The following is a 54397-nucleotide window of genomic DNA, read 5'->3' on the forward strand; positions in this document are numbered from 1 at the left end:
AAGAAGACGGCCCACATGCCCCACTTCTCGAAGGAGCGCTCGGCCGTGGCGATGTGCGCCTCGCTGAAGTGCCTCGGGAACTTCCCGCCGAGCCAGGCGAGCAGCGGCCGGCCGCCCTTGCGTCCGATCGCGTAGCCGATCGAGTCACCGATGATCGCGCCGGCGCTGGCACACGCGCCGAGGACGAACGGGTCGATGTCGCCGTGCTGGGAGGCGAGCAGCGCCGAGGAGACGAGGATGATCTCGCCCGGCAGCGGGATGCCCAGGCTCTCCAGGCCGATGACCACTCCCACCAGCGCGTAGATGGCGACCGCCGGTACGGTCTCTAGCCACTCCTGGACGTGCACGGCCGGTTCCTCCTGAAGTCGCGCCCTGGGCACGGACGGCGTGCGCCCGGCCCCGGGCACACGCCGCGCAGCCTACCGGGTGCCGCCGCCCCACCCGTCCCGGCATCACGGCCCCCCACCCACCGACCTGACCGACCCGGCTCCCGCCCCGACCGCGCCAGGTCCGGCCTCACCCGGCAAGGCCCCGTGCCGACCGGGCAAGGCCCCCTGCCCACCCGGCGAGCTCTCGCTCCGACCGGGCAAGACCCCCGGCGGGCTCTCGCTCCGACCGGGCGAGGTGCCGGACCCACCCGGCGGGGTCTCGTACACACCCCGCAGGCTCCCCGGCCACACTCCCGGCGGGGCGCTCGTCACGATCGAGGTCGTAGCCCTGGGGTGTCCCCGCCCGGGCGGTCGCCGCGCGGCCGGCCGTTCCGGCGGTCACCGCGGGCATCCTGGTGGTCGTCCCGAGGTGTGCCGTCCCGGTGGTCACCGCGAGGGATCCCGTCGTGACGGGAACCCTCCTCGCCCGAGCGCCCGCCGCCGCCCGTACTCCGGTCGACGTCGAGGTCGCCGTCGCGGTGGGGATCGCCTCGCCGCTGGTCCGGCCGACCCTTACGACCGTCCCACCCCCGGCCGTCGGCGCTCCTGGGCACGTCGGACCCTCGCCTCCGCTCCCCCAGGACCTCCACACGCCACCGCTGCTCCGTCGAGCCGTCCCGCGGGACGACGGCCAACTCGCCGCCCGCGCCCGGGGCGACGAGCCGGCCGTTCCCCCGGCGCAGGAGCAGTTCACCGCGCACGGTGAGGTCGTAGCGCACCTGCCCGGAGGGCGCGTCGCAGTCGGACAGCGTGACCGCCGCCACGACGTCGGCGTCAGCGTCGGCGTCGGCGTCGGCGTCGAGGCAGCGCGAGGGGGCGGCGACGCCGCGCAGTCGCCCGTCCTCCAGGTACGACCACTGCTGCGAGCCGGCGGTCGAGCAGGGCCGTAGCAGGGCCGCGCCCTCACGGCCGTCGAGGCAGCGGCCGTCGGCGAGGCTGCGCAGGCGTCCCCGGGCCACCTCGACCGGGCGTTCCCGCGACGCGGCCGACGGCTCCCGGGACGCCGAGCCGGGAGGCACGGTGCGGACACTCGGGGCTCCCCACGTGGCGCCGGGTTCCGGGGCACCGTGGCCGTCGGACCGTCCCCGCGCCGCAAGCACCGTCGCGAGCAGCGCGAGGGAGGTCAGACAGACACCGACGACGGCCACGGCGCGGGCATGGCGTCGGGCCACAGTGACCAGGCCGGTCCGCGGCGGCCGGTGGCGGCCGCCGGCTCCGGAGCGGGCGGCGACGGGCGGACGGGCGAGGGCGGGAGCGCGAGGAGGGGGCGGCGGAGCCGGGGCGCGGCCGGGACGGGAGTCGAGGTAGCGCCGGGCGCCCCGGCCGAGCACGGTCTCGGCGAGCAGCACGCCCAGTGCCCCGTCGAAATGGCCGAGTTGGTCGGCGGCGTGCCGGCAGTACCCGCACCGCGTCAGATGGCGCTGGACATCGGGAAGCAGGGCGCCGCCGCGCCGCATGGGAACGTCCAGAAGGCGGTTGTAGAAACGGCATTCCCTGGTCGGCGCGAGTTCCCGGTGGGCGCGTACGCAACCGGCGCGGAATTCCTCGTGCGCCCGGGCCAGTCCGGAGGATGCGCCAAGGGCGTCGATGCCCAGCAGACCGGCCGGTACCGTTATCGCGTCCGCTTCCACCTCGGTGTGCCAGAGCAGGCATTGGGAAGCCGAGGGAAGGGCATGGAAAGCGCGCTCGGCGAGGCGCCGCCTTTCGGGCGTCACGGTCTCCCCCGCACGCGGTCCGCGCCCTCCGCCGGATGTGCCGAGTTCCGGCAGCAGGGCCCGGACGTCGTCCTCGGCGGCCCATTCGCGGACCGTGTCCCGTACGCCCGTCAGGAGTTGCGGACGCAGCGCGCCGGCGGCCGTCCGGCGCCCGAGAACCTGCTGAAACGCCGCGGTGGCCGCCATCGACGCCGTGGCCGTGGACGCGGCTAGGCAGATGACGGCGTAGGCGTGGACCGCCCGCCAGTGCCGGGCCAGCAGCAGCGCGGCGGCCCTGGCGTCCGGTTCGGGACCGGCACAGCGGGCGAGGAGTTCGCGGTCGGACTCCGCCGGGCGCGGTCCTGGCCACGGCGGATAAGGCGGGGGTGGGGGGTAAGGGGGCTGCACTGAACCATTTCCTTCCGAGCCGAGGACGGCGCACGGAATGCGCTTCCATCGGAAAGCAGGTGCTGATTGGTGCGTACTTACGTGGCTGACCTGTGCTTTTCCTGTCCGCGGGTGGCACACCCTCGCACATGCGCCGGACAGGAAACAAGGAGTTCGAGAGCCACGGATTCAATGGACCTGAAATTGCCGGGTGTTACCTGAGGTATCCGCACCCGCATTCGATACCGGGGACACCGCGATCCTCAACTTGTGTACGTAGACGGCGCATTGGCGCACACAATCTTCAACTCGTCACGCAGGAACTGTCGCCGAACAACAAAAAGGCCCCGGCGGATCGCCGGGGCCCCTCTCAGGTGCGGAAGGTCTCAGCCGTTGGGCCGGAGGGTCCACACCACCGTCATCTCCGTGGTCACCGCCCCGTCCTCACGCCTGATGGCGACCGTCACGGGGAACTCGGGACGCTTGCCCTCGTCGAGTTCGGCCACGACCTCGGAGGCCGGGCGCCCGAGGGTCGCCGTGGCCGTGACGGGGCCCAGGGCGATCTTCTTGAACGCGATCTCGGCATGCACGGGCAGCGGCACGGCCCGCGAGAGCTGGTCGCCGAACGCGGCCAGGACGATCGCGCCGCTGGCCGACTCACCCAGGGTGAACATGGCACCCGCGTGCGGCCCGCCGACGTGGTTGCGGTACTCGCTCTGGTCCGGCAGGGCCAGCACGGCCTTCTCCGGAGTGGTCTCCAGGTACTCGAGGTTCAGCGTCCGAACCATCGGCACCGTGGCGGCGAGCAGTTCGCCGATCGACATCTGGTCTGCGCTCATGGCCGCATGTTACCCATGAGTAGCCCGGCCTGGCCAGATCCGCGCGACGATCGTCACGGCGGTGTGACGCGGCGGCGGAAGGACGGCCGCGGCGACCGCGGGGAATCCTGAATTGCTACGTCCCTGACAAAGCCCGGTGACCGAATCGTGTCCCTGGCCCTACTAGGGTTACCGCTCATGTGGCCAGGAGAGCAGCCGCCCGGGGGCGAGCAGAACCCGCAAGGACAGAACAACCCGTACCAGCAGCCGGGGTACCAGCAGCCGAATCCGTATCAGCAGGCGGGCTACCAGCAGCCCAACCCCTATGCGCAGCAGCCGCAGTGGGGCACGCCCGCGCCGATGGGGCCGCCGCAGCCGCAGCCCGGCGGCAGCGGCGGCGGCAACCGGACGAAGCTGGTGGCGATCATCGCGGCCTCCGCCGTGGTCCTCACCGCCGCTGTCACGGGCTTCCTGGTTCTCGGCGGCGACAAGGACGACAAGGCCGACGGCGGCGACAAGCCGAAGACGAGCCGGTCGCCCTCGACGTCCACGGAGCCCAGCGACTCCGCGTCCGGTTCGGACGACAACCCGCGGGGCGGCGAGGCCGAGAAGCCGACGATCGACGGCTGGAAGGTCGTCATCAACCCCAAGCGCGGCGTGGCCTTCGACGTGCCGGCGGACTGGGAGGTCGAGTCGCCGGGCGTGACCATCGGCTTCGAGGACGACAAGTCGGACAGCGGTGAACCGCTGATCGTGATGTCGGCGCCGGCGTACTACAAGTCGAAGTGGTGCACGACCGACGAGAACAAGGACGGCCGCACCGAGGACACGCACCTGGCCGCGGTGGGCACCAAGGGTGCCGACGGCGCCAAGGACACCGACGAGGTCGCCATCAACACGGTCCCCTGGTGGGTCTACGGCGGCTACACCCAGCCGGACAAGAAGAGCATGAAGTTCGAGGAGAAGGCCGAGCCCTACACCACCAAGTCGGGCATCGAGGGCAGCATCGCCTGGGCCGAGTCGACGAACACGCCCCAGAAGGGCAAGTGCGCCAGCGACGGCAAGGCGGCCACGTTCGGCTTCAAGAACTCCGTCGGTGACTTCGTGTCGTGGAACTTCTACGGTGCCAAGGGCGTCACGGGCGAGGTGCCCAAGGCGACCATCATGCAGATCCTGAGCACGGTGCGGCTGCACGGCGAGCCCACCGGAGGCTGACGCAGAACCGGTTTGGCAAGTCAGGGGTCGGGCGGTGATAGTCGGCCGGTGAACACCGTCACCGGAGCCTCCCGCCCCCGCAGACCCGCATGGGCGGGACGCAACTACAGCCTGCTGACGGCCTCCGCGGTCGTCACCCACCTCGGCAGCAACGGCGCCCTCGTCGCGGCCGCGTTCGCCGTGCTGGAGGCGGGCGGCGACGGCGGTGACGTGGGCCTCGTGGCCGCCGCCCGCACCCTGCCGCTGGTGCTCTTCCTGCTGATCGGGGGCGCGGTCGCGGACCGCCTGCCCCGGCACCGCGTGATGGTCGCCGCCAACGCCCTCAACTGTGTCTCGCAGGGCCTGTTCGCCGTACTGGTCCTCGCCGGCGAGGCGCAGCTGTGGCACATGATGCTGCTGAGCGCGCTCGGCGGCACCGGACAGGCGTTTTTCAGCCCCGCCGCCGAGGGCATGCTGATGTCCTCCGTGCAGGGCGATCAGGTCAGCCGGGCGTTCGCGGTGTTCCGGATGGCGATGCAGGGCGCGGCGCTGGGCGGTGCGGCCGTCGGTGGCGCGATGGTCGCCGCGATCGGACCGGGCTGGGTGCTCGCCGCGGACGCGGCCGCGTTCGCCGTCGCCGGGGCGCTGCGCGCCTTCCTCGACGTCAGTCACATCCCGCCGCGCGAGCCCGGCGGCGGACTGATCGCGGATCTGCGGGAGGGCTGGCGGGAGGTCGCCGGGCGGCCCTGGCTGTGGGGCGTCGTCGTCCAGTTCTCGATCGCCAACGCGGTGGTGGCGGCCGCCGAGGCGGTCTACGGCCCGCTGGTCGCCCAGGACCATCTGGGCGGAGCCGCGCCCTGGGGTCTGGCGCTGGGCTTCTTCGCCGCGGGCACGGTGATCGGCGCGCTGCTGATGACCCGCTGGAAACCCCGCCGGCTGCTGCTCGCCGGTACCCTCGGCGTCTTCCCGCTGGCACTGCCGTCCGCGGCGCTGGCGGTGCCGGCGCCGGTCTGGGGCCTGTGCTCCGTGATGTTCGTGACCGGGGTGACCCTGGAGATCTTCGGCGTCTCCTGGATGACGGCCCTGCACCAGGAGATCGCGGAGGACAAGCTGTCGCGCGTCGCGGCCTACGACTGGTTCGGCTCGGTCGCTATGGTTCCGCTGGCGACGGCCATGGCGGGCCCGGCCGAGGTGGCGTTCGGCCGGACGGCGGCCCTGTGGGGCTGTGCGACGCTCGTGGTGGTGGTCACGGCGGCGGTGCTGTGCGTCCCGGACGTGCGGAACCTGCGCCGCCGTACCCATGCGGTGGCCAAGGGCGCGCCGGCCTCAGCCGATGCCGAACGCCCCGTCGGGGGGCTCGGGTGAGGGGACGGCGTCCGCGTCCCCGACCGGGCGGGCGTCCCCGATGAAGCTCCGGAGCGCGGGCCCGTGTTCGACGCGTGCCGGGAAGACGTCGGCGGCGGTGCGGCGCGCCAGGGCCGCCGTGTCGAGCGGACGGTGCGAGGCGAGCAGCACCGCGTTGCCGAACCTCCGGCCGCGCAGCACGGACGGTTCGGCGATCAGCGCGAGTTCGGGGAACGCGGTCGCGAACGTGGCCAGCTGGGAGCGGAGGAAGGCGAACGGGGCGGCGTCGGCCAGGTTGGCCGTGTAGACCCCGTCCGGGCGCAACACCCGCTCCACCGCACGGGCGTAGCCGACGGAGGTGAACCCGGCCGGCACCCGTGAGCCGCCGAAGACGTCGCCGACGACCACGTCCGCCGAGTCCGCCGGGGCACCCGCGAGCCAGTCCCGGCCGTCCGCGACGTGCACCGCGATACGGGCGCCCTCGGCGGTCGGCAGATACGCGCCGACCAGCTCCACCAGTCCCTGGTCGGCCTCCACGACCTCCTGCCGCGAGCCGGGCCGCGTCGCCGCCACGTACCGCGGCAGGGTGAGCGCGCCCCCGCCGAGATGCACGACGTCCAGTGGGGCCCCGGCCGCCGCGAGGCCGTCCAGCACGTGTCCGAGCCGTCGCACGTACTCGAACTCCAGATGCGTCGGCTCGTCCAGGTCGACGTAGGACTGCGGAGCCCCGTCGACGGTCAGCAGCCAGGCCCGCTCCCGGTCGACGTCCGGCATCAGCTTTGCGGTGCCGTGATCGACGACTCGGCTGACGGGTATCGGCTCGCTCACGGCTCCATTGTGCCGGTGCGGGTGACCGGGCCGGTGCGGGGCCGCCTCCTCGGAGACGGCCCCGCGCCGCTTCGCCCGCCTCAGTCCACGGCCGTCACCGTGCCGGCGCCGACCGTCCGCCCGCCCTCGCGGATCGCGAAGCCGAGGCCCGGCTCCAAGGGCACCTCCCGCCCCAGCTCCACGCGCACGGTCACCGTCTCGCCCGGCCGCGCGACCGCGACCTCACCGAGGTCGATGTCGCCGACAACGTCCGCGGTGCGGATGTAGAACTGCGGCCGGTACCCCGTGGACAGCGGCGTGGTGCGCCCGCCCTCTCGCGCCGACAGCACGTACACCTGCGCGGTGAACCGGCGTCGCGGCACCACGCTGTCCGGCGCGGCGACCACGTGTCCGCGCCGCACGGCGTCGCGGGGCACCCCACGCAGCAGCAACGCCACGTTGTCCCCGGCCTGGGCCTCGTCCATCGGCTTGCCGAAGGTCTCCAGCCCGGTGACCACGGACGACACGCCCGCCCCGAGCACCTCCACCCGGTCACCGACCCGGACCGTGCCGCGCTCCACGGCCCCGGTGACGACCGTGCCGCGGCCGGTGATGGTCAGCACGTTCTCCACCGGCAGCAGGAACGGCGCGTCCAGGTACCGCTCCGGCATCGGGACATACGTGTCCACCGCGTCCAGCAGCGCCTCGACGGACGCGGTCCACCGGGGGTCGCCCTCCAGCGCCCGCAGCCCGGACACCCGCACGACCGGCACGGAGTCGCCCCCGTACCCGTGCCGGGTGAGCAGGTCGCGCACCTCCAGCTCGACGAGGTCGATGAGCTCCTCGTCGCCGGAGTCCGCCTTGTTGAGGGCGACGACGATGTGGTCCACGCCCACCTGCCGGGCGAGCAGCACGTGCTCGGCGGTCTGGGGCATGATCCCGTCGAGCGCGGAGACGACGAGGATCGCGCCGTCGAGCTGCGCCGCGCCGGTGACCATGTTCTTGACGTAGTCGGCGTGGCCGGGCATGTCCACGTGCGCGTAGTGCCGGGTGTCGGTCTCGTACTCGACGTGCGCGATGTTGATGGTGATCCCGCGGGCCGCCTCCTCCGGGGCGCGGTCGATGCGGTCGAAGGGCACGAACGTGCCGGTGCCCCGCTCGGCGAGGACCTTGGTGATGGCGGCCGTCAGGGTGGTCTTGCCGTGGTCGACGTGACCCATGGTGCCGATGTTCAGGTGCGGTTTGGTGCGCACGTAAGCCGTCTTGGGCATGGCGATACCTCGAAGCGTCTCGATGGTGGCTGGGACCCCGGTGACCGGCCGACCCTCCCCCTGCGGGGTCCGCCGGACGTTCCGGGGAGGGTCAGCTTCGGGCGCCGTCGACAGCGGCCTGGAGGATCAGGACGGCAGCCTTCGGGGCATCCGCGACCGCGGATGCTGCGAGGTGGAAGGCGTGCCGGAACATGACGTCGATACTCGCCGACGCCGGGGGGCGCGTCGAATGATTTACCGGGCCGCCGGGTTCAGGGCCCGACGTTCTTCAGCGCCTCCCGCACCGACAGCGGCGCGAAGCGCCCCCGCTCCCGCGCGAGGAAGTCGCGCACGGCCCCGGGGTCGGTCTTGGCGTACTCCCGCAGGCACCAGCCGATCGCCTTGCGGATGAAGAAGTCGGGATGGCCGGACTGGCGCAGGCAGTAGGAGAAGAGGCGTTCGGTGTCGGTGCGTTCCTTGTAGCGCAGTTGGTGGAGCAGGGCCGTCCGGGCGACCCACAGGTCGTCGTCCGCGATCCAGGCGTCCATGTCGGCCTTGAGTCCGGGGTCGGCGGCGACCAGCGGACCCACCACGTGGGCGGCGAGCAGGTCGACGGTGTCCCACCACGGGACGGTGGTGACGAGCCGCCGGGCCACCGGCAGGAACCCGGACGAGCAGCGGCCCACGTGCCGGCGCAGGTAGTCGACGGCGAAGTAGTGGAACTCGCGCTCGGGCAACTCCCAGCACCGCAGCGCCACGGCCGCGCAGTCTGCCTCGTCCGGACGGGGCATGCCCTCGACGACGGTGCGGGACAGCGTGCGGCGCACCGGCGTGGCGAGGCCGAGGAAGGGCGCGACATCCTTCATGTACGCCCGCATGGGCGCCGCGCGCGCCGGGTCCGCCGCGCCGGTGTAGGCGGCGGTGAGCCGGGGCAGCAGCGTGTCGGCGAGAGGGCTGTGCGGTACACCCGCCGTTCGCGCACCTGTGACGCTCATGAGACGAACCATACGGCGATCACACATATCCGTCGGTTAGGGTCGCCCAATGCTCGATGCCCACACCCGCTCTGGGGGCACCGCACCGGCCTCTCCCCGGGCCACTGCCACCGAACTCGCGGTGACCGCCGCCGAACTCGCCGCCGCCGTGCCCGTCTCCGGCGGCGCGGCGGCCGTCCGTCCCGGCTTCGCCGTGCGCTGCGCGAGACTTCTGCTGTCGCCCTGGGCCCGCTTCTCCGTGCTCGTCGCCCTGCTGGTCGGGGCCGGGGCGGCGGTGCTGCTCTTCGAGCCGCAGCGGCTGCTCGCGCACGGCTGGCCGCCCGAGCTCGGCGGCGCCCTCGCGGCGCTCGTCTTCGCGTTCGCCTACGGCCTGATCACGGTGGCCTTCGTGCCGCGACCGCTCCTCAACCTGGCGGCGGGGGCGCTGTTCGGCTCCGAGCTGGGCGTCGCCGCGGCGGTCGCCGGCTCGGTGATCGGCGCCGGGATGGCCTTCGGCCTTGGCCGCTTCCTCGGCCAGGACGCGCTGCGGCCGCTGCTGCGCGGCAAGTTCCTGAAGACCGTCGACCGGCAGTTCAGCCGGCACGGCTTCCGCTCGATGCTGGCGGTGCGCCTGTTCCCGGGCGTGCCGTTCTGGGCCGCGAACTACTGCGCCGCCGTGTCGAAGATGGGCTGGCTGCCCTTCCTGCTCGCGACGGCGCTCGGCTCGCTGCCGAACACCGCCGCCTACGTCGTCGCCGGCGCCCGGGCCTCGACGCCGACGTCCCCGGTGTTCCTGATCGCGATGGCCGCGATCGCCGTTCCGGGCATCGCGGGCGCGGTGGTGGCGTGGCGCAAACGCCACCACCTGCGCGGCTGACGCGCGCTCAGGAGGCCCCCGGGGCCTCCAGGATCATCGCGTTGGCCAGCCCGCCCGCCTCGCACATGGTCTGCAGGGCGTAGCGGGCCCCGCGCTCGCGCATGGCGTGCACGAGCGTGGTGGTCAGCCGGGTGCCACTCGCGCCCAGCGGATGGCCGAGGGCGATGGCGCCGCCGTGCACATTGACCTTGGCCAGGTCGGCGCCGGTCTCCTGCTGCCAGGCGAGTACGACACTGGAGAAGGCCTCGTTGACCTCGAACAGGTCGATGTCCTCCGGCGTCAGGTTGGCCCTGCGCAGCACCTTCTCGGTCGCCGGGACGACACCCGTCAGCATCAGCAGCGGGTCGGAGCCGGTGACGGCGAAGCTGTGCAGCCGGGCGAGGGGGCGCAGGCCGAGGCGCGCGGCCGTCTCGCTCGACATGATGAGCACCGCGGAGGCGCCGTCGTTGATGGGGCTGGCGTTGCCCGCGGTGACGTTCCACTCGATCTGCGGGAAGCGCTCGGCGAGGGCGGGGTCGTGGTAGGCGGGCCGGAGGCCGGCCAGGATCTCGCTGGTGCTGCCCGGCCGTACGCACTCGTCGCGCGTCACGCCGTCGATCGGCGTGACCTCGGCGTCGAAGAGGCCGCCGTCCCAGGCCGCGGCGGCCTTGTGGTGCGAGGAGACGGCGAAGGCGTCCATCCGCTCGCGGGTGAGGGACCACTTGGCGGCGATCAGCTCGGCGCTGATGCCCTGCGGGAGCAGGCCTTCCGGGTACCGCTCGGCGACGCCGGGACCGAAGGGGTCCTTGCCGGGCGGGACGTTCGACCACATCGGCACGCGGCTCATGGACTCGACTCCGCAGGCGACCACGATGTCGTACGCGCCCGCCAGCACGCCCTGCGCCGCGAAGTGCACGGCCTGCTGGGAGGAGCCGCACTGCCGGTCGACGGTGGTCGCGGGGACGGTCTCGGGGAAGCCCGCCGACAGCACGGCGTACCGGGTGGTGTTCATGGCCTGCTCGCCGACCTGGTCGACGGTGCCGCCGATGACGTCGTCGATCAGGGACGGGTCGACGCCGGAGCGCTCGACGAGCGCGCGCAGGGTGTGGGCCAGGAGTTCGACGGGGTGGATGTGCGCGAGCGAGCCGTTCGGCCTGCCCTTGCCCATGGGGGTGCGTACGGCTTCGACGATGACTGCGTCACGCATGGTGCGGGCCTCCTTGGCCGCCGGAGCGGGCACCGGGTCGATTACCGGTGAGTAGGAATTTCGAACTCACCATAGCCCCGTGGGTTGGGAAATCAAACCCTCGCCTAGACTGGTCGTCATGGCCGCCACCAAGGACCCGCGCCCCTGCTCGATCGCCGACACCCTGGCGCTCGTCGGCGAGAAGTACTCGCTGCTCGTGCTGCGGGAGGCGCTCCTGGGCAACGGCCGCTTCGATCAGCTCGTGCGCAACATCGGCGCCCCGCGCGACATCCTGGCGACCCGGCTGCGCCGCCTGGTCGACGCCGGGATCCTCACCAAGCAGGCGTACAGCGAGCGCCCGCAGCGCTTCGAGTACCGGCCCACCCAGGCGGGCCTCGAACTCCAGCCCGTCCTGCTCACCCTCATGGACTGGGGCGACCGCCATCTGCGCAGGGACGACCGCCCGATGATCCTCGAACACAGCTGCGGCCACGAACTGGCTCCGCACGTCACCTGCGGATCCTGCGGCGAGCCGGTCCGGTCCGGAGACCTGACCCCTCACCCCCGGTCCCCGGGCTGGACCGTCACCGGACCCGAGGCCGCCTAGCTGCGGCCTGGCCGCGGCCCGGCTGCGGCCTCGTTGCGGCCTGTCTGCGGCCGGGACAAGCCTGGTGCGGGCTACTCGCCGGGGTAGACGTCGAGCCGTCCGCACATGCCGAACCTCCAGCGCGCCACGGGCTGTTCGGACCTGACGACGGCCGCCGCGAGGTGGGACACGTCACCCCGCTCCAGCCGGTCGAGCTGCTCCCCCGTCGCCGTGGCGGCCGACCGGGCGCCCCGCCGCCAGCGCTCGCGCCACTCCGCGAGCCGGGGCCGCACCAGCGCGCCCGCCGCCCGGTGGAACTCGGCCAGCGTCTGCGGGCCGGACGCCCGCAGCGCCCGGTAGCCCTCCAGCGCGAGATCGCGCCTCGCGCGCGCCACGCGCTCCTGCTCGGCGACCGGCGCGTCCACCGGGATCGTGGTGGCGGCGGCGTACGTCCGCGGGTCCGTCAGGTACTCGGGCGGCAGCGTGAGCACCGCGTCCCCCGCCTCCGGCAGCCCGCTGTTCTGCATCAGCACCGTGATGCGCAGGTCGTCGTCGTTGACCAGCCGGTGGATCGTGCCCGGCGAGAACCAGGCGACGGTGCCTGCCGCGAGCGGTGTGACCTCGTACCCGGACGTCGTGAGCGTCTGCACCGCCCCCCGGCCGCCGGTGACGACGTACGCCTCCGAACAGGTCAGATGCAGATGGGGAGTTCCGCCGCACGCCCCGTCCGCCGCCGGCCAGTCGTACACGGACAGGTGCGACACGGCGACACCGCCCGGCAGGCCGGTGAACAGGCCGGGCAGTCCTTCGGTGGTCACCACGGGTGCGCCTCCAGGTACTTGGTGATCTCGTCCCGTTCCCAGGCGCCGTCGGCGACGACGACCCGGTAGCGGCGGGTGAGGGTGGCGCCCGGCGCGAGCTCCAGTTCGTCGTGGAAGGCCCACGAGGGGGCGACGGCGGCGAACGGCTCGTTGCGGACGAACCAGTGGGCGGGGTGGGTGCCGCCGGCGCCGCTGTGGTCGTTCTCGGGGGCGTGCGCGAACACCAGCGTGGCGTGGCCGTCGACGCCGTCGTGCTCGCCCGAGTACGCCAGCCAGGGCGCCTGTTCGCCCATCAGGCCCGGCCCCTCGCCGTACGGCCCGAGGACGCGCCCGCCCCGGAAGGCGCGCGGTCCCCGCCAGAACAGGCCCGTGTAGCCGGCCATCTCACGCCCCGCCGTGGTCGGGCTGCCGAACAGCAGGGGCTCGTCGCGCCGGTTGGTGACGGCACTGGTCCAGGTGAGCGCCCAGGAACCCGCCGCCGGGTCCACGTCGTGCACCTCGATGCGGCGCCGCTCGTCGGCCCAGAGCTGTCCGCCCCATGGGTGCCAGGTGAGCCGCTGCGCGACCACGGCGCGGGTGCCGTCCGAGGCGACCTCGTCGAAACCGGCGTGCGCCATGGACCCCACACGCTCGGGCAGGGGCCGATAGCCCTGCCCGTGCACGTAGGTGTTGCCGCCCCACAGGTTCTGGCCGGACAGGTGGGAGGCCGTCATCTGCAGGCCCTTGTGCCAGCGGTGGTCGTTCGGCCGGTAGTCCGTGACGACGGCGCCGCCCAGGGTCCGCACGGGATGCAGATACGGCTTCGGGGCCTCCCAGGCCGCTTCCGGCCGGTAGACGTACCGGAACAGCTCGACGCCGGTGGTGGGTTCGAGGACCGTGATCCGGTCCCCGTGCGCGTGGACGACGTGCGGGCCTGTCATGCGGGCACCTCCTGAGGCGCTGCGGCCCCGCCGGCGACGGGCGCCCAGGCGGGCGCACCTCCGTGCAGCGCCGTGTAGTACGGATCGCCGGGCCCGATCTCGCCCCGGCGGACGGTGGTGTCGGTGAACGCCGACTTGTACAGCGCGGTGATCAGTTCCAGGCTCTTGCGCCCGTCCGGTCCGCTGCCGCGGGGCCGTTCGCCCGCCCGCAGGGCGGCGACCAGCTCACGCAGCTGCGCCAGATGCGAACTGGGCACGTCGGCCCCGAAGTCACGCCACCTCTTCGCCTCTTCGGCCGGTACGCCCGGCGCCGGCGTGATCCGCCAGTCGGCGTTGGCGTAGCCGTAGAGGTGGGTGAGTTCGACGGTGGCGCGCTCGCAGTCGACGCGGACGCGGCTCACCTCGTCGGGGCTGAGGACGCTGTTCACGACCGTGGCCAACGCGCCGCTCTCGAAGCGGACGAGGGCGGTCGAGACGTCCTCGGTCTCCACGTCGTGCACCAGCCGGCCGGCCATCGCCCGCACCTCGCTCCACGGGCCGAGCAGATCCAGCAGCAGATCCATCTGGTGGATGCCGTGCCCCATGGCGGGCCCGCCGCCCTCCGTCCCCCAGCGGCCGCGCCACGGCACCGCGTAGTAGGCGGCGTCGCGGTACCAGGTGGTCTGGCAGTGCGCCACCAGCGGCCGCCCCATGGCCTGTTCGGCGAGCAGCCGGCGCACGTGGGCGGCGCCCGAGCCGAACCGGTGCTGGAGGACGACGGCCGCGTACGGCCCGCCCGCGGGGCCCTCCGCGGCCTCGACGGCGTCGAAGTCGGCGAGCGCCGGCACGGGCGGCTTCTCGCACCACACCCAGGCACCGGCGCGCAGCGCGGCGACGGTCTGCTCGCGGTGCAGCATGGGCGGCGTGCAGATCGTCACCAGGTCGGGCCGCCGCTCGCGCAGCATCGGCGCCATGTCGGTGTAGGCGTGCGGGATGCCGCCCTGGGCGCAGAACGCCTCGACGGCGGCGCGGTCGATGTCGACGGCCGCGACGACCTCCGCGCCGCCCTCCTCGGCGAGCCGGGCGAGCGCCGGGAGATGACAGCGGCGGGCGATGGCGCCGGTGCCGACCACGGCGGCTCTCACGGGGCGGCCGGCAAGCGGGACGGGGGGCGTCGGGGGCGGCGTCCCGGCCGCCGGCACCGGGGTCGCGGGTGTGGCCATCTACCTGATCAGCACTCCTCCGGGGTCCTGGGCGTATGGCGAGCGCATGCAGCAAGCGCTTTCCCCGCACTGCAACGTAGGCCGGGCGCGGCGGCCGGTCAACACCCCCCGCGGAGCACCGCCGATCCCCTGGGAAACCCCTGTGTCCACCGTGTCGGCAGGGGGCGCTACGCTGCCCCTCAACACACCCGATCACCGCGCGCGGGGGCTAGGTGTGTCTCCGTCCGTTCCGCGCTCGGCACTTGGACTCCGTAACTTCATGTCTTGGTTCGAATCACTCATCCTCGGGCTCGTCCAGGGGCTGACCGAATTCCTCCCCGTGTCCTCCAGCGCGCATCTGCGCCTGACCGCCGCCTTCTCGGGGTGGGAGGATCCCGGTGCCGCCTTCACGGCGATCACCCAGATCGGCACCGAGGCGGCCGTGCTGATCTACTTCCGCAAGGACATCGGGCGCATCATCTCGGCCTGGACCCGGTCCCTCTACGACAAGGCGTGGCGCGGTGACCACGACGCGCGGATGGGCTGGCTGGTGATCGTCGGCTCGATCCCGATCGGTGTGCTCGGCGTGACGCTCAAGGACCAGATCGTCGGCCCGTTCCGCGATCTGCGCATCACGGCCACCATGCTGATCGTCGTCGGCATCATCATGGGCGTGGCCGACCGGATAGCCGCGCGCGACGAGACCGGCGGGCGTCACCGGGCGGCCAGGGAGCGCAAGACGCTCAAGGAACTGGGCGTGCGGGACGGCCTGATCTTCGGCATCTGCCAGGCCATGGCGCTCGTGCCGGGCGTCTCCCGCTCCGGCGCGACCATCACCGGCGGCCTCTTCATGGGCTTCACCCGCGAGGCGGCGGCCCGCTACTCCTTCCTCCTCGCCATCCCGGCGGTGCTCGCCTCGGGAGGGTACGAGCTCAAGGACGCCCTGGAGGGCGACCATGTGACCTGGGGACCGACGATCTTCGCCACGGTGATCGCCTTCGTCACCGGGTACGCGGTGATCGCCTGGTTCATGAAGTTCATCTCGACCAAGAGCTTCATGCCGTTCGTCTGGTACCGGATCGCGCTCGGCATCGTGATCATCGTCCTGGTGACGTTCGGCGTGCTGAGTCCGCACGCGGCGGAATCGGCAGGCGGCTGAGACCGGCCCCCGGGAACCCTCCCGGGGGCCGCTCTTCTTCCCGCCGTGACCGAACCCATACGGGACGAGTAGCCGCCCGGTAGCGCAGTGTCAGTGCCTACCCCTACGCTTGCTCGCATGTCCCCCGATTCCGTGACCCCTGGTTCAGCGCGCTCCGCTGCCGAGGTGAACGAGCAGATCCGCGCCCTGTGGACGCGCGCGGGCGGCTCGCTGTCGCCGCAGGAGCGCGCGGAGTACGAGCTGCTGGTCGTCGAGTGGGCCGCGGCGATCCGCGGTGCGATCATCGAGGCGGCCTGAGGACACGACAGGGGCGGGACCGACGTACATGAGACATCTCAGCGCCGTACCACCGCGCCGCGGCCTCATCATCTTCCTCAACGGCACGTCCAGTTCGGGCAAGTCGAGCATCGCGGCCGAACTGCTGCGGATCCTCGACGAGCCCTGCTTCCACATGGCGGCCGACAGCTTCCACGCGATGCGCTCCCGCGTCCCCGTGCCGCCGGACGCGCTCGACACCGTCCTGCACCGCACCTGGCAGGGCTACCACCGCGCGGTCGCGGGCATGGCCGCCGCCGGGAACGACGTCGTCATGGACCACATCCTGAGCGCCGACTGGCGGCTCGCCGACTGCCTCTCCCTCTTCGAGCCCCAGGACGTGGTCCTCGTCGGCGTGCGGTGCCCGGTCGACGAGCTGGAGCGGCGCGAGCGGGAGCGCGGCGACCGGCCGCCCGGCCTGGCCGCCGCCCAGCTGAAGCAGGTCCACGCGCACGGCGTCTACGACCTCGAATGCGACACCGGCGCCTCGGACGCCGCCGAATGCGCCCGCCGGATCAAGGACTTCCTGCCGGCCCGCCCCACCCCGACGGCCTTCCAGCGCCTGCGCGAGGCCGGCTGAGGGCTTCCGCGGCGGCATCGGACGTCGCGCCGCCGACGGGGCCGCTCCTCGTGTCGCCGTGCGGCGGCGCGACCACGGTCGGTTAGGCTCGCCCCGCCTCTACAGGTCTCGCTTCACGGAGGGCAGCACGGCGGGGAGCAATCGGGAGCGTCTGTTCCGGACGCTGACGTTCTGGCTGCGGCCCGCCTTCGCGCTGCGGGTCGTCAACCGGTTTCAGAAGATCGTGGGTTTCGACCGCTCCATGGCTCTGGCCTCCAGCGCCCTGACGGCGCTGGTCCCGCTGTCGATCCTCGCGGGCGCCGTCTTCGCGCACTACGACGCCGCGGAGCAGATCATCAGGCGCTACAACCTCACCGGCGCGAGCGCCACGGCCGTCAGCTCGCTGTTCGCTCCGCCCCAAGGCACCAATGCGAGCGTGGGCGTCTTCGGAGCCGTGTTCCTGACGATCTCGGTGCTGAGCTTCGCGCGAGCCACCCAGCGTCTCTTCGAACAGACATGGGAACTCAAGCCCCTCAGCATGCGCAACACCCGCAACGGCCTGTGGTGGATCCTCACGCTCGCGGGCTACGGATTCGCCAACCTGCTGCTCTCCGCGTTCTCCGGCTGGGACGTGCTGGGCCTGGCCGCCCTGGTGTGTCAGGTACCGGTGACCGCCGCGTTCCTCGTCTGGAGCGGCTGGATCCTGTCCGCACGGCGGATCGCCTGGCCCGACCTGCTGCCCTTCGGCGTCACCGGCGCCGCTCTGACCGTGGCGTACTCCATGGCCGTGAAGCTCTACATGCCCCATCTCTTCAACACCTCCGTCGGACGCTACGGGGTGGTCGGCGCCGTCTTCGCGCTGATCTCCGCGCTCTTCGCGGCCATGCTCGTCCTCGTCGTGTCGGCGGCATGGGGACGAGAGGTACGGGACGAACTCGGCCGGATCCGGCACGGCGACCGCCCCTCGGATCACGAGGTCCGCCGGCAGTGGGACGGCGTCGTCGAGCAGACCAAGTCACGGTGGCGCACCGTACGCGAGCACGTCTCCCCTCATCCGTTCAAGGACTCGGACCACTGAGGGGCGCGCTCGGTCCGCGCCGGGCATCGCGAGGAGCGGCGCCGGCCGGTACGACCACCGATTACCACGGCACGCCCTCTTGGCGCGGCCCGTCCCGTGCCCAACACTGAGCCGATGACGCAGCGCGTGGAGCTCGCGACCGTGATGGACAGGCTGGCCGTCGACGGTCTGGTCACCGACTACGCCGTGGCGGTGGACGACGGCGACTGGGAGGCGTACCGGAAGCTGTTCACCCCGGACGGGCGGGCGGACTACCGCTCGGCCGGCGGCATCGAGGGGGACGCCGGACAGGTCGCCACCTGGCTCGCCGAGAGCTTGCGGGTGTTCGCCATGCGCCAGCACCTCGTCGTCAACCGCCGGATCCGTTTCGGCGTCCTGGAGCGGGACACCGGGGACACGGCGCGCGTCCAGGCCGACTACGTCAATCCGATGCGCCTTGCCGCGGACGGCGCGGCGGCCCCCGACTTCGTGTGCGGCGGCCGGTACGCCTTCGAGGTCCGGCGCACGGACGACGGCTGGCGGCTGCACGAGGTCGTCGTGCGGGAGAAGTGGCGGCGTATGCCGCAGGGCTCCGGGGTACCTGTGATCGACTGAGTGGCGCTCGCCGTACCGGGATCGCCGACAGCGCGCACACTGGAGCCACGGGGGGAGGGAGGCGCCGTATGAAGACGCCGGGCCGCCGGCTCTACTCCCCGTGGTGGCGCTGCGCGGCCGCCGCGGTGGCGGGCGCACTGCCCATGCTCGCCTTCCCGGGGCCGTCCCTGTGGTGGTTCGCCTTCGTCGCCCTGGTGCCGTGGATCCTGCTCGTCCGCACCGCGCCGACGGGCCGGCGGGCACTGTACGACGGCTGGTGCGGCGGCTTCGGCTTCATGCTGGCCGTGCACCACTGGCTGCTGCCCAACCTGCATGTCTTCACGTTCGTCATCGCGGCCCTGCTCGGCGCACTGTGGGCGCCGTGGGGCTGGCTCGTCCGCCGCTTCCTCGGCGGCGTGCCCTCACCGCGCCGGATCGCGGCCGCGCTGCTGGTGCTGCCGTCGGGCTGGCTGGCGGTGGAGCTGGTGCGGTCGTGGCAGGGGCTCGGCGGGCCCTGGGGCATGCTGGGCGCCAGCCAGTGGCAGGTGGGACCGGCGCTGCGGCTGGCCTCGGTGGGCGGGGTGTGGCTGCTGAGCCTGCTGCTGGTGGCCGTCAATGTCGCGGTCGCCGTGCTGGTGTCGGTGCGCGCGTCCCGGACCCCGGCGCTGGCCGCCCTGCTCGCCACCGCCGCCGCGACGACCGCGGCCTCGGTCTGGTCGCCCCGCCCGCACGGCGAGGGCGAGGCCCGGGTGGCCGTCGTCCAGCCCGGGGTCGTCCCCGGACCCGGTCCCCGCTTCGACCGCGAGGAAGACCTCACCCGCCGGCTCGCCGGGCAGGATCCCGACCTGATCGTCTGGGGCGAGAGCAGCGTCGGCTACGACCTCGGCAGCCGGCCCGACCTGGCGGAGCGCGTCGCGGCGCTCTCCCGCGAGACGGGGGCCCCGATCCTGGTCAACGTGGACGCCCGCCGCTCGGACCGGCCCGGCATCTACAAGAGTTCGGTGCTGATCGGCCCGGACGGCCCGACCGGCGACCGCTACGACAAGATGCGGCTCGTCCCGTTCGGCGAGTACGTGCCGCTGCGCTCGCTGTTCGGCTGGGCCACCTCCGTCGGCGAGGCCGCGGCCGAGGACCGCAGGCGCGGCACCGAGCAGGTCGTGATGGACGCCGGGGACGGGCTGCGGATCGGCCCGATGGTCTGCTTCGAGTCGGCCTTCCCCGACATCAGCCGCAGTCTCGCCCGCGGCGGCGCCGACGTACTGGTCGCCCAGTCCGCGACCTCGACGTTCCAGCAGAGCTGGGCACCCGCGCAGCATGCCTCGCTGGCCGCGCTGCGCGCCGCCGAGAGCGGCCGCCCCATGGTGCACGCGACCCTGACCGGCGTCTCCGCCGTGTACGGCCCCGAGGGCCGGCGGATCGGCCCGCCGCTCGGGACGGACGCGAGCGCGACACAGGTGTACGAGGTGCCGCTGGCCGGCGGCCTCACGCCGTACGCCCGCCTCGGCGCCTGGCCGGCGCAGGCCGCCGTGCTGGTGCTGCTCGTCCTGGTGCTCGTCGAGGGCGGGCGGTCGGTCAGGCGGCCGCGCCGGAGCGCTCCAGAACAGACAGGACCACCCGCTCGCACAGTTCGTGAGTCGCCAGCGCGTCCCTGGCGCTGAGCGGCGTGCCCGCCCGCACGGCGTCGAGGAAGCCCAGCACCGCCTGCTCGATGCCGCGCTGCCGGGCCACCGGCACCCAGTCGCCGCGTCGCCGCAGGCTCGGCTGGCCCTTGTGGTCGACGACCTCGGCGAGATTGCTCACCTGCCGCTTGGTGTCCTGGCCGGAGACCTCCAGGATCTCCTCGGCCGACCCGCTGAGCCGGTTCATCACACCGAGCGCGGTGAACCCGTCGCCGGCGAGCTGGAGCACGACGTGGTGCAGCAGGCCGTCCACGCTGCGGGCGCGCACGGTCACGTCGTCGATCTCGCCCGGCACCAGGAAGCGCAGCGTGTCCACGACATGGATGAAGTCGTCGAGGATCATCGTGCGGGGCTCCTCGGGGAGCCCGACGCGGTTCTTCTGCAGGATGATCAGCTCGCGCGGGTGGTCGGCGCACTGCACGTAGGCGGGCGCGTGCCGCCGGTTGAAGCCGACGGCGAGACTCACGCCCAGCTCCTCGGCGCGCGCCACCAGCCGCTCGGAGTCGGCGAGTTCGTACGCCAGCGGCTTGTCGACGTACGTCGGGACGCCCGCCTCCAGCAGCCGCGTGACGATCTCGGGGTGCACGAGCGTGGGCGCGTGTACGAAGGCGGCGTCGAGGTCCTGGGCGAGCAGGTCGTCGAGGGTGCCGTGGCGCTGCGCGGGCGGCAGGTGAAGGCTGTCGGCGACGCGGTCCAGCGTGGCGGGCGTCCGGGTCTGCAGATGCAGCTCGACCCCGGGCTGGACCCCGAGCACCGGCAGGTATGCCTTCTGCGCGATGTCACCGAGTCCGATGCAGCCGACCTTCACGGGGGCTCCTTCACTGCTTGCCTGCGGGGGTCTGCCGGGAAGCATACGGGGGCCCCGGCGGGCGCCGGACGGCGCTACCACCGAGGCCACGGCCGCCCCCTTGGTGGAACGCCCGGCGTGGGCGAGGATGCGTGGATGACGACGGAGCGCAGCGCACCTGCCCAGGACGCCGATGAGCGGACGATGCTGGAGGGCTGGTTGGAGTTCCACCGGCAGACCCTGGCGTGGAAGTGCGAGGGGCTGAGCGACGCACAGCTGCGGACCACGGCCGTGGAGCCCTCCGAGCTGTCCCTGATGGGGCTGGTGCGCCACATGGCGGAGGTGGAGCGTAGCTGGTTCCGCAAGGTGCTGGTCGGCGACGACCCCGGCCCCCTCTACTACACCGAGGAGGACCGCGACGGCGAGTTCCACCTCACCGAGGCGGACACCTGGGCCGAGGCGTACGCCACGTGGCAGGCGGAGATCGAGACGGCCCGCCGCAACGCCGCCGGCTTCGGACTGGACGACCTCTCCAAGGGCCGCGGCCGCCACAACGGCAAGCCGTACAACCTGCGCTGGATCTACACCCACATGATCGAGGAGTACGCCCGCCACAACGGCCACGCGGATCTGATCCGCGAACGCGTGGACGGCGCGAGGGGCGACTAGGCCTGTTGCGAAAGCGGCGTCCGTCGTGCGGAGGGCGGCCGCGCGGCGTCCGGTGCGTCCTTTGGGCACGGCGAGTGGGCGTTCCGGGCGTCGCGCGGCAGACGCCACTCTCGCAACAGGCCTTGGGGCCCCTCGCCTGCGTCCGGCCAGGACCGGTCCTGCCGGGCGCAGACGCCTGGACGTCAGCCCGGCAACGTATGGGCCCTCCCTGCGGGGGCTCACTTCACCCGTCCGGAGCAACCTGCGCTTGTCCACCGGGTTCCGCGGGGCCCGAACCACCAGAGTGGCGCGGGTGCATCGAACGACGACCACCGCGACGCTGCTCGTCACCGTGGCCCTCAGCGCGGTCTCCGGCTGTGTGACCGTCCAGCGGGGCCCCGCCGCCGTGCCGTCGGCGCCGGCGCCGGGCCCGGACGGCCGGACCGAGCCGCAGATCGTGCAGGCACCGGCCCGCGAGGCCCTGGAGCTGATCGGCCCGTCCCGCCGGCCCGGCACCGCCGCGCCGGAGTCACACCGCCCCACAGCGCAGGCCCCGGCAGCACCGGCCCGGCGAGCCCCGTCCCCGCGCGCGCAGTCCCGGCCTCACTCCGACCCGCCGAGCCCGCAGCCGCGCCGCCCACGGCAGCCGCCGGCCACGGTCCCGGACGTCGCCCCCACGCTCGGCACGGACACCGACGTGTGCGCCCTCGGCAGGAAGTACGGCGGCTGGCGCCCGGACAGCCCGGAGGCGGTGATCTGCGAGCAGACCTACGGCCGGTGAGGTCGCGGCCCCGGCGCGCTGCGGCTCACGGGCGCTGCCGCGGCGGTCCCCAGGCGCTCCCGCCCGGCGAGCCCCCGTCCCCGAGCCGCAGCTCCATCCGCCCGATGGCCGCCCGCACCCCCTGCCCGTAGGGGTCGTCGGCGAGCGCGTCGGCCGCTCCACGGGCCCGGCGGAGATGGATACGGGCGGCGTCGGAGCGGCCGAGTCTGACGTAGTCGGCGGCGAGGTTCAGATGCAGGGAGGGGTACAGGGCGCGGACCGCGAGGGCGCCCTCGTGGGCCGCGGGGCGGTCGTCGCTCAGCTCCTCCGCGGCGCCCAACGCCCGCAGGTCCCAGGACAGTTCGTCGCAGGGATCGTCCTGGGTGTCGGCCATGTAGTGGGCCAGCGTGCAGCGGTGCAGCGGGTCGCCGTCCTCGCCGATCTCCGCCCACAGCTGGAGGAAGCGCTGCCGGGCCTCCTCGCGGTCCCCCGCGTGGAACAGCATGACGACCTGCCCGATCCGCGTCATCACGGCATCCGGCGCCGCCTGCTCCTGTTGCTCCGACACCGCATCCTCCGAGCTCACCGACGTCCCGTCCCCGCCGACGCTAACGGCCACCAGGGGCAATACCGGCGAGGCGGGGCCGACCCGCGACGCCGGCCCGCCCCCTCCGTGCGGGTGTCAGGCCTGGTCGGCGAGGTTCGGGATGCGCCAGTCCACCGGCTCGTGCCCCTGCCGCGCGATCGCCTCGTCGATCTGCGTGAACGGACGCGAGCCGAAGAACTTCTTCGCCGACAGCGGCGAGGGGTGCGCCCCCTTCACCACCACGTGCCGGGTCTCGTCGATCAGCGGCAGCTTCTTCTGCGCGTAGTTCCCCCACAGCACGAACACGGCCGGGTCGGGCCGCTCGGCCACCGCGCGGATCACGGCGTCGGTGAACTTCTCCCAGCCCTTGCCCTTGTGCGAGTTGGCCTCGCCGGCCCGCACCGTCAGCACCGCGTTGAGCAGCAGCACGCCCTGCCGGGCCCAGGGCATCAGATAGCCGTTGTCCGGGACGGGCAGGCCGAGCTCCTGCTGCATCTCCTTGTAGATGTTGCGCAGCGAGGGCGGGGTCTTCACTCCCGGGCGCACCGAGAAGCACAGGCCGTGGCCCTGACCCTCGCCGTGGTACGGGTCCTGGCCGAGGACCAGGACCTTCACCCGCTCGTACGGCGTGGCGTCGAGCGCCGCGAAGACCTCCTCACGCGGCGGGTAGACGGGACCGGCAGCCCGCTCCTCCTCCACGAACTCCGTCAGCTCCTTGAAGTAGGGCTTGTGCAGTTCGTCGCCCAGGACCCCGCGCCAGGACTCGGGCAGCATGGCGATGTCGGTCACGTCAACTTCCTTACGGTGTGCGGTCGGTTCCGGAGCACAGAACCTACCGGCGACCACTGACAACGGCCGCCCGGGGCCGCCTCACCAGCTCGTCTTCCGGGAGAGCTCCCACACCATCATGATCGTCGACGGGTCCAGGGCGCGCTCGGCCCCGGAGATCTCCACGCTGGCGGCGACGTACTGCTTGCCCTGCCACAGCGGCAGCAGCCGTACGTCCTGGACGAGGATCTGCTGCGCCTCCTCGAAGTCGGCCTCCACCTGGGCGCGGTCGCTCTCGCGGCGGGAGCGGGGCAGCAGCTCCCCGGTGATCTTGGGCGCCGGGTACGGCGTGCCGAGGGCGTTCTCTTCGCCGACGAAGGGCGCGATGTAGTTGTCGGCGTCCGGGAAGTCGGGGAACCAGCCGCGCCCGAACACCGGGTACTCACCCTTCTGGTAGCCCTCGACGTAGGTCTTCCAGGGCCGGCTCTTCAAGGTGATCTGGAACAGGCCGGAGGCCTCCAGCTGCCGCTTGAGCTCCTGGAACAGGACCGCGGTCTCGGAGCCGTAGCGGTCGGTGGTGTACCAGAAGGTGAGCGGGACCGGCTCGTCGATGCCCTCCTCGCTGAGGATCGAGCGCGCCTTGTCCGGATCGGGGTCGCCGTAGTTGTCGAAGAAGCCGGTGGTGTGGCCGGTGAGGCCCTTGGGGACCATCGAGTACAGCGGGTCGACGGTGTCCTTGTAGATCGCGTGGGCGATCCTCGGCCGGTCGACGACCTGGGCGACGGCCTTGCGCACGGCCGCCTTCCCGGCCCACGAGTCCTTCGGGTTGAACACCAGGTAGCTGATGTCGGCGCCCGCGCCCTCGACGAGCTGGAGGGTCTCGTCGGCGTCCCGGCCCTGCAGCGCGACGACGTCGTCCGCGGCGAGGCCGCGGTAGGTCACGTCGATGTCCTGGTCGCGCAGCGCCTCGACCATGGCGCCGGACTCCTGGAAGTAACGGATCGTGACCGCATCGTTTCTTCGTTCGGCGAAGCCCTTGTAGGTGCCGTTGCGCACGAGTTCGGCCCGTGCGCCCTCGTCGTAGGAGTCGAGGAGGTACGGCCCCGAGCCGGTCACCCCGCCGTCCTCGCGGAGCTTGTCGGCCGGGTAGTCGTCGGGGTCGACGACGGACATGGCGGGGGTGGCGAGCACGAACGGGAAGGTGGCGTCCGGGGTCTTCAGATGGAAGACGACCTCGCGGTCGCCGAGCGCCTGCACCCGCTCCAGGCTGCCCAGCAGCCCGGCGGGCCCGCCCGGCGCGTCGATGGCCAGGATCCGGTCGATGGAGTGCTTGACGGCCTGCGCGTCCAGCGCGTCGCCGTCGGAGAAGGTCAGTCCACCGCGCAGCTTGCAGCTGTAGACCCGGTTGGTCGCGTCGGCGAACTTGCAGCTCTCGGCGGCGTCCGGCTGAGGCGTGGTGGCGCCGGTGGGGTAGCTCAGCAGCGTCTGGTAGATGTTGCGGAACAGCTCCCAGGAGCCGTCCCAGGAGGCGGCCGGATCCAGCGTGCTGGGGGCGCTGGTGGTCCCCACGACGATCGGGCCCCCCTCGGCGGGCTCGCCGTCCGAAAACAGGCTGCAACCGGCCAGCACGGATATGGAAGCGATCGCCGCCACTTGCCGCAGGCCTCGGTTCCGGTTGAACACGCGCACGCTCCTCGATCTGCCATACCAAGGGTCGGCAGACCCTATCGCAGGCAAACTCGGCCTGAACCATGCTTGCGCGAGCTCATTGATCAGCTTCCACATGACGACGTTGTCATCGCCTCGTGGGCCGTCAATCTGTCGACAAGGGCGCCGATTTCGTCAACAAATTCGCGTCGAGCGAGCGTCGTTGACGGAACCGGCGCCCCCATCCGGAAGGTACCGATCCGGTCAGGTCAGTGGACCCCGGCGTTGAGGTAGATCCCGCCGTCCACGACGAGCGTCTGACCGGTGATCCAGTCCGCCTGCGCCGAGGTGAGGAACGCGGCGGTGCCGCCGATGTCGGAGGGCACCCCGAGCCGGCCGAGCGGATAGGCCGAGGCGGCCTCCGCCTCCCGGCCCTCGTACAGGGCCTGCGCGAACTTGGTCTTCACCACGGCCGGGGCGATCGCGTTGACCCGCACCTTGGGCGCGTACTCGTGCGCCAGCTGCAGGGTCAGGTTGATCATCGCCGCCTTGCTGATGCCGTACGCGCCGATGAAGGGCGAGGGGGAGAGACCGGCGACGGAGGCGATGTTGACGATGGCCCCGCCGTTCTCCTTCTGCCAGGCGTGCCAGGTCTTCTGGGCGAACCCGAGCGCCGAGACGACGTTGGTCTCGAAGACCTTGCGCGCCACGTCGAGGTCGAGGTCCGCGATCGGCCCGAAGACCGGGTTCGTACCGGCGTTGTTGACCAGGTAGTCGATCCGGCCGAAGGCCTCCATCGCGCGCTCGACGGCGACGGCCTGGTGGTCGAGGTCGTGGGCCTTGCCCGCGACACCGACGACCCGGTCGGCGCCGAGCTTCTCGACGGCCTCCTTCAGGGCCTCCTCGTTGCGGCCGGTGATGCACACGCGGTCACCCCGTGCCACCAGCGCCTCGGCGACGCCGTAGCCGATGCCGCGGCTGCCGCCCGTGACGAGGGCGGCCTTGCCGGAGAGTTCAGGCAGTTCGGTCATGTCCGTGCCCCCTAGTCGAGCGGTCCGCCGGCGACGTACAGCACCTGGCCGGAGACGAATCCGGCCGCCTCGCCCGTGAAGAAGGCGATGGCGTTGGCGATGTCCTCGGGCTCGCCGACGCGCTGGACCGGGATCATGGAGGCGGCGGCCGCCTTGAAGTCGTCGAAGCCCATGCCGACCCGCTCGGCGGTCGCGGCGGTCATGTCGGTGGCGATGAAGCCGGGGGCGACGGAGTTGGCGGTGACGCCGAACTTGCCGAGTTCCTTGGCGAGGGTCTTGGTGAAGCCCTGCAGACCGGCCTTGGCGGCGGAGTAGTTGACCTGTCCGCGGTTGCCGAGCGCGGAGGAGGACGAGAGGTTGACGATGCGGCCGAAGCCGGCGTCCACCATGTGCTTCTGGCAGGCCTTCGCCATGAGGAAGGCACCGCGCAGGTGCACGTTCATGACGGTGTCCCAGTCGGTGACGCTCATCTTGAACAGCAGGTTGTCGCGGAGCACACCCGCGTTGTTGACGAGGATCACCGGCGCGCCGAGCTCCTCGGCGATCCGGGCGACGGCCGCCTCGACCTGCGCCTCGTCGGAGACGTCGCAGCCGACGGCGATGGCCTTGCCACCGGCCGCGGTGATCTTCTCCACGGTGTCCTTGCAGGCGGCCTCGTCGAGGTCGAGCACGGCGACCGCGCGGCCCTCGGCGGCCAGGCGTACGGCGGTGGCGGCCCCGATGCCGCGCGCGGCGCCGGTGACGACTGCGACCCGCTGCTCAGTGGTGGACATTGCTGCTTCTCCTCGCCCTTGGGATGCGGCTCAACGGCACTCACATCGATGAGCGACCGCTTAGTACCTTCAGCAGCTGTGACGCTAGAAGCCCTGGCACCCGGTGTCAACGGCCCATCGGGTGCATGTGATCCATCACCTCACCAGCAGATCGAGCAGCCGTTCGGCCTCGGCCGCCGGGTCGAGGGTCAGCCCGGTGTGCACCGGGCCGGGCTGGACGACCGTGGAACGGGGCGCGATCAGCCAGCGGAAACGCCGCCCGGCGTCGTCGCCCGCCGCCTGTCCCGCCGCCTCCCCGCCACCGCAGACGCGCTCCACCGAGCGCAGCGCCGCCCGCACCCCCGACACGTCCGCGTCCGGGTCGAGGGCCAGCAGCCGCCCCTCGTCGAGGTGGGTGCGGGCACCGACGTACGCCTTGGCGCGGCAGTAGACGAGCACGCCCGCGTTGATGCACTCGCCGCGTTCGACACGCGGTACGACCCGCAGCAGCGCGTACTCGAAGACGTCCCGGCCGCCGCCCTGTCCGGCCCGGGTGATGTGGCGCTCGCTCACTGGATCCCCTCGATGCGTTCGTGGATGACGGCGGCGCGCGCCAGCAGCGGTCGCGCATAGGCCCCGCGCAGCTCGTCGGGGGTGTCGAAGCCGGGCTCGCCGGTCAGCCAGGCGTCGGGGATCTCGGCGGTGACCTCGGCCAGCAGGTCCTCGGTGACCAGCGGGGCGAGCCCGGCCGCGGCCGCCGCGACGTCCGGCGCGAAGGTGCGCAGCGCGTGGTCGGAGGCGTCGTAGGGGCGGGCGGCGGAGGTGTGCGCCCCGGGCCAGTTGTGGTGCCAGATCATGGTCGCGCCGTGGTCGATGAGCCACAGATCGCCCTGCCACATGAGCAGGTTGGGGTTGCGCCAGGAGCGGTCGACGTTGTTGACCAGCGCGTCGAACCAGACGATCCGCCCGGCCTCCTCGGGGCTCACCGAGAAGGCGAGGGGGTCGAAGCCGAGCGCGCCGGACAGGAAGTCCATGCCGAGATTGGGTCCGCCGCTGGACCGCAGCAGGTCCTGCACCTGCTGGTCCGGCTCGCCGAGCCCGAGGAGCGGGTCCAGGGCGACGCTGACCAGGCGGGGGACGCGCAGGCCGAGCCGGCGGGCGAGCTCACCGCAGACGACCTCGGCGACGAGCGTCTTGCGCCCCTGCCCGGCGCCGGTGAACTTCATCACGTACGTCCCGAAGTCGTCGGCCTCGACGAGCCCCGGCAGCGAGCCGCCCTCACGCAGTGGCGTGATGTAGCGGGTCGCGATGACTTCCTTGAGCATCGCCCCAGGTTACTGTCGTGTTCGGCGTCGTCGGACGCGGCCTGCCGCTACCGCGCCGGGGCCGTTCCCGCCAGATCTCGATCGAGTGAAGTTGGGCCCGGCCGCTGAACTTCGGCCCTCCGTCGGCCGTACTGCTGAACAGATCAGGGATCACCCAGCGCCCGTGGAAGGGAATGCCAGCATGCCCAGCCAATCGCTTCACACCGAGTCGGGTCCGGCCCGCCGCACCGTCATGGCGGCGGCCGGGGCCGCCGGGCTCGCCGTCGCACTGACCGCGTGCGGGTCGGGCGACGAGTCGTCCGGTACCGGCTCCGCCGCCGGAGCGGACTCCGGATCCGACACCGACACCGACGCCGGGGCCGGTGCCGGTGCGGGCACCGCCCTCGCCAAGACCTCCGACATCCCGGAGGGCGGGGGGAAGGTCCTCGGCGACCTGGTGGTCACGCAGCCGACGGCGGGCCAGTACAAGGCGTTCTCCTCCAAGTGCACCCATCAGGGCTGCGCGGTGAAGGACGTCAAGGACGGGGTCATCATCTGCCCCTGCCACAACAGCCACTTCTCCGCCACCGACGGCAGCGTGCAGCAGGGTCCGGCGACCCAGCCGCTGGAGGCCTCGGAGATCGTCGTCTCGGGCGACGAGATCCGCCTCGCCTGAGGGTCAGCGACGGCGCGGCCGTCCGAAGCAGCCGAGCACCTCGTCCGTGGTCGCGACCGTGGCGACCAACGCGAGGGTGTTGCGGATGATCGCGGGGGTGTAGTCGGCGGGCACACCCGCGACGGCGTCGGACGGCACCACGACCGTGTAGCCGCGGTTCACCGCGTCGAACACCGCGTTGGGCACGGCCACGTTGGCCGAGACGCCGGTGACGACCACGGTGCGGCACCCGAGGTTGCGCAGCAGCGCGTCGACCTCGGTGCCCTGGATCGGCGACAGGCCGTGCAGGCGCCGTACGACGAAGTCCTCCTCGGTGACCTCGACGGGGGCCGCGACGCGCACCGCCGCGGTCCCGGACAGCTGCCGTACGGGCAGCCGCTCGGCGGCGCGGAAGAGGCGGGCGTTGCGGTTGGCGCCGCGCCCGTCGGGGCGGCGTTCGGCGATCGCGTGGATCACCTGGACGCCGCCGCGGTGGGCGGCGTCCACCAGCCGGGCCACGTTGCCGAGGGCGCCCGAGGAGCGGAACTCCTTGGCCAGCTCGGGCAGGGCACTGTCCGGGCCGACCACGCCCTGCTGGCACTCGACGGTGAGGAGCACCGTGGTCGCGGGGTCGAGCAGTTCGCCGAGCTGTTGGTGCGACGGCATGGCGCCCCCTGACGGTCGGCGGTGCGGGAGCCGCCGGGATCAGCCACCATTGCACAGCGACGGAAGACGGTCCATGCTTTTCTGACATACCGTCAGATGATTTTCTGGCGGGCCGTCGTATCCCGTCCCTTCGAGGGGAAGCCGAGGGAAGCACATGACAGCCACGCAGCGCCGGGGCCGGAAGATCATGATGACGCCCGGTGAGCTGGACGCGTTCCTGACCGGCCAGCGCACCTGCCGGGTCGCCACGGTCTCGGCCGACGGGGCACCGCACGTCAGCACACTGTGGTTCGCCTGGGACGGCACGTCGATATGGCTGTACTCCGTGGTGCGCAGCAAGCGGTGGGCCGATCTGCGCCGCGATCCACGGGTGGCGGTCGTGGTCGACACCGGGGAGGAGTACGACGAACTGCGCGGCGTCGAGCTGTCCGGGACCGTCGAGTTCGTGGGCGAGGCCCCGCGCACCGGCGAGCTGTGCGCCGAACTCGACCTGCCGGAGACTTTGTTCGCCCGCAAGAACTTCGGGCTGGAGGAGATGCCGCACGACGGTCGCCACGCGTGGATGCGGCTCACGCCGTCCAAGACGGTCTCCTGGGACTTCCGCAAGCTGGGTTCGCTGTAGCGCGGGCGTGTTCGCTGCAGCGCCGGCGCGTTCGCTGCAGCGCGGGCCTCAGCCGACGCCCTCGCCCGCCGACCGCAGCGCCGCCACCGCCGCCCGGATCGACGGCCGGCGGTCGGCGTCCGCCCGCCAGACGACGTACACATGGCGTCGCACCCGCTGCTTCAGCGGGACGGTGACGACCCCGGCGGGCATGGGGTGACGGCCCAGCAGCGGGCAGACGCAGACCCCGAGCCCGGCGGCGACGAGCGCGAGCTGGGTGTGGGTCTCGGCGGCACGGTGCCCGAGGATCGGCTCGACGCCACGCGAGCGCAGGGTGAACATCAGCCACTCGTGGCAGAACTCGCCCTGCCCCCAGGTGATCCACTCGTCCTCGGCGAACTCCCCGAGGTCCACCTCGTCCCGGTCGGCGAGCGGATGTCCGACGGGCATCGCCACGTCGGCGGGATCGTCCAGGATCGACGCCTTGACCAGGCCGTCGGGCAGCGCCATCGGCTTGTTGTACCAGTCCAGGACGACCGCCAGGTCCAGGTCGCCGCGCACCACGCCCTGAATGCCGCGCTCCGGCTCCAGCTCGCAGGTGCGCAGCCGCAGCGCGGGATGCGCGGTGCGCAGGGTGGCGAGCGTAGTGGGGAACAGTCCGCGCGCGGCGGTCGGGAACGCCGCCAGGCGCAGCTCGCCGGCGACCTGGCCGCGCTGGGCCTCCAGGTCGGACTGGGCCAGGGCGACCTGCGACAGGATGCGCGTCGCGTGCTGGGCCAGCAGCCGGCCCGCGTCGGTGAGCCGGACCCCCCGGCCGTGCTTGGCCAGCAGTTGCTGGCCGACCTCGCGCTCCAGTTTGGCCAGTTGCTGGGACACGGCCGAGGTCGTGATGTGCAGCCCCTCGGCCGCGCCGCTCACCGAACCATGCCGGGCGAGCGCGTCGAGGGTGCGGAGGCGGTCCAGGCTCAACATGTAAGGGATACTACGAGATACAGCGTGCGAAATCTCGCTTGTTCTACGAGATCGAGTACCGCATGGTTGCTTCCGTGACCACCGCCACGACCCACGCCACGCAGGGCGCCACGCACGGCCCTGTCCGGACCCCCGCCCGCCGCACGATCGACTGGAGGATCCGCTTCGCGGCACTCTCCCTGGTCTGGGGCTTCAGCTTTCTGCTCATCAAGGTCGGCACCGACGGCTACGCCCCCTTCCAGGTCACCTTCGGCCGACTGCTGTTCGGCACGGCGGTGCTCGCGGCGGCGATGGCGGCCAAGCGCCAGCGACTCCCCCGCGGGGTGCGCACCTGGGCCCATCTGACGGTCGCCGCGCTCCTGCTCAACGCGCTGCCGTTCTCCCTCTTCGCCTACGCCGAGCTGACCATTCCGTCCACGCTCGCCGGCATCTGCAACGCCACCTCGCCGCTGTGGGGCATGGCCCTGTCCATGGTCGCCCTCTCCGAGGACCGGCCCACCCGGGTCCGGGTCGCCGGGCTGGGCCTGGGCTTCCTCGGGGTGCTGACGGTGCTCGGCGCCTGGCAGGGCTTCACCGGCGTCGATCCCAGGGGCACGGCCCTGGCGCTGCTGGCCTCGCTCAGCTATCCGATCGGCTGGATCTACGTCCGGCGCACCCTGGCCGGATCCGGCGACTCGCACCTGTCGCTGACCGGCGCGCAGTTGCTGCTGGCCACGCTGCAACTGGCCGTCGTGACACCGCTGTTCACCAGCATGCCGAGCAGTTTCCCGGTGGTGCCGCTGCTGGCCGTCGCGGCCCTGGGCGCCCTGGGCACGGGGCTCGCGGTGCTCATCCAGTACGGACTGGTCGCCGAGGTCGGGCCGACCACCGCCCAGATGGTCACCTACTTCATCCCGGTCATCGCCACCGCCGCGGGCGTCGCGGTCCTCGGCGAGTCCCTGACGTGGTCGACACCGGTGGGGGCCGTGATCGTCCTCGCGGGGGCGGCGTTGACACAGGTGCGGCCCAAGAGCTGAGCCGGGCGCCTGCCACCCGGGGGCCGGTGTCCGGTCGTTCAGTCCTTCGGCGTCCCGATCCGCAGCCGATTGCCGTCGGGGTCCCTCAGATGGACAGGGTCTCCGGGCGGGCGTCGCCGGTGTGCTCCGACAGGAACAGGCTCACCGGCCCTCGGGCGACCTCGACGAACGCCGGCAGCCCGGGCGCGAAGCGGTGCTCCCACTGCTGGGCGAACCCCAGGCGCTCGTACCAGCGCACCGCCGCGGCGGCGTCGGCCACGCGCAGGACCGGGACGACGTCCTCGCGCATGGCGCGGTCGTCGCTCATGGGGCCATCCTTCCAGGCACCCCCGCACCCGGCTCACACATGGCTGCGCGCCGATGCCGGGCGCACGGCGGTGGCGACGGCGTCCGCCAGGGGTTCCGCCTCCGCCTCGGTGAGTGTGGCGACGGTGACCCGGATGCCGGGTGGGGCGTCCATGCGGAAGCGGGCGCCGGGGGCGACCGCCCATCCGGCGTGCAGCAGGCGGGCGACGGCGGCCGTCTCGTCCGGCACCGGGATCCAGACGTTCAGGCCGGTACGCCCGTACGCCGCCACTCCGCGGCGTGCGAGCGCTTCGATGAGCGCGCCCCGGCGCCGTCCGTAGGCCGCCGCGACGGCCGCCGTGTCCACCGCCCCGTGCGCCCACAGATGGGCCACGGCGCGCTGGGTGATCCGGCTGACCCAGCCTGGCCCGAGCCGCTGCCGCCCCCGCACCCGGTCCAGCGTGACCTCGTCACCGGTGAGCACGGCGAGCCTCAGGTCGGGGCCGTACGCCTTGGCCGCCGACCGGACGAAGGCCCAGTGCCGGGTGACGCCGGCCAGGGGGTGCAGCGGGAGGTCGACGATGCCGTGGCCGTGGTCGTCCTCGATCAGCAGGGCCGCGGGATGGCGGCCGAGCACCGAGCGCAGGGCACGCGCGCGTGCGGCGCTCAGCGCGGCGCCGGTCGGGTTCTGGGCGCGGTCCGTGACGACCAGGGCCCTGGCGCCCGCCGTGAGCGCGCGGTCCACCTGGTCGGGCAGCGGGCCCTCGTCGTCGAGGGCGACGGGAAGCGTGCGCAGCCCGAGCGCCGGGACCAGGTCGAGCAGTCCGCCCCACCCGGGATCCTCCACGGCGACGGCGTCGCCGGGCTTGAGGTGGGCGGCCAGCACCCGCTCGACGGCGTCCAGCGAACCGGAGGTCACCGCGATCGGGCCGGCGGGCACTCCCCCGGCGTCCATCCCGGCCCGTGCCAGCCGCGCCAGTTCGGGCTCCACGGGCGTCTCGCCGTACAGCACCGGCGCCTGGCCGGCCGCCTCGGCGAACGCGGCCGCCGGCGACGGCAGCAACGCCGGGTCCGGGTTCCCGGCGGCCATGTCGCGCACGCCCTCCGGCACGTCCGCCGCGATCTCCTCGCGGCCCGTGGTGGCCGGCCTGTGCCGCACCCGGCTGCCGCGCCGCCCGTCGGTCTCGATGACCCCGCGCTCACGCAGGGTCCGGTAGGCGGCGGCCACGGTGTTCGGGTTCACCCCCAGGCGGGACGCCAACTCGCGCATGGGTGGCAGCAGTTGCCCCGGGACCAGCGCACCCGCCGCCACCGCGCGCTCCACGCTGGCGGAAATCTCCGCGGCACCCCGGCCTTCGATCCGATATTCTCCTAGCACAAAGACGAGTATGCACTAGTGCAATGGAGGACGCCATGCAGGGGACCCCAGAGACGACGTCGACGGCCGCCTACACCCCGACTGACCGCACCGTCCCCACCCGCTCACCGGAGCGCGCGTCCTACGACAGGGACGCCGTGCACGCGATACTCGACGAGGGGTACGTCTGCCACCTCGGCTTCGTCCGCGACGGCGCGCCGGTGGTCCTGCCGACGCTCTACGCCCGGGTGGGCGAGCGGCTCTACGTGCACGGCTCGACCGGCTCGCGCCCGCTGCGGATGACCGGGCGGCAGGACGGGCCCGGCCTGCCGGTGTGCGTGACGGTCACCCACGTCGACGCGCTGGTCCTGGCCCGCTCGGCCTTCCACCACTCGATCAACTACCGCTCCGTGGTGGTGCACGGCGTCGCCCACGACGTCACGGATCCCGAGGAGAAGAGGCTGGCCCTCGACGCGCTGGTCGACCATGTGGTGGCGGGCCGGTCGCGCGACTCGCGGCCCGCCGACAAGAAGGAGCTCGCCGCCACCGCCGTCATCCGCCTCGACCTCGACGAGGTCTCCGCGAAGTCCCGCACCGGCGGCGTCAGCGACGAGCCCGAGGACCTGGCGCTCCCCCACTGGGCCGGCGTGGTCCCGCTGAGCAAGGGGTACGGCACGCCGGTCCCGGACGCCGCCCTGGCGCCCGGCACCGACCTGCCCGGCTACCTCACCGCGCGTTGACGCGCGCCCCGCGCGCCTCGGCCACCGCCAGTCCCGCGACGGAGCCCAGCATCAGCAGGGTGCCGGCGAGGGTGGCGGTGGTGAGCCGCTCGCCGAGCAGGGTGACGGCCAGGACTGCCGCGCTGACCGGCTCCAGCAGCATGATCACGGACACGGTGGCCGACCGTACGACGGCCGCGCCCGCGAAGTAGAGGGCGTAGGCGAGGGCCGTGGGGACCGCCGCGATGTAGACGAGGAGCCACAGCAGCAGGGCGGGCCGCGCCGTGTCCGGCACCAGGCCCTCCGCCAGCGCGAGCGGCAGCAGGCACAGGGTCGTGACCGCGAACGCCCAGACGGTGGTGGCGGAGGCGTCGGTGTCGCCGTTCCGGCCCCAGTACCGGGTGAGCAGGGTCATCGCGCAGTACCCGGCGGCGGAGAGCAGCGCGAGAGCGACACCCCACGGCTGTACGGCGGTGTCGCCGCCGCCGAGCACCAGCACCCCGAGGCCGCCGAGCGCGCCGGCGACCGCGAGGACGCCGGCCCGGCCGAGCCGCTCCCCCATGGTCAGACGCGCGCCGAGCGCGATGAGGACGGGGCCCGCGCCGAGGGTGACCACGGTGGCGACGGCGAGGCCGGTGGCCGAGACGGCGGCGAAGTAGGCCGTCTGGAACACCGCGAGCCCGAGGCCGATGGCGCCGATCCGCAGGGTCTTGCGGGCGAGCGGTTCGGGAGCGGCGGCTACGGCCCGCGGCCGCACCCGCCGGGCGGCGAGCAGCAGGAGCAGACCGGCCGCGCAGCGCCAGAAGGACAGGGCGACGGAGCCCATGTCGCTGGCGCGGTAGACCAGCGACGCGGCGGCGCCCGCGGTGCCCCAGGCGGCACCGGCGACGATCAGATACAGGAGGCCTCGCCCGACGGGCAGGCCGGAAGCGACAGTGGACACGCGTGTTCTCCGCACGTGCGCAGGAGCGCAGGAGTCAGGGAAGGACCGCCGCTCGGCGGGGTCCGGGGACGGCTTCCGCGGGCAGTACCGTCCCGCCCGGCGCGACGGCGCGGGGCGGGGAGGTGCGAGGGGCCCGCCTCAGGCGGCCGGGGGCGGAAGAACGCGTGCGTCCGTGTGCATGATCATCACCCTAGGCGGCCGTGCCCCGGGCGGACAACTCCCTTTCGGCGCCGCCGCTCGTCACCGGGTCGGGCGAGCCCTTGGCGGGTGTCGACGACTGTGCGATGAAGGCCCCGGCCAGGACGACCGCACCGCCCACGATCTGCGGCGCGGAGAGGTGCTCCCCCAGCAGCACCCAGGCCAGGACGGTCGCGATGACCGCCTCCAGACACGCCACCACGCCCGCGACCTGCGGGGAGAGCCGGCGCACGGAGAGCACGCCCGTGACGTACGCGACGACGGTCGCGATCAGCACGATCCAGGCGAGCAGCGCGGCGGCCGGGACGGCGGTGCCGTCCATGTGCGCGGAGTGCGCGAGCACCGACCAGTCCATCCCCCAGGGCCGGGCCACGACCGTCAGCACGAGGGCGCCGATCAGGAGGCCGTAGGCGATCACGCCCAGCGGGTCCGGGGCGTCGTCGCCGGAGTCGCTGCCCTGGTCGGACAGTACGAAGTAGCCGACCTGGCAGCAGGCGGCGCCCAGCGCGAGCAGCAACCCCAGGGCGTCGAAGCCGAGTCCGGACCACACCTCGACGACGCAGGCGAGGCCGCCGACGGCCAGCACGACGCCGAGCGCCGCGGCGCGGGTCACGGGCCGCCGCTGCACGAACCGCACCCAGCCGAGCACCAGGGCGGGCGCGAGGTACTCGACGAGCAGCGCGACGCCGACCGGGATGCGCGATATCGCGGCGAAGTAGCACGCCTGCACACCGGCGACGGCCAGCAGGCCGAATCCGGCGAGCAGCGCCGGGCGTCGGCGCAGCAGCGCGCGATGGCGTACGGCGAGCGGCAGCATGACGAGCGCGGCGCCGGCCACCCGCAGCCACACCACGTGCAGCGGGTCGAGGCCCGCCTCGATCAGCGGCTTGGCCGCGACTCCCGAGCCGCCGAAGGCGACCGCCGACCCGAGCGCGAGAGCGAGACCGGCACCCTTGCCGCGGCTGCTTCGCGTGCTGACTGAGGTGTGCATCCGGACATGATGACAGGCGACGACATGACCGTCACCCTTGATGACTCCTGTCTCACCGGCTGGACTCCGGGTGCCCGCTCAGCAGCCGGCCTCGAAGCCCTCGACGCACTCCCGCGCGCCGTGCTCGATCCTCAGGAACAACTCGGGCGCCTCCACTCCCGCCCGCTCCAGCACCTCCACGGCACGCGAGCGCGGATCCACGACGATCCCCGCGAGCAGGTCGAGCCCGCGGGCCCGCCCGTCGCCGCGGCGCGCGGCGCGTTCCGCGGCGTACGCCATCGCCGCGGCGGCCAGGGGCGAGCGGCCCGGGACACCGCTCACGACCGGGACGGTGCCGGAGTCCTCGACGGCGGTCTGCCAGCGCAGTCCGTAACCGATGCTGCGCTGCACCAGGTAGCCGAGCAGCCGCGCGAGCTGCGGTTCACTGTCGAAGACGGCACGCACGTCGGGGTCGTGCTCCAGGAGCGAGTGCAGCAGATGGGCGGTGTCGACCTGCCGGTCCCCGTCCCGCACGGCCCGCCTGCGGGCACCCGCGACCACCGCCGCCAGCTCGTCGCTGAGAGCGGCATCGTTGTCCACGCCGGGGTGTTCGCCGGACTGTTGCCGGGGGATCGGATGCTGCACATCCTCCACCCCATCAGTCCCCGCGGATCCGGTCATCCCCGGCCAGAACCATTTTCCCGTCCCACGGACAGGGGACATCCCTGGCCGGAATCTCCTCCTTGGGGATGAGATCAGACCGAAACCGGCCACGTCGCAGGCCGTCCGGTCGCACGCCGTCCCGTCGCACTGCGAGGTCGTCCATATTTCCTGACAGGTCGTCAGTATTGAATGTTGCGGGCCCTGCGGCTACGTTCCGCGACACCGAAGCCCGATACGAAGAGGTGGTCGCATGGCCGAAGTCAGCGCGGAGGCACGCATCGAGGCGCCGGCCGAGAAGGTGTGGGCCCAGCTCACGGACTGGTCCGCCTACGGGGAGTGGAACGCGACCCACACCGGCTTCCCCGAGGGCGGCCCCACGACCCTGGAGACCGGCGCCACCTTCAAGGAGAACATGCGGCTCATGGGCTTCCCCGCCGAGGTCGAGTGGACCGTCGAGGAGCTGACACCGGCCCGGGTACTGGCGATTCGCGGCAAGGGCCCGATGTCGGTGACCGTCGCCACGCGCTACACCCTGATCCCCGACGACGACGCCACCACGGTCCGCATCGACGGGGAGTTCACCGGCGCCGCGGTCTCCCTGATGGCGGGCAAGCTCAAGGACTCGGCGACGGCGGCGCTCGACGAGTCGCTGCGGAAGCTGGCGGGACTGGTGACCTGAGGCGCCGACGCGCCCGGCCCTCGACGCACGGCGAAGCGCCCCGCGGAGCGTTCCACGGGGCGCCTGTGGTGCCGTAGGGCAGGTGTCAGTCCTCGTCGGCGAGGATCAGATACAGCTTCTTGCGGGCCTCGTTGATGACGGTGAGCGCCTTCTCGCGCTGCTCCTTGTCGCCGGTCTTCCAGACCTGGCTGAAGGCCTCCATCAATCCGAAGCCGGCCTGGCGGATCTCGCCGAGCGCCTCCCAGTCGACGCCGCGCGAGGCCTCTTCCCAGGGGGCTTCCGGGCCCTGTTCGGCCGCCGTGCGGCCCTCGTCGGTGAGCGAGAACAGCTTCTTGCCGCCCTCGGACTCGCTGACGATCAGCCCCTCGTCCTCCAGCAGTTGAAGAGTGGGGTACACCGAGCCGGGGCTGGGCTTCCAGGCCCCGCCGCTGCGCTCGGCGATCTCCTGGATCATCTCGTAGCCGTGCATCGGCCGGTCCTTGAGCAGGGCCAGGATCGAGGCGCGTACATCACCGCGCCGCGCCCTTCCCCTCGGACCTCCGCGGCCTCGTCCGCCCCAGGGGCCCGGACCGAAGCCACCGAAGCCGCCCGGGCCACCGTGGCCGAAACCGTGTCCGCCCGGACCGAAGGGGCCGAAGGCCGCGCGCAGCGCCTCGAAGTCGCCGCGTCCGCGCCGGGGGCCGTCGTGTCCATGTCCGCGCTCGTATCCGTGGTTGTGCATGGTCATCACTCCATCTGGTCGTCGGCCGGTCGCTGCCCGGTCTTTGATCTAGCGCCAATCTACCGTTGATCTGTCGCGATGCCTCAACGATATATCGGAACAGTTCGGCAAGCAAGCGTCACCGGACCCGACGCCACGCCCAGGAGCGGTCCAGTGCTCGCGAATTGGCCTTGGCCTGCGGCTTCGCGCGGGTCCTAACGTCAGGGGCCATGCGGATACGAATCGTCGACGCCTTCACCGACCGCCCCTTCGCCGGCAACCCGGCCGGGGTCCTGCTCCTCGACGCCTTCCCCGAGGACGACTGGATGCAGAACGTGGCCCAGGAGGTCAACCACGCGGAGACGGCCTTCGCCCACCCGTTGCCCGAGGGCGGCGAGGCCGACTGGGCGCTGCGCTGGTTCACGCCGGTCGCCGAGGTGGCCATGTGCGGGCACGCCACGCTCGCCACGGCCCATGTCCTGCACAGCACCGGTGCCCACGAGGGGCCCGTACGGTTCGCCACGCGCAGCGGCGTACTCGTGGCCACGCGCCGCGAGGACGGTTCGACGACCCTGGACTTCCCCACCGCGCCGCTCACGCCCGTCGACCTCCCCGAGGGCCTCGCCGACGCGCTCGGCGCGCGGCCGCTCGCCGCCTACGACACCGGGCCGAACGTCGGGGACCTGCTGGTGGAACTCGCCGACGAGCGGACCGTCCACGCGCTGCGCCCCGACCACCGGGCCATCGGCGCCCACTCGTCGCGCGGCGTGATCGCCACCGCCCGCGCGGAGGAGCCCGCCCTCGGCTACGACTACGTCTCCCGGTGCTTCTTCCCCAACGTCGGCATCGACGAGGACCCGGTCACCGGCAGCGCGCACACCGCGCTGGCCCCGTTCTGGTCCCAGCGCCTCGGCCGCGCCGAACTGACAGGCCTGCAGGCCTCACCCCGCTCGGGCCGCGTCCACACAGAGCTCCGCGACGACCGCACCCTGCTCAGCGGCCAAGCGGTAACGGTGATCGAGGGCGACCTGTTGGCCTAGCGCTCACCGCCGACGCGGGAGCGCTTGCGAGGCCCGAGGGACCACGCGATTTCGCCGTCCTGCCGACGGACCACACCGAGTCCGCAGAACCCGCCCGACGGACCACCGCGAGACCAAGCCCGCCCGACGGACCACACCGAGTCCGCAGGACACGCCCGACGGACACGCCGAGGACGCAGACCCGCCCAGCGGGCCGCGCCGAGGCCGCAGACCCGACCGGACCACCGCCAGGCCAGACCAGTCCGACGGCCACTCCGGATTCGCAAGAACCGCCCGACGGACCACGCCGAGGACGTGAACCCGACCCGCGGGCCGCGCCGACAGAGCGGACCCCACGCTGGAGACTGCCGGCCAGGGCGCAGGCCCGTCCGCCGGAGGGCACCGAAGCCACGCGCGCCGTCCAGCGGAGGGCGCGCGTGGCTACGCAGGTCCCGTCCCGTGAATCGCGTCAGGGCCGCGCCGATCCGCCGCGCGGAAACCGTCGAGGACTGGAGCTCGGCAGACGCAGCCCCACCAAGGCCACAAGCTCGTGACGGGTCCGCGCCGACCGGTCCGGCGGAGACCGCCGAAAGAGCAGCCCGCCTGACGGGGACCACGCGGGGCGCAGACCCGCTCGGCGACCACGCCGAACCTGCGGACCCCTCCAGCGGGAACCGCTGAATACACAGCACCGACCGACAGAGACCGCCCCGGACGCAAGCCCGCCCGACAGACCCGAGCCCGCGAGCCCATCCAGCGAAAACCGCCGAGAACCCACCCCGTCGGACAGACCGCCCAGCACCGGGCCGCCCGGCGGACCACACCGAACCCGGGCCTGTGCAGCAGGGACCGCCGAAGACACAGGCCTACCCGACGGACCACCCCGAGCCAGGCCGCAGGCCCTCCCGCGGGCACCGCCAGGGGACACGCGGGCCGCTCCAGCGCAGCGAATCGCACCAGTCACCCCGGCGGAGACCGCAAGGGTCACGGAGGCCCGTCCGGCGAATCGCCGGGGGACGCGCGGGCCCGTCCAGCACATCGCACCGAGAGGCACGCGGGCCAGCCCGGCGAGGACCGCCGGCCGGCCCGATCCCCGGCGGCTCGTCGGGAACTCGCGGGCGGTGGACGCTAGGCCGTCGGGAGCCAGTCGACCTTGCCGGCGAGGAGCGCGTACCCCACGAACGCGCCGATGTCGAGGAGTGAGTGGGCGACCACCAGCGGGCCGACGCGTCCCCAGCGCCGGTACAGCCAGACGAAGACCACGCCCATCACCATGTTGCCGATGAAGCCGCCGATGCCCTGGTACAGGTGGTACGAGCCGCGCAGCACGGAGCTGGCCGCCAGCGAGGCACCGGGCGACCACCCCAGCTGGTCGAGCCGGCGCAGCAGGTACCCGACGACGATGACCTCTTCGACGATCGAGTTCTGCAGCGCCGAAAGGATCAGCACCGGGAACTTCCACCACACCTCGGGCAACGCCTCGGGGACCACCGTGAGGTTGAAGCCGAGGCCGCGCGCGGCGAGGTAGAAGGCGATGCCGGTGCTGCCGATGACGGCGGCCACGACGGCTCCGCGCCCGAGGTCGGGCCAGGGCCTGGAGCGGTCGAACCCGAGGGTCCTGAGGCTCTGCCCCTCACGCATCAGGAAGTGCGCGACCAGGGCGACGGGAATCAGCGCGGTGGTGATCCCGAACAGCTGCCAGGCCAGGTCGAGCCAGGGCCGCCCCGGCGCGGCGGAGGCGTTGAGCGTGGCGGCCTGGTCCTTGAGCCCGCCCGGCCGGGTGACGGACCCCACGAAGCTGATGAGCGCGGACACGGCGCTGGCGCCGAGCGAGAGCCCGAGCACGAGCAGGGTCTCATCCCGCAGCACCCGCCGCGACGGCGTCCCGCCCGCCGTGGCACCCTTCACGGTTCCCGCCTCACCCTGCACGCCCGCCTCCAGCCGAGTCTCAGCGCACATCCTCGTCCACGTCACCTGGATGTGCGCTGGACAGCCTCGCAGACGTACCTGTGCTGCGGCTCCCGCCCCCTGCCCGGCGCCGACGGCCTACGTACGGACAGCGGCCTCCGGCAGCCCCACGGGCCAGGTGTGCACGGGGTCGCCCTGCCGCATCAGCTCGGCGTAGCGCCGGGTCGTCGCGGCCAGCGCGGCCTCGCGGGACAGCCCGCCCTCCAGGGCCCGGTGGAAGGTCGCGACCTGCCAGGACGCCCCGTTCACCCGTCGCCTGCACCGCTCGTCGATCACTCCGAGATACAGGTCACGGTCGGCCGGCTCCACGCCCCAGGCGTCCAGCCCGGCCGCGGCGAGCGGCAGCAGTTCGTCGCGTACCAGGCTCACCGCGTCGACCTCGGTCGTCCCGCCGTACCGGCCCCGCCGCGGCCAGGTGAAGCGCGCCTCGATGCCGTACCGGCACGCGGCGTCGAAGTTCGCCTCGGCGGCCTCGAAGGGCAGCCGGGTCCACACCGGCCGGGAGTCCTCGGCGAGCGCGCGGATGAGGCCGTAGTAGAAGGCCGCGTTGGCGATGACGTCGGTGATGGTCGGGCCGGCGGGCAGGACCCGGTTCTCGACGCGCAGATGCGGGACACCGTCGGCGATGCCGTAGACGGGCCGGTTCCAGCGGTAGACCGTGCCGTTGTGCAGCACCAGCTCGGCGAGTTTCGGCACGCCGCCCGCGTCCAGCACGGCCAGCGGATCCTCGTCGTCGCAGATCGGCAGCAGCGCCGGGTAGTAGCGCAGGTTCTCCTCGAAGAGGTCGTACGCCGAGCTGATCCAGCGCTCCCCGAACCAGGTGCGCGGCCGGACGCCCTGGGCCTTGAGCTCGGGCGGGCGGGTGTCGGTGGACTGCTGGAACAGCGGCGGCCGCGACTCGCGCCACAGCTCCCGCCCGAACAGGAACGGCGAGTTCGCGCCCATCGCTATCTGCGCGGCGGTCGCGGCCTGCGCGGCGTTCCACACGTCGGCGAACCGCCCCGGGGTGACCTGGAGATGCAACTGCACGGAGGTGCAGGCGGCCTCGGGCGCGATCGACTTCGAGGTGCAGGACAGATGTTCGACCCCGTCGATGTCGAGCGTGAAGTCCTCGCCCCGGGCCGCCACGATCTGGTCGTTGAGCAGGACGTAGCGGTCCACGTCGGAGAGGTTCGAGGAGACCAGGTCGTCCCGTTCGAGGGTCGGCAGAATACCGATCATCACGATTCCGGCGTCCACCTCACCGGCTTTCCGGTGGGCATATGCCAGTGACGTGCGGAGTTCTTCCTCCAGCCGGTCGAATACCCGACCCCCGAGCCGGTGGGGGGCGATGTTGACTTCCAGGTTGAACATGGCGAGTTCTGTTTGGAAGTCGCGGCTCGCGATCCTTTCCAGGACCTGGCCGTTGAGCATTTTGGGCATACCGTCGGCACCCGCGAGATTCAGCTCGATCTCCAGTCCCATCAGGTTCTTGGGCCGATCGAACCGCTTCTCCTCCAGCAGTCGCTCCAGTCCCTGCAGGCACTGCTGGAGCTTGGTGCGGTAGCGCTGGCGATCGGACAGGTCGAACGCGCCCGCCACGACCTTCTCCCCCATCGAAGCGTCCCTCCTCGGTGGGCGGGCCGAAAGATCCGGCCGCCGGTGTCCGGGTCAGGGTGGATGATGCCCAGCCCCGGCGATCCATAACGCCCCCGGTGAACAACCGCAGCCGCTACTCTGGCCACTTGGGCCAAGAAAGATCGGTGGCACATTCACCGGGCATGACGCAGAATGCACTTTTCGGCGCCGAAGACCTCGTGAAAAACGCCGACGAGAATTGGCCGACCGCTGCTCGGACATTCTGCGAGGTCATCGCGGTGTCCCCCCTTCGGAAACGGGATGATTTCCACGTATCGCTGACCGAATGAACTCTTGTGCGAGTGCCCGGAAGCGGTTAGACGAAACACCGGCTGAACAAATGTCGTATAAACTCGGTCGGCAGGGCAGCAGGCGCGCCCACGGTCGGAGGAAACTGTCGCCGTCGATCACGCCCGGCAGGCCTCACACCCACACCATCGTTCGCGGACCCCGGCCTCGCCTGCCTCCCTGCCCCCGTGAGCTGACAGCGCCGTCCGCCCCGCCCAGTCGCGCCACCCTGCCTGTCGAATGAGAGGCGACCCACCATGCCGCTGCTTGTCCCCCCGGCACCCGCGCCCGCACTTCGCTCCGTCCTCACGGCCCTCGGTTCCCCCACCGCGGTCCGCGAGGCCCGAACCCCCGCCCTGCGCAACGCCCAGGGTCCTGTCACGCCCGAGCTGCCGCTGCCGGTCCATGTGCTGGACCGGATCACCGCGAAGGGCGAGCCGGTCACCCGACTGGCCGGATGGCGCTTCCTGATCCGCTCCGGCGACCACGCGGTCGCCGCCGCGGAGAGCATGCTCACGCCGGACGGCTGGGCGTTCTCGCACTTCTTCGAGGGGCCGTACATCGTCTCCACCGAACGCGCGCTGCGTCAGGCCGAGACGCTCACCCAGTCGTACCAGGCACGTCTGCTGTCCGTGCCGGGTCTGTACATGCTCACGCTCTGGCTCCACGAGGACCACGCCTCCGACGGCACCGCCGGCCACCCCGCGGCGACCGATCTGCTCGTCCCGCTGGCTCCGGCCCCGCCCGGCATCGCGGCCAACCGCCCGCACCGGGTCGCCGAACTGCTCCCGGTGCTGACCCTGCGGGTGCCGCCGGCCCCGCCGACGCCCCTGCTCGGCTCCCCGGCCTGACCGCCGGGCGGACATCGCACGACCTGCTCCCGTACCCCGCCACCGGACTCCCGGTGGCGGGGTACGGCGCTGTTCGACCCGTACGGACTAGCCCCATCAGGCCACCCCGAACCACCCGAAGTGACAGTGCAGTTGGGATGAACCGTCCGCGCGGGTGATGCGTCATCAACCTGTGAGGAGCGGTGCGGCGAAATCCCTGCGGAAAGACGCCCGTGGGGCAACACTGGGTTCGACCGACTGATGACAACGGGGGGCGGCCATGAACGAAGCTTCACGCCGCGGGACAGACACGACAGCGATCACCGACGACACAACAGAGCGAAAGATCCCTTCCATGTGCCAGCACCAGTCACCGTGCCCGACCGCCGACTCCGCCGACCGGGAATCCGCCCGTCTCGTGGCGCACCACCCGGAGCAGGGCTGGAGCCTGCTGTGCAACGGTGTCGTGCTCTTCGAGGACACCGGTGAACTCCTGCCGGACGGCCAGATCATCGCCCCGCACCGGCTGCCCGCCGGCAGCCAGGTGATGACCGCCGCCTGAGCACGGACCGGGCGGCCCGCACCGCCCGGCAGAACCATGGGGCCGGCCCGCGGACGTACACCGCGCACCGGCCCCGACGCGTGTTCGGCAACCCTCACTGCCCGTAGTCGTTCATGCGCGTACTACATCAGTCCCTCCGCCAGGCTCCCCAGGGAGAGGGCCGGGAGGTAGTTGAGCAGCGCCAGCAGCAGCGCGGCACCGGTGGCCAGGACCACGAAGTTCACGCCTCGCGCTTGCAACGTGCCCACGGTGACCACGCCCGGCCGCTGCCGGGCCAGCCGTCCGGCGAGCGGGAGCAGGAACGCCATCGGCAGGTAGCGGCCGATCAGCATCGCCGCCGACATCAGCAGGTTGTGGAAGTCGGTGGCCCCGTTGAAGCCGGCCATCGCGCTTCCGTTGCTGTTGACGTTGGAGGTGTACGCGTACGTGAGTTCGGTCAGCCCGTGCGGCCCCGGGTTGCCCATGGAGGAGGGACCGTGGCCCAGCGCGACCGCGAGCGCCACGCAGGCGAGCACGACGGTCGGTGAGACCAGTGTGTACAGCACGACGTAGCGCATCTCCCCGAAGCCCAGCCGCTTGCGCAGGTACTCGGGTGTTCGGCCGACCATCAGCCCGCCGATGAAGACCGCCACCATGACCGCCATGATCAGGCCGTACAGTCCGCTGCCGGTGCCGCCGGGGGCGATCTCGCCGAGCATCATCGCCGACAGCAGCACTCCACCGCCCAAGCTGGAGAAGCTGTCGTAGGACGCGTTCGCCGCTCCGTCGGCCGAACCGGTGGCCGCCACGCCGAAGAGCGTGGAGGCGGGGACGCCGAAGCGGGTCTCGGTGCCCTCGTACTGTCCGCCGACGGCCTCCGTGACGGTGCCGCCCGGGGCGCTCTGGGCCAGGTTGCCGGCCGCGAGCAGCAGGCCGAAGAGGATGCCCACCACGGCGAGCAGGGTCCAGCTCTGCCGCAGGGAGCCGATCATCCGGCCGTAGGCGCGGATGAAGGCGGTCGGGATCAGCAGCATCAGCACGATCTCGATCGCGTTGGTGACCGCGGTGGGGTTCTCGAACGGGTGGGCGCTGTTGGCGTTGAAGACGCCTCCGCCGTCACCCGTCATCAGTTTCAGCGGATCCCACGAGCCGACCGGGCCGCCGAGCAGCGTCTGTTCTCCCCCGGCGACCGTCGTGACGGTGTGCGCGCCGCCCAGGCTCTGCGGAACGCCCAGGGCGATCAGCACGATGCCGAAGACGACGGCCAGGGGGAGGAAGATCCGGAAGATCGAACGGGTGAGGTCCACCCAGAAGTTGCCCAGCCGGTCGGTGTCACGACGCGTCAGGCCCCGGATGAGGGCGAGCGCCACGCACAGGCCGACCGCGCCGGAAGCGAACGCCTGGACGCCCAGGCCCGCCATCACCGCCAGGTGGCCGGTGGTCGATTCGCCGGCGTAGTTCTGCCAGCTCGTGTTGGTGGTGAAGCTGATCGCGGTGTGCAGGGCGAGCCGCCACGGCATGCCCTCGTGGCCCGTGGACCAGGGCAGCCGGCCCTGCAGGGTGAACAGCGCGAAGAGGGCCGCGATGCTCGCCGCGCTGAACGCGAGGATCGCGAACAGGTAGTGCCGCCAGTCCTGTTCCTTGTCCGGGTCGATGCCGCAGACCTTGTACAGGACCTTCTCGGGGCGCCGGTGCCGCCCCCCGTCGAGGGCCCGCGCCATGTGGTCGCCGAGCGGGACGTGCAGTCCGACGACGACCGCGAGGACCAGGGTGGCCTGAAGCCAGCCGTACATGTCGGTCAGATCCCCTTCATGGGCCGGGCGCGGTCGAGTGCCGCGTTGAGCTCGACGACGTTCACGGCCGGCTCCCCGAGCACGCCGAGGCCGCGGCCCGTGGTGTATGTGTCGACGAGCTTGCGCACGTCCTTCTCGCCCAGACCGCGTTCACGGGCGATCCGCGGGGTCTGGAGCTCGGCGTACGCGGGGCTGATCTGCGGGTCGAGACCGCTGGCGCTCGCGGTGACCGCGTCGGCCGGGACCTTGGGGTCGGCGGACGCTTCGCCGCGGACCGGGGTCACGACGGCCTTGCCGTAGTCCTCGCCCGGCTCGGCGCACTCGACGCTCACTCCCTCGTACTCCGTGCGGAACGGCGTCGACGGGCAGGCCTGGTTGAGACTGACCACGCGGGTGGCGCGGCCGGTGGTGCCGTCCGCGCGGAAGATACCGAGGACCGCTCCGACGCCGTCGGCCGTGCAGTACGGGCGCGAGCCGTCGACCCGCTCCAGCTCGCCGACCGCCTTGCTGCGGCCACATACCTGGGTGAGCAGGCTCTGCTTGCCGTCGGGGCCGAGGACGTCCACCGTCGATTCCGGGCCGAGGTTGCCGGCGGCCGAGGCGGCGGCGTCGTAGCCGTCGCCGGCGTTCGAGGGCCGGGGCTGGAAGTAGTACGGGATCGGGTTGCCGTCGCCGTCCAGGAAGGACTGGCCGATGAGCCTGCTGCCGCCCTCGGCGAGCAGGGAGCCGCGGGCGTCGTCCCGCAGTCCCGGGACCTGGGCGATCGCGGTCATCCCCAGGGGGTAGGCAAGACCGACGAACAGGGTGAGGACGACGACCACTCGGATCGCCGCCACGGGGTGGCCGATCCAGGCAGGCGTCCTGGAGAGGAGTTTCATGATCAGATTCCCGGGATGAACTGGACCACGGCGGCGTCGATGAACTTGATCGCGAGGAAGGGCAGGAGAAGCCCGCCCGCGCCGTAGATCCACAGGTTGCGGGTGAGCAGTTTGTCGGCGCTGCCCGGGCGGTAGCGCACCCCGCGCAGAGCCAGCGGGATCAGTGCGACGATGATCACCGCGTTGAAGATCACGGCCGACAGGATGGCCGAGGTCGGCGAGTGCAGTCGCATGACGTTGACCGCGTCGAGCGAGGGGTGGAGCCCGGCGAAGATCGCCGGGAGGATCGCGAAGTACTTGGCGATGTCGTTGGCGAGCGAGAACGCGGTCAACGCGCCCCGGGTGATCAGGAGTTGCTTGCCGATCTCGACGATGTCGATGATCTTGGTCGGGTCGGAGTCGAGGTCGACCATGTTGCCGGCCTCCTTGGCGGCCGACGTACCGGTGTTCATCGCCACGCCGACGTCGGCCTGCGCGAGCGCCGGGGCGTCGTTGGTGCCGTCACCGGTCATCGCGACCAGCTTCCCGCCCGCCTGCTCCTTCTTGATCAGCCCGAGCTTGTCCTCGGGAGTGGCCTCCGCGAGGAAGTCGTCGACTCCCGCCTCGTCGGCGATCGCCTTGGCGGTCACCGGGTTGTCACCCGTCACCATCACCGTGCGGATACCCATCCGGCGCAGCTCCGCGAAGCGTTCGCGCAGGCCGGGCTTCACGACGTCCTTGAGGTGGACGACGCCGAGCAGCCGCGCCGGTTCGTCGCCGACGCGTTCGGCGACCGCGAGCGGGGTACCGCCGGAGGCCGAGACCTGGTCGACACAGTCGTGCAGTCCGGCGGGCACCTCACCGCCGTTGTCCCGGACCCAGGCGGCCACGGCGGAGGCCGCGCCCTTGCGCAGCTGGTGGGCGCCCGGCAGGTCCACGCCCGACATCCGGGTCATGGCACTGAACGGCACCCATCCGGCGTCGGGGTGCGCGGTCCGCTCCAGGTCGAACTTCTCCCGCGTGTACTCGACGATCGAGCGGCCCTCGGGCGTCTCGTCGGCGAGGCTGGACAGCAGGGCGGCGTCGGCGAGTTGCCGTCCCGTCACCGCGCCGATCGGGAGCAGCGCACCCGCCCGCCGGTTGCCGAAAGTGATGGTGCCCGTCTTGTCCAGCAGCAGAGTGTTGACGTCGCCCGCCGCCTCCACCGCGCGCCCCGACATGGCGAGCACGTTGCGCTGCACCAGCCGGTCCATGCCGGCGATCCCGATCGCGGACAGCAGTCCGCCGATGGTCGTCGGGATCAGACAGACCAGCAGCGAGACGAGCACCATGCCGGTGACGCCGTCCGCGGTGAGGGCCTCGGAGTCGCGGGCCGCCGCCATGAAGTCCATGGAGAACACCGCCATCGGCTGGAGTGTGACCACCGCGACCAGGAACACGAAGGTGAGCATCACCAGGAGCAGGTTGAGCGCGAGCTCGTTGGGGGTCTTCTGCCGGTTGGCGCCCTCGACCAGGGAGATCATCCGGTCCAGGAAGGACTCGCCGGGCTCCTGCGTGATCCGGACGACGATCCGGTCGGACAGCACGCGGGTGCCGCCGGTGACGGCGCTGCGGTCGCCTCCCGACTCCCGGATGACCGGAGCGGACTCGCCGGTGATGGCCGACTCGTCGATGCTGGCGATGCCCTCGATCACATCGCCGTCGCCGGGGACGAGCTCGCCGGCCTCGACGACCACGAGGTCACCCTTGCGCAACTCCCCCGCGCCCACCGGTTCCTCGACGTACTCGCCCGATCGGACGTGCGCGACGCCGCCCACGAGCCGCCGCGCGACGGTCCGGCCACGCATACCGCGCAGTGACTCGGCCTGGGCCCGGCCGCGGCTCTCGGCGACCGCCTCGGCCAGGTTGGCGAAGACGACCGTGAGCCAGAGCCAGGCGGTGATGAGCCAGCCGAACAACGACGGCCTGGCGAACGCGAGTCCTGTGGTCAGCACGGCACCGATCTCGGTGGTGAACATGACCGGGTTGCGGGCCAGCGTGACCGGGTTCAACTTGCGAAGGGCGGCGGGCAGCGCACGCCAGAGCTGCTGCGGATCGAGCAGGCCGGCGCCGATCCTGCGCGCGGGCTCCGGCGCCGAGGGCTGCACCGCGTCGGTGGGTCTCTCCCTGACGGTTGCGGGCGCGGTCATCAGAAGCGCTCCGGCTTGATCAAAGCCACCACCAGGTAGGCGAGCAGGGCGATCGCGACGATCAGCCCCACCACGTTCTCGGCCGTCACGGCTTTCCTCACATGTCGTTGCAAAAAAAAAGGGGGAAGTGGCACCTCCGGCCGAGGACGTGGCCGGCACTCGGCCGGAGGTGGGCAAGGGGCGGCGCGGGCTACAGGCCCACGTCGCGGCTGCGGATGTCGTCCAGGGACTCGCGGCGGACCAAGAGCCGGGCACGGCCGTCCGCGACGGCGGTCACGGGCGGTCGGCCGACCATGTTGTAGCCGGAGGCCATGGACAGGTGGTACGCGCCCGCGACGGGGACGGCGAGGAGGTCGCCGGGCCGTACGTCCGAGGGCAGGTCCACATCGGCGGCGAGGACGTCTCCGGCCTCGCAGTGCCGGCCGACCACGGTCACCGGGGCCGGGGCGGCCGTGCTGTGCCGACCGACCAGCCGGGGCGCGTAGCGCACGCCGTACAGCGCGGGCCGCGGGTTGTCGCTCATACCGCCGTCGACGGCGACGAACGTGTGCGAGCCGGTCTGCTTCACGGCCAGGACGTGGTACAGGGCGACGCCCGCCGGGCCGGCGATGGCACGGCCCGGTTCGATCATCAGACGGGGCACCGCGAGCCCGGCCGCCGCGCACGCCTCGGTCAGCTCGGTGCGCACCTTACGGGCCAGCGTGGTGAGGTCCAGGGCCGGTTCGCCCGGACGGTAGGCGATGCCGTGGCCGCCACCGAGGTCGAGCTCCGGCAGGACCAGCCCGTACTGCTCGTGCAGGCGGGCCATCAGGCCGACCATGCGCCGCACCGCCGAGAGATACGGCTTGACGCTGGTGATCTGCGAGCCCAGGTGGCAGTGCAGGCCCGTCAGCTGGAGCTGCGGCTGGTCGAGGATGCGGGCGATGGCGTGCTGGGCGTATCCGTCGGAGATGGACAGGCCGAACTTCTGGTCGTCGGTGCCGGTGCGGATCTTGGCGTGTCCGCCGGCGCTGATGCCGGGGATCACCCGGACCATGACCTTCTGGTGCCCCTCGGGGCCGACGGCCGCCGCCAGCCGGGCGATCTCGGACGGGCCGTCGATGACGATGCGGCCGACGCCGAGCCGGAGCGCGGTCTCCAGGTCGCGCGGCGACTTGGCGTTGCCGTGCAGCACGATCTTCTCCGGCGGGAAGCCCGTGGTCACCGCCATCTCCAGCTCACCGGCGGAGCAGACGTCGAGTCCGAGGCCTTCCTCCTCCACCCAGTGGAGCATCGCGCGGCACAGGAACGCCTTGGCCGCGTAGACCACGTCGGCTTCGGGAAAGGCGTGCCGGTAGGTGCGGCAGCGTTCACGCACTTCCGCCTCGTCGAGGACGTAGACGGGTGTGCCGAAACGCTCGGCGATCTCGGCGAGCGGTACACCGCCGACGGCGAGTTCGCCGGGGCGCCGCTCCGTGGTGGAGGCCGGCCACACCGACAGGGCGTCGGTGGTGGTGACGGCGGGTTCGTGAAGCGTGGTCATCGTGCGGTCCTCTCAACCGATCCACAGCGCGAGCGCCGAGACGAGGGCGGCGGCGCCGGTCACACGCAGGGCGCCGACGGCCTGTGGGTTCCAGGAGGCGCCTCGGGGGGTCTCCGGCACCGGCACCGCGCGCGGCGCGGGGTTCCCGGGAGCGGAGGCGGGCCCCGGAGCGGGGGAGGTCTTCGGCACGGAAGGCGCGGAGGTGTCACGGGCCGGTGCGGGTGCCGAGAACTGCGGGTCGATCGTGACGGTGGTGACCCCGAGCGGCGCGGTCAGCGCGCGCAGGGCGGGTTCGGCCAGCCGGATCCACGCCTGGTCGGGGCCAAGGGTCGCCTTGAGTCGCTGCTCGGAGGTGAAGCCCACGGCCGTGCGGTCGCCGAGGGGGCTGCGGAAGAGCCGAGTTGCGGAGCCTGCCGGTCCCGGCCGGACGGGAACGTAGAGAGGTCCGGCCGGGATCCGTTCACAGGGCTCCGGGTCGTCACACGTGAGTTCTGCCATGGGATGCCTCCTGGAGGATCCTGAGCTGGTTGCTGTCTGTGGCTGATGTGTCCCGGACGCCGGGAGGCGGACCGGGGCTCTCGCCAGACGCTAAGCCCGGCATCCGGCGGCGCCGACGGGTCATGACGCGATGCTGACGGCGAGCGGGCCGACGCTGACGGGTTGCTGACGGAGCGGCCCGACGGCCTCGCCGCGGGCGCTAGAGCCGTGCCAAGAAGTGACGTTCCGTCTGTTCCCTCGCCTCGCGGCGAGGTGAGATGGGGGTGCGGCCGCACGAGCCGCACGCGGGCAGGGGCCACGCGAGTGTGTGAAGGAACGGTGGAGTCATGGCCGATCACGACCATTCCGGTGCCGCGCGCGTCGTCGTCGGTGTGAGCGGCTCCCTGGGGAGCCTGACCGCGCTCTGCCGGGCGGCCCAGGAGGCCCGGTCCCGGGGCGCCGAGTTGTGGCCGGTGCTGGCGTGGGAGCCGCCCGGTGGGCAACTCGTCGCGAACCGGTCCACGGCGTCGTGCGTCCAGGCGTACGAGTGGCGCGAGCCGGCCCGTGAGCGGCTGCTGACCGCGCTGCGGGATGCCTTCGGTGAGGAGGGTCCTGGGGTCGCGATGTGCGCGCTGGTGGCCCACGGCACGCCGGCCCGCGCCCTGGTGGACGTGGCGGACCGCGTGGACGACGTGCTGGTCGTCGGCGCCGGGCGCCGGGGTCTCTGGCACCGGGCGTTCGGCCCCTCCGTGAGCCGCTACTGCCTGGCCCACGCCCACTGCCCCGTGCTCGCGGTGCCGCCGTCACCGCTGGAAGCCGAACTGGCGGCCCTGCACCGCCGTAACGCCTGGCGGCTGCGGCTGGACACCGGGGACTTCCGTGAGCGGCAGCAAGCGGTGCGCCCGGAGTCCTGAGGGCGCGCCCCAGGCCCTCCCCACCGACCCGTCACGGACGATCCCGTGAACACACCCGACGCGGCACCACCCCGCGACGCACCACTTGGTGACGCCCCCGTCCGGTGACCCGGCATCCAGCGACGCACCGCCCCGGACACGGACGACCTGAACACGCACCACCTGGCGGCGCACCCCTCCGGTCACACACCCCTCCGGTCACCCACCACCCGGCACGCCCCACCAGGTACCGCTCCGGTCACCCACCACCCGGTACGCCCCACCAGGTACCGCTCCGGTCACACACCACCCGGCACGCACCCCTCCGGTCACACACCACCCCGAACACCCACCACCCGGTCCCACACCACCCCGGTCACCCACCACCTGGCACGTACCCCTCCGGTCACACACCACCCCGAACACCCACCACCCGGCACGCACCCCTCCAGTCACACACCACCCCGGTCACCCACCACCTGGCACGCACCACTCCGGACACCAACCACCCCGGTCACCCACCACCTGGCACGCACCACTCCGGACACCAACCACCCGGCAAGCACCCCTCCAGTCACACACCACCCGCAATCGCACCACCCGCTGACGCAAGGCGCCGTGACATAGCACCGGCCACGCCCCAGTGGCCGTACCCCACCGGCCGCAAGGCCCTCCGGCGCTGCGACCGGTCGAGTCGGCCCTCGCTACGACACCACCTGCGCCGAATAGTCCGGTCGGCCCGGTCGGCGGCCGGCTACTCTCCGCAGGCTCAGCACCATGGTGAGGCCGCCGCCGGGAGTGTCCTCGGCGTCGAGCGTGCCCTCCATGGCCTCGGCGAAGCCGCGGGCGACGGCCAGGCCCAGTCCGACCCCGGCCCCGCGCGGGGCGTCGCCGTAGCGCTGGAACGGCTCGAAAATGCGCTGCTTGGCCTCGTCGGGGACGCCCGGTCCACGGTCCACGACCCGTACTTCGACCCGGTCGTTGATGGCGCTCGCCGACACCAGTACATGGCTGTCCGGCGGGCTGTACTTGACCGCGTTCTCCACGAGGTTGGCCACCGCCCGCTCCAGCAGCCCCTTGTCGACCTGGACCATGGGGAGCGTCTCGGGGATGTCCAGGTCCACGCTGCCCTCGGGGACGCCCCCGAGGGCCATGGGCACCACCTCGTCGAGGTCGATCTCCCGCAGCAGCGGGGAGACCGTTCCGGTCTGCAGGCGGGACATGTCGAGCAGATTGCCGACCAGGTTGTCGAGCCGGTCCGCGCCCTCCTCGATCGCCTCCAGCAGGTCCGCCTGATCCTGCTCGGACCACTCGACGTCGTCCGAACGCAGCGACGTCACCGAGGCCTTGATACCCGCGAGCGGAGTCCGCAGATCATGGCTGACGGCGGCCAGCAGCGCCGTACGGATGCGGTTGCCCTCGGCGAGCCTGCGCGCCTGGTCCGCCTCCTCCTGGAGCCGGCGGCGGTCCAGGACGACCACGGCCTGCGCGGCGAATGCGGCGAGCACCCGCCGGTCCTCGGCGGGCAGCACCCGGCCGTTCAGCGCGAGCGCCATGTGGTCACCGACGGGCATGTCGACGTGCGCGTCGTCCGGCGACCCGGCAGGCCTCGGACCCACGCTGCCCGCGCAGGTCCAGGGAGCGACGTCGGATTCCCGCTCCAGCAGCCCCACCGACTCCATGCCGAACGTCTCACGCACCCGCTCCAGCAGTTCCTCCAGGCTGGTCTCACCCCGCAGCACGTTTCCCGCGAGGAAGGAGAGGATCTCCGACTCCGCCCGCAGCCGGGCCGCCTGGTGCGTACGCCGGGCGGCCAGGTCCACCACGGAGGCCACCGACACCGCCACGCCTACGAATATGACGATGGCGACGATGTTCTTCGGGTCG

Annotated in this window: 56 protein-coding genes and 1 pseudogene (2 of these 57 cut by a window edge); 22 read left to right on the forward strand and 35 right to left on the reverse strand. The window is 72.4% G+C overall.

All coding sequences use genetic code 11. From position 1 onward, the window contains the following. The 3 genes from ACIP2X_RS14605 to ACIP2X_RS14615 all read right to left on the reverse strand — a co-directional run. Window positions 1-347, reverse strand: the 5' portion of a protein-coding gene (locus tag ACIP2X_RS14605) for a DedA family protein (RefSeq protein WP_401672054.1). It extends 304 nt beyond the left edge of the window; 347 of the gene's 651 nt are visible here — the first part of the coding sequence; it begins with the start codon at window positions 345-347; its stop codon lies off the left edge, out of view. A gap of 350 nt (window positions 348-697) precedes the next feature. Further along, window positions 698-2530, reverse strand: coding sequence for a ricin-type beta-trefoil lectin domain protein (locus tag ACIP2X_RS14610; protein WP_401672056.1), 1833 nt, complete (start codon window positions 2528-2530; stop codon window positions 698-700). A 365-nt stretch (window positions 2531-2895) separates the two neighbouring features. After that, window positions 2896-3333, reverse strand: coding sequence for a DUF4442 domain-containing protein (locus tag ACIP2X_RS14615; protein WP_401672379.1), 438 nt, complete (start codon window positions 3331-3333; stop codon window positions 2896-2898). A gap of 192 nt (window positions 3334-3525) precedes the next feature. On the opposite strand from ACIP2X_RS14615, the gene ACIP2X_RS14620 reads away from it, so the two are divergent. Next, the gene (locus ACIP2X_RS14620; protein ID WP_401672059.1) at window positions 3526-4542 is read left to right on the forward strand and encodes a hypothetical protein; all 1017 of its coding nucleotides are present in this window, start codon (window positions 3526-3528) and stop codon (window positions 4540-4542) included. A gap of 48 nt (window positions 4543-4590) precedes the next feature. After that, complete coding sequence (locus ACIP2X_RS14625) at window positions 4591-5886, forward strand: MFS transporter (RefSeq protein ID WP_401672061.1); 1296 nt, start codon at window positions 4591-4593, stop codon at window positions 5884-5886. Here ACIP2X_RS14625 and ACIP2X_RS14630 read toward each other — a convergent pair. The 3 genes from ACIP2X_RS14630 to ACIP2X_RS14640 form a co-directional block, all read right to left on the reverse strand. Further along, a complete protein-coding gene (locus tag ACIP2X_RS14630; protein WP_401672064.1) occupies window positions 5848-6693 on the reverse strand; it encodes a spermidine synthase in 846 nt (281 codons plus the stop codon). The genes ACIP2X_RS14625 and ACIP2X_RS14630 overlap by 39 nt on opposite strands. 80 nt (window positions 6694-6773) lie before the next feature. Next, window positions 6774-7943 carry an elongation factor Tu gene (gene tuf / locus ACIP2X_RS14635; protein WP_401672065.1) on the reverse strand — a complete coding sequence of 390 codons (1170 nt, stop codon included), beginning with the start codon at window positions 7941-7943 and terminating at the stop codon, window positions 6774-6776. A 251-nt stretch (window positions 7944-8194) separates the two neighbouring features. Next, window positions 8195-8917: a DNA alkylation repair protein gene (locus ACIP2X_RS14640; protein ID WP_401672067.1), complete on the reverse strand. Its 723-nt coding sequence runs from the start codon at window positions 8915-8917 to the stop codon at window positions 8195-8197. Between the two features lie 49 nt (window positions 8918-8966). Between ACIP2X_RS14640 and ACIP2X_RS14645 the strand changes: the two genes are divergently transcribed. After that, the gene (locus ACIP2X_RS14645; protein ID WP_401672070.1) at window positions 8967-9773 is read left to right on the forward strand and encodes a TVP38/TMEM64 family protein; all 807 of its coding nucleotides are present in this window, start codon (window positions 8967-8969) and stop codon (window positions 9771-9773) included. A 7-nt stretch (window positions 9774-9780) separates the two neighbouring features. Here ACIP2X_RS14645 and ACIP2X_RS14650 read toward each other — a convergent pair whose 3' ends face one another. Beyond that, a complete protein-coding gene (locus ACIP2X_RS14650) occupies window positions 9781-10959 on the reverse strand; it encodes a thiolase family protein (protein ID WP_401672072.1) in 1179 nt (392 codons plus the stop codon). Window positions 10960-11077: 118 nt separating this feature from the next. Here ACIP2X_RS14650 and ACIP2X_RS14655 point away from each other — a divergent pair, with 118 nt between their 5' ends. Then, on the forward strand, window positions 11078-11545 hold the full coding sequence (locus ACIP2X_RS14655) for a winged helix-turn-helix transcriptional regulator (protein ID WP_401672074.1): 468 nt from the start codon (window positions 11078-11080) through the stop codon (window positions 11543-11545). A 71-nt stretch (window positions 11546-11616) separates the two neighbouring features. Here the strand turns inward: ACIP2X_RS14655 and ACIP2X_RS14660 are convergent, their stop codons facing one another. From ACIP2X_RS14660 to ACIP2X_RS14670, 3 genes are read right to left on the reverse strand one after another with little or no spacing between them, the layout of a single operon-like run. Then, window positions 11617-12345, reverse strand: a complete 729-nt coding sequence (locus ACIP2X_RS14660; protein ID WP_401672076.1) for a cupin domain-containing protein — start codon at window positions 12343-12345, stop codon at window positions 11617-11619. Further along, window positions 12339-13265 carry a PmoA family protein gene (locus ACIP2X_RS14665; protein WP_401672079.1) on the reverse strand — a complete coding sequence of 309 codons (927 nt, stop codon included), beginning with the start codon at window positions 13263-13265 and terminating at the stop codon, window positions 12339-12341. Before ACIP2X_RS14665 ends, ACIP2X_RS14660 begins: the two co-directional genes overlap by 7 nt. Continuing rightward, complete coding sequence (locus ACIP2X_RS14670) at window positions 13262-14467, reverse strand: Gfo/Idh/MocA family protein (RefSeq protein WP_401672081.1); 1206 nt, start codon at window positions 14465-14467, stop codon at window positions 13262-13264. The genes ACIP2X_RS14665 and ACIP2X_RS14670 overlap by 4 nt, the downstream gene beginning before the upstream one ends. A 259-nt stretch (window positions 14468-14726) precedes the next feature. On the opposite strand from ACIP2X_RS14670, the gene ACIP2X_RS14675 reads away from it, so the two are divergent. From ACIP2X_RS14675 to lnt, 6 genes are all read left to right on the forward strand, one after another. Continuing rightward, window positions 14727-15605 carry an undecaprenyl-diphosphate phosphatase gene (locus tag ACIP2X_RS14675; protein WP_401672083.1) on the forward strand — a complete coding sequence of 293 codons (879 nt, stop codon included), beginning with the start codon at window positions 14727-14729 and terminating at the stop codon, window positions 15603-15605. A gap of 117 nt (window positions 15606-15722) precedes the next feature. After that, window positions 15723-15902, forward strand: coding sequence for a hypothetical protein (locus ACIP2X_RS14680; RefSeq protein ID WP_401672086.1), 180 nt, complete (start codon window positions 15723-15725; stop codon window positions 15900-15902). 28 nt (window positions 15903-15930) lie between these two features. Continuing rightward, the gene (locus tag ACIP2X_RS14685) at window positions 15931-16500 is read left to right on the forward strand and encodes a chloramphenicol phosphotransferase CPT family protein (protein ID WP_401672088.1); all 570 of its coding nucleotides are present in this window, start codon (window positions 15931-15933) and stop codon (window positions 16498-16500) included. Between the two features lie 241 nt (window positions 16501-16741). Beyond that, complete coding sequence (locus ACIP2X_RS14690; RefSeq protein WP_401672091.1) at window positions 16742-17557, forward strand: hypothetical protein; 816 nt, start codon at window positions 16742-16744, stop codon at window positions 17555-17557. 114 nt (window positions 17558-17671) lie between these two features. Beyond that, window positions 17672-18151 (forward strand): nuclear transport factor 2 family protein, encoded by a 480-nt coding sequence (locus tag ACIP2X_RS14695; protein WP_401672093.1) that lies wholly within the window; start codon window positions 17672-17674, stop codon window positions 18149-18151. A gap of 68 nt (window positions 18152-18219) precedes the next feature. Then, window positions 18220-19788, forward strand: coding sequence for an apolipoprotein N-acyltransferase (gene lnt / locus ACIP2X_RS14700; protein ID WP_401672096.1), 1569 nt, complete (start codon window positions 18220-18222; stop codon window positions 19786-19788). Here lnt and ACIP2X_RS14705 read toward each other — a convergent pair. Continuing rightward, window positions 19703-20617, reverse strand: coding sequence for a Gfo/Idh/MocA family protein (locus ACIP2X_RS14705; protein ID WP_401672098.1), 915 nt, complete (start codon window positions 20615-20617; stop codon window positions 19703-19705). The genes lnt and ACIP2X_RS14705 overlap by 86 nt on opposite strands. Before the next feature lie 135 nt (window positions 20618-20752). On the opposite strand from ACIP2X_RS14705, the gene ACIP2X_RS14710 reads away from it, so the two are divergent. Together ACIP2X_RS14710 and ACIP2X_RS14715 are read left to right on the forward strand one after the other, a co-directional pair. After that, entirely contained in the window at window positions 20753-21265 is a 513-nt protein-coding gene (locus ACIP2X_RS14710) for a DinB family protein (RefSeq protein WP_401672101.1), read from the forward strand. 292 nt (window positions 21266-21557) lie between these two features. After that, a complete protein-coding gene (locus ACIP2X_RS14715; RefSeq protein WP_401672103.1) occupies window positions 21558-22025 on the forward strand; it encodes a hypothetical protein in 468 nt (155 codons plus the stop codon). 25 nt (window positions 22026-22050) lie between these two features. Here ACIP2X_RS14715 and ACIP2X_RS14720 read toward each other — a convergent pair whose 3' ends face one another. The 7 genes from ACIP2X_RS14720 to ACIP2X_RS14750 all read right to left on the reverse strand — a co-directional run bounded on the left by ACIP2X_RS14720 (window position 22051) and on the right by ACIP2X_RS14750 (window position 28113). Beyond that, complete coding sequence (locus tag ACIP2X_RS14720; protein WP_401672106.1) at window positions 22051-22572, reverse strand: hypothetical protein; 522 nt, start codon at window positions 22570-22572, stop codon at window positions 22051-22053. Window positions 22573-22686: 114 nt separating this feature from the next. Beyond that, entirely contained in the window at window positions 22687-23379 is a 693-nt protein-coding gene (gene ung / locus ACIP2X_RS14725) for a uracil-DNA glycosylase (RefSeq protein ID WP_401672109.1), read from the reverse strand. 81 nt (window positions 23380-23460) lie between these two features. Further along, complete coding sequence (locus ACIP2X_RS14730; protein ID WP_401672111.1) at window positions 23461-25041, reverse strand: ABC transporter substrate-binding protein; 1581 nt, start codon at window positions 25039-25041, stop codon at window positions 23461-23463. 233 nt (window positions 25042-25274) lie between these two features. Then, window positions 25275-26036, reverse strand: a complete 762-nt coding sequence (locus tag ACIP2X_RS14735; protein ID WP_401672113.1) for an SDR family oxidoreductase — start codon at window positions 26034-26036, stop codon at window positions 25275-25277. A gap of 11 nt (window positions 26037-26047) precedes the next feature. Next, window positions 26048-26809: a 3-oxoacyl-ACP reductase FabG gene (gene fabG, locus ACIP2X_RS14740; RefSeq protein ID WP_401672115.1), complete on the reverse strand. Its 762-nt coding sequence runs from the start codon at window positions 26807-26809 to the stop codon at window positions 26048-26050. A gap of 135 nt (window positions 26810-26944) precedes the next feature. Continuing rightward, a complete protein-coding gene (locus tag ACIP2X_RS14745; RefSeq protein WP_401672117.1) occupies window positions 26945-27361 on the reverse strand; it encodes a DUF3037 domain-containing protein in 417 nt (138 codons plus the stop codon). Continuing rightward, the gene (locus tag ACIP2X_RS14750; RefSeq protein ID WP_401672119.1) at window positions 27358-28113 is read right to left on the reverse strand and encodes a HipA family kinase; all 756 of its coding nucleotides are present in this window, start codon (window positions 28111-28113) and stop codon (window positions 27358-27360) included. Before ACIP2X_RS14750 ends, ACIP2X_RS14745 begins: the two co-directional genes overlap by 4 nt. Window positions 28114-28294: 181 nt before the next feature. Here ACIP2X_RS14750 and ACIP2X_RS14755 point away from each other — a divergent pair, with 181 nt between their 5' ends. Continuing rightward, a complete protein-coding gene (locus ACIP2X_RS14755; protein ID WP_401672121.1) occupies window positions 28295-28768 on the forward strand; it encodes a Rieske (2Fe-2S) protein in 474 nt (157 codons plus the stop codon). A gap of 3 nt (window positions 28769-28771) precedes the next feature. Here ACIP2X_RS14755 and ACIP2X_RS14760 read toward each other — a convergent pair whose 3' ends face one another. Next, window positions 28772-29413 (reverse strand): cysteine hydrolase, encoded by a 642-nt coding sequence (locus tag ACIP2X_RS14760; RefSeq protein ID WP_401672123.1) that lies wholly within the window; start codon window positions 29411-29413, stop codon window positions 28772-28774. A 154-nt stretch (window positions 29414-29567) separates the two neighbouring features. Here ACIP2X_RS14760 and ACIP2X_RS14765 point away from each other — a divergent pair, with 154 nt between their 5' ends. Then, on the forward strand, window positions 29568-30035 hold the full coding sequence (locus tag ACIP2X_RS14765) for a pyridoxamine 5'-phosphate oxidase family protein (protein ID WP_401672126.1): 468 nt from the start codon (window positions 29568-29570) through the stop codon (window positions 30033-30035). Window positions 30036-30083: 48 nt separating this feature from the next. On the opposite strand, the gene ACIP2X_RS14770 is transcribed toward ACIP2X_RS14765, so the two are convergent. Continuing rightward, a complete protein-coding gene (locus ACIP2X_RS14770; RefSeq protein WP_401672128.1) occupies window positions 30084-30986 on the reverse strand; it encodes a LysR family transcriptional regulator in 903 nt (300 codons plus the stop codon). Window positions 30987-31048: 62 nt separating this feature from the next. On the opposite strand from ACIP2X_RS14770, the gene ACIP2X_RS14775 reads away from it, so the two are divergent. Then, complete coding sequence (locus ACIP2X_RS14775; protein ID WP_401672130.1) at window positions 31049-32002, forward strand: DMT family transporter; 954 nt, start codon at window positions 31049-31051, stop codon at window positions 32000-32002. A 38-nt stretch (window positions 32003-32040) separates the two neighbouring features. Here ACIP2X_RS14775 and ACIP2X_RS14780 read toward each other — a convergent pair. Both ACIP2X_RS14780 and ACIP2X_RS14785 read right to left on the reverse strand, forming a co-directional pair. After that, window positions 32041-32291: pseudogene (locus ACIP2X_RS14780) on the reverse strand (glyoxalase superfamily protein). A 51-nt stretch (window positions 32292-32342) separates the two neighbouring features. Then, window positions 32343-33665, reverse strand: coding sequence for an aminotransferase class I/II-fold pyridoxal phosphate-dependent enzyme (locus tag ACIP2X_RS14785; RefSeq protein WP_401672132.1), 1323 nt, complete (start codon window positions 33663-33665; stop codon window positions 32343-32345). A 35-nt stretch (window positions 33666-33700) separates the two neighbouring features. Here ACIP2X_RS14785 and ACIP2X_RS14790 point away from each other — a divergent pair, with 35 nt between their 5' ends. Continuing rightward, window positions 33701-34384 (forward strand): pyridoxamine 5'-phosphate oxidase family protein, encoded by a 684-nt coding sequence (locus ACIP2X_RS14790; protein WP_401672135.1) that lies wholly within the window; start codon window positions 33701-33703, stop codon window positions 34382-34384. Here ACIP2X_RS14790 and ACIP2X_RS14795 read toward each other — a convergent pair. The 3 genes from ACIP2X_RS14795 to ACIP2X_RS14805 form a co-directional block, all read right to left on the reverse strand. Next, window positions 34371-35306: a DMT family transporter gene (locus tag ACIP2X_RS14795; RefSeq protein ID WP_401672138.1), complete on the reverse strand. Its 936-nt coding sequence runs from the start codon at window positions 35304-35306 to the stop codon at window positions 34371-34373. The genes ACIP2X_RS14790 and ACIP2X_RS14795 overlap by 14 nt on opposite strands. Window positions 35307-35496: 190 nt before the next feature. Beyond that, window positions 35497-36495, reverse strand: coding sequence for an EamA family transporter (locus ACIP2X_RS14800; RefSeq protein ID WP_401672140.1), 999 nt, complete (start codon window positions 36493-36495; stop codon window positions 35497-35499). A 78-nt stretch (window positions 36496-36573) separates the two neighbouring features. Continuing rightward, on the reverse strand, window positions 36574-37119 hold the full coding sequence (locus ACIP2X_RS14805; protein ID WP_401672142.1) for a Clp protease N-terminal domain-containing protein: 546 nt from the start codon (window positions 37117-37119) through the stop codon (window positions 36574-36576). 268 nt (window positions 37120-37387) lie between these two features. Here ACIP2X_RS14805 and ACIP2X_RS14810 point away from each other — a divergent pair, with 268 nt between their 5' ends. Then, complete coding sequence (locus tag ACIP2X_RS14810; RefSeq protein ID WP_401672144.1) at window positions 37388-37816, forward strand: SRPBCC family protein; 429 nt, start codon at window positions 37388-37390, stop codon at window positions 37814-37816. An 85-nt stretch (window positions 37817-37901) separates the two neighbouring features. Here the strand turns inward: ACIP2X_RS14810 and ACIP2X_RS14815 are convergent, their stop codons facing one another. Next, window positions 37902-38537: a PadR family transcriptional regulator gene (locus tag ACIP2X_RS14815; protein WP_401672146.1), complete on the reverse strand. Its 636-nt coding sequence runs from the start codon at window positions 38535-38537 to the stop codon at window positions 37902-37904. 209 nt (window positions 38538-38746) lie between these two features. Here ACIP2X_RS14815 and ACIP2X_RS14820 point away from each other — a divergent pair, with 209 nt between their 5' ends. Beyond that, window positions 38747-39556, forward strand: a complete 810-nt coding sequence (locus ACIP2X_RS14820) for a PhzF family phenazine biosynthesis protein (RefSeq protein ID WP_401672149.1) — start codon at window positions 38747-38749, stop codon at window positions 39554-39556. 1107 nt (window positions 39557-40663) lie between these two features. On the opposite strand, the gene ACIP2X_RS14825 is transcribed toward ACIP2X_RS14820, so the two are convergent. Together ACIP2X_RS14825 and ACIP2X_RS14830 are read right to left on the reverse strand one after the other, a co-directional pair. After that, window positions 40664-41464, reverse strand: coding sequence for a CPBP family intramembrane glutamic endopeptidase (locus tag ACIP2X_RS14825; protein ID WP_401672382.1), 801 nt, complete (start codon window positions 41462-41464; stop codon window positions 40664-40666). A gap of 117 nt (window positions 41465-41581) precedes the next feature. After that, a complete protein-coding gene (locus tag ACIP2X_RS14830; protein ID WP_401672152.1) occupies window positions 41582-43099 on the reverse strand; it encodes a glutamate--cysteine ligase in 1518 nt (505 codons plus the stop codon). A 164-nt stretch (window positions 43100-43263) separates the two neighbouring features. Between ACIP2X_RS14830 and ACIP2X_RS14835 the strand changes: the two genes are divergently transcribed. The 3 genes from ACIP2X_RS14835 to ACIP2X_RS14845 all read left to right on the forward strand — a co-directional run bounded on the left by ACIP2X_RS14835 (window position 43264) and on the right by ACIP2X_RS14845 (window position 44800). Next, window positions 43264-43410, forward strand: coding sequence for a hypothetical protein (locus ACIP2X_RS14835; RefSeq protein WP_401672154.1), 147 nt, complete (start codon window positions 43264-43266; stop codon window positions 43408-43410). A 255-nt stretch (window positions 43411-43665) separates the two neighbouring features. Continuing rightward, entirely contained in the window at window positions 43666-44259 is a 594-nt protein-coding gene (locus ACIP2X_RS14840; RefSeq protein WP_401672156.1) for a hypothetical protein, read from the forward strand. A gap of 334 nt (window positions 44260-44593) precedes the next feature. Continuing rightward, window positions 44594-44800 (forward strand): DUF5999 family protein, encoded by a 207-nt coding sequence (locus ACIP2X_RS14845; RefSeq protein ID WP_365448143.1) that lies wholly within the window; start codon window positions 44594-44596, stop codon window positions 44798-44800. A gap of 122 nt (window positions 44801-44922) precedes the next feature. Here the strand turns inward: ACIP2X_RS14845 and kdpA are convergent, their stop codons facing one another. From kdpA to ACIP2X_RS14875, 6 genes are all read right to left on the reverse strand, one after another. Then, on the reverse strand, window positions 44923-46572 hold the full coding sequence (gene kdpA, locus ACIP2X_RS14850) for a potassium-transporting ATPase subunit KdpA (protein WP_401672160.1): 1650 nt from the start codon (window positions 46570-46572) through the stop codon (window positions 44923-44925). A 5-nt stretch (window positions 46573-46577) separates the two neighbouring features. Further along, window positions 46578-47450 carry a potassium-transporting ATPase subunit C gene (locus tag ACIP2X_RS14855; RefSeq protein ID WP_401672162.1) on the reverse strand — a complete coding sequence of 291 codons (873 nt, stop codon included), beginning with the start codon at window positions 47448-47450 and terminating at the stop codon, window positions 46578-46580. Between the two features lie 2 nt (window positions 47451-47452). Further along, entirely contained in the window at window positions 47453-49618 is a 2166-nt protein-coding gene (gene kdpB / locus ACIP2X_RS14860) for a potassium-transporting ATPase subunit KdpB (RefSeq protein ID WP_401672165.1), read from the reverse strand. Continuing rightward, complete coding sequence (gene kdpF / locus ACIP2X_RS14865; RefSeq protein WP_063797361.1) at window positions 49618-49707, reverse strand: K(+)-transporting ATPase subunit F; 90 nt, start codon at window positions 49705-49707, stop codon at window positions 49618-49620. Before kdpF ends, kdpB begins: the two co-directional genes overlap by 1 nt. 101 nt (window positions 49708-49808) lie before the next feature. Next, the gene (lysA, locus tag ACIP2X_RS14870) at window positions 49809-51140 is read right to left on the reverse strand and encodes a diaminopimelate decarboxylase (protein WP_401672169.1); all 1332 of its coding nucleotides are present in this window, start codon (window positions 51138-51140) and stop codon (window positions 49809-49811) included. 12 nt (window positions 51141-51152) lie between these two features. Then, window positions 51153-51638, reverse strand: coding sequence for an SAV_915 family protein (locus ACIP2X_RS14875; protein ID WP_401672171.1), 486 nt, complete (start codon window positions 51636-51638; stop codon window positions 51153-51155). Between the two features lie 326 nt (window positions 51639-51964). On the opposite strand from ACIP2X_RS14875, the gene ACIP2X_RS14880 reads away from it, so the two are divergent. Continuing rightward, window positions 51965-52531, forward strand: coding sequence for a universal stress protein (locus ACIP2X_RS14880; RefSeq protein WP_401672174.1), 567 nt, complete (start codon window positions 51965-51967; stop codon window positions 52529-52531). Window positions 52532-53214: 683 nt separating this feature from the next. Here the strand turns inward: ACIP2X_RS14880 and ACIP2X_RS14885 are convergent. Then, on the reverse strand, window positions 53215-54397 hold the 3' portion of the coding sequence (locus ACIP2X_RS14885) for a DUF4118 domain-containing protein (RefSeq protein ID WP_401672177.1). The gene runs 1361 nt beyond the window's last position; only the last 1183 of its 2544 coding nucleotides appear in the window; its start codon lies off the right edge, out of view; its stop codon occupies window positions 53215-53217.

The organism is Streptomyces sp. NPDC089424 (assembly GCF_044749345.1).
GTDB lineage: Bacteria > Actinomycetota > Actinomycetes > Streptomycetales > Streptomycetaceae > Streptomyces.

Excerpts from the sequence above, each read along its gene's own strand:
- ACIP2X_RS14615 (WP_401672379.1), bottom strand. The coding sequence starts at position 3,333 with ATGTCGATCGGCGAACTGCTCGCCGCCACGGTGCCGATGGTTCGGACG.
- ACIP2X_RS14620 (WP_401672059.1), top strand. The coding sequence starts at position 3,526 with ATGTGGCCAGGAGAGCAGCCGCCCGGGGGCGAGCAGAACCCGCAAGGA.
- tuf (WP_401672065.1), bottom strand. The coding sequence starts at position 7,943 with ATGCCCAAGACGGCTTACGTGCGCACCAAACCGCACCTGAACATCGGC.
- ACIP2X_RS14640 (WP_401672067.1), bottom strand. The coding sequence starts at position 8,917 with ATGAGCGTCACAGGTGCGCGAACGGCGGGTGTACCGCACAGCCCTCTC.
- ACIP2X_RS14645 (WP_401672070.1), top strand. The coding sequence starts at position 8,967 with ATGCTCGATGCCCACACCCGCTCTGGGGGCACCGCACCGGCCTCTCCC.
- ACIP2X_RS14650 (WP_401672072.1), bottom strand. The coding sequence starts at position 10,959 with ATGCGTGACGCAGTCATCGTCGAAGCCGTACGCACCCCCATGGGCAAG.
- ACIP2X_RS14655 (WP_401672074.1), top strand. The coding sequence starts at position 11,078 with ATGGCCGCCACCAAGGACCCGCGCCCCTGCTCGATCGCCGACACCCTG.
- ACIP2X_RS14665 (WP_401672079.1), bottom strand. The coding sequence starts at position 13,265 with ATGACAGGCCCGCACGTCGTCCACGCGCACGGGGACCGGATCACGGTC.
- ACIP2X_RS14670 (WP_401672081.1), bottom strand. The coding sequence starts at position 14,467 with ATGGCCACACCCGCGACCCCGGTGCCGGCGGCCGGGACGCCGCCCCCG.
- ACIP2X_RS14675 (WP_401672083.1), top strand. The coding sequence starts at position 14,727 with ATGTCTTGGTTCGAATCACTCATCCTCGGGCTCGTCCAGGGGCTGACC.
- ACIP2X_RS14680 (WP_401672086.1), top strand. The coding sequence starts at position 15,723 with ATGTCCCCCGATTCCGTGACCCCTGGTTCAGCGCGCTCCGCTGCCGAG.
- ACIP2X_RS14685 (WP_401672088.1), top strand. The coding sequence starts at position 15,931 with ATGAGACATCTCAGCGCCGTACCACCGCGCCGCGGCCTCATCATCTTC.
- ACIP2X_RS14690 (WP_401672091.1), top strand. The coding sequence starts at position 16,742 with ATGGCTCTGGCCTCCAGCGCCCTGACGGCGCTGGTCCCGCTGTCGATC.
- ACIP2X_RS14695 (WP_401672093.1), top strand. The coding sequence starts at position 17,672 with ATGACGCAGCGCGTGGAGCTCGCGACCGTGATGGACAGGCTGGCCGTC.
- lnt (WP_401672096.1), top strand. The coding sequence starts at position 18,220 with ATGAAGACGCCGGGCCGCCGGCTCTACTCCCCGTGGTGGCGCTGCGCG.
- ACIP2X_RS14710 (WP_401672101.1), top strand. The coding sequence starts at position 20,753 with ATGACGACGGAGCGCAGCGCACCTGCCCAGGACGCCGATGAGCGGACG.
- ACIP2X_RS14735 (WP_401672113.1), bottom strand. The coding sequence starts at position 26,036 with ATGACCGAACTGCCTGAACTCTCCGGCAAGGCCGCCCTCGTCACGGGC.
- fabG (WP_401672115.1), bottom strand. The coding sequence starts at position 26,809 with ATGTCCACCACTGAGCAGCGGGTCGCAGTCGTCACCGGCGCCGCGCGC.
- ACIP2X_RS14750 (WP_401672119.1), bottom strand. The coding sequence starts at position 28,113 with ATGCTCAAGGAAGTCATCGCGACCCGCTACATCACGCCACTGCGTGAG.
- ACIP2X_RS14755 (WP_401672121.1), top strand. The coding sequence starts at position 28,295 with ATGCCCAGCCAATCGCTTCACACCGAGTCGGGTCCGGCCCGCCGCACC.
- ACIP2X_RS14760 (WP_401672123.1), bottom strand. The coding sequence starts at position 29,413 with ATGCCGTCGCACCAACAGCTCGGCGAACTGCTCGACCCCGCGACCACG.
- ACIP2X_RS14765 (WP_401672126.1), top strand. The coding sequence starts at position 29,568 with ATGACAGCCACGCAGCGCCGGGGCCGGAAGATCATGATGACGCCCGGT.
- ACIP2X_RS14770 (WP_401672128.1), bottom strand. The coding sequence starts at position 30,986 with ATGTTGAGCCTGGACCGCCTCCGCACCCTCGACGCGCTCGCCCGGCAT.
- ACIP2X_RS14775 (WP_401672130.1), top strand. The coding sequence starts at position 31,049 with ATGGTTGCTTCCGTGACCACCGCCACGACCCACGCCACGCAGGGCGCC.
- ACIP2X_RS14790 (WP_401672135.1), top strand. The coding sequence starts at position 33,701 with ATGCAGGGGACCCCAGAGACGACGTCGACGGCCGCCTACACCCCGACT.
- ACIP2X_RS14800 (WP_401672140.1), bottom strand. The coding sequence starts at position 36,495 with ATGCACACCTCAGTCAGCACGCGAAGCAGCCGCGGCAAGGGTGCCGGT.
- ACIP2X_RS14810 (WP_401672144.1), top strand. The coding sequence starts at position 37,388 with ATGGCCGAAGTCAGCGCGGAGGCACGCATCGAGGCGCCGGCCGAGAAG.
- ACIP2X_RS14815 (WP_401672146.1), bottom strand. The coding sequence starts at position 38,537 with ATGCACAACCACGGATACGAGCGCGGACATGGACACGACGGCCCCCGG.
- ACIP2X_RS14820 (WP_401672149.1), top strand. The coding sequence starts at position 38,747 with ATGCGGATACGAATCGTCGACGCCTTCACCGACCGCCCCTTCGCCGGC.
- ACIP2X_RS14830 (WP_401672152.1), bottom strand. The coding sequence starts at position 43,099 with ATGGGGGAGAAGGTCGTGGCGGGCGCGTTCGACCTGTCCGATCGCCAG.
- ACIP2X_RS14835 (WP_401672154.1), top strand. The coding sequence starts at position 43,264 with ATGACGCAGAATGCACTTTTCGGCGCCGAAGACCTCGTGAAAAACGCC.
- ACIP2X_RS14840 (WP_401672156.1), top strand. The coding sequence starts at position 43,666 with ATGCCGCTGCTTGTCCCCCCGGCACCCGCGCCCGCACTTCGCTCCGTC.
- ACIP2X_RS14845 (WP_365448143.1), top strand. The coding sequence starts at position 44,594 with ATGTGCCAGCACCAGTCACCGTGCCCGACCGCCGACTCCGCCGACCGG.
- kdpA (WP_401672160.1), bottom strand. The coding sequence starts at position 46,572 with ATGTACGGCTGGCTTCAGGCCACCCTGGTCCTCGCGGTCGTCGTCGGA.
- ACIP2X_RS14855 (WP_401672162.1), bottom strand. The coding sequence starts at position 47,450 with ATGAAACTCCTCTCCAGGACGCCTGCCTGGATCGGCCACCCCGTGGCG.
- kdpB (WP_401672165.1), bottom strand. The coding sequence starts at position 49,618 with ATGACCGCGCCCGCAACCGTCAGGGAGAGACCCACCGACGCGGTGCAG.
- lysA (WP_401672169.1), bottom strand. The coding sequence starts at position 51,140 with ATGACCACGCTTCACGAACCCGCCGTCACCACCACCGACGCCCTGTCG.
- ACIP2X_RS14875 (WP_401672171.1), bottom strand. The coding sequence starts at position 51,638 with ATGGCAGAACTCACGTGTGACGACCCGGAGCCCTGTGAACGGATCCCG.
- ACIP2X_RS14880 (WP_401672174.1), top strand. The coding sequence starts at position 51,965 with ATGGCCGATCACGACCATTCCGGTGCCGCGCGCGTCGTCGTCGGTGTG.